At 65.8% G+C, this 50842-nt stretch carries 52 protein-coding genes and 1 other annotated feature; of the genes, 35 read left to right on the top strand and 17 right to left on the bottom strand.

Going from position 1 to position 50842, the window contains the following annotated elements; translation table 11 throughout:
- Positions 1-1757: S8 family serine peptidase (locus WEB52_02530; GenBank protein ID MEX2225310.1), on the bottom strand; the 1757-nt coding region annotated here is incomplete at its 3' end.
- 244 nt (positions 1758-2001) lie between these two features.
- On the opposite strand from WEB52_02530, the gene WEB52_02525 reads away from it, so the two are divergent.
- Genes WEB52_02525 through WEB52_02515 form a run of 3 tightly spaced genes read left to right on the top strand, consistent with a single transcriptional unit; the run spans position 2002 to position 5880 of the window.
- Positions 2002-3879, top strand: coding sequence for a biotin/lipoyl-binding protein (locus WEB52_02525; GenBank protein MEX2225309.1), 1878 nt, complete (start codon positions 2002-2004; stop codon positions 3877-3879).
- Position 3880: 1 nt separating this feature from the next.
- Positions 3881-4603: an ABC transporter ATP-binding protein gene (locus tag WEB52_02520; protein MEX2225308.1), complete on the top strand. Its 723-nt coding sequence runs from the start codon at positions 3881-3883 to the stop codon at positions 4601-4603.
- Entirely contained in the window at positions 4600-5880 is a 1281-nt protein-coding gene (locus WEB52_02515) for an ABC transporter permease (protein ID MEX2225307.1), read from the top strand. Before WEB52_02520 ends, WEB52_02515 begins: the two co-directional genes overlap by 4 nt.
- Before the next feature lie 33 nt (positions 5881-5913).
- Here WEB52_02515 and WEB52_02510 read toward each other — a convergent pair whose 3' ends face one another.
- Positions 5914-6414, bottom strand: a complete 501-nt coding sequence (locus WEB52_02510; protein MEX2225306.1) for a DinB family protein — start codon at positions 6412-6414, stop codon at positions 5914-5916.
- Positions 6415-6588: 174 nt separating this feature from the next.
- Here WEB52_02510 and acnA point away from each other — a divergent pair, with 174 nt between their 5' ends.
- Positions 6589-9381, top strand: a complete 2793-nt coding sequence (gene acnA / locus WEB52_02505) for an aconitate hydratase AcnA (GenBank protein MEX2225305.1) — start codon at positions 6589-6591, stop codon at positions 9379-9381.
- 8 nt (positions 9382-9389) lie between these two features.
- Here the strand turns inward: acnA and WEB52_02500 are convergent, their stop codons facing one another.
- From WEB52_02500 to WEB52_02480, 5 genes are all read right to left on the bottom strand, one after another.
- Positions 9390-9899, bottom strand: a complete 510-nt coding sequence (locus tag WEB52_02500; protein ID MEX2225304.1) for a cupin domain-containing protein — start codon at positions 9897-9899, stop codon at positions 9390-9392.
- 121 nt (positions 9900-10020) lie between these two features.
- Entirely contained in the window at positions 10021-10791 is a 771-nt protein-coding gene (locus WEB52_02495; GenBank protein ID MEX2225303.1) for a methyltransferase domain-containing protein, read from the bottom strand.
- A 205-nt stretch (positions 10792-10996) separates the two neighbouring features.
- On the bottom strand, positions 10997-11626 hold the full coding sequence (locus WEB52_02490) for a hypothetical protein (GenBank protein MEX2225302.1): 630 nt from the start codon (positions 11624-11626) through the stop codon (positions 10997-10999).
- Positions 11627-11773: 147 nt separating this feature from the next.
- A complete protein-coding gene (locus WEB52_02485; protein ID MEX2225301.1) occupies positions 11774-12661 on the bottom strand; it encodes a major capsid protein in 888 nt (295 codons plus the stop codon).
- 74 nt (positions 12662-12735) lie between these two features.
- The gene (locus WEB52_02480) at positions 12736-13221 is read right to left on the bottom strand and encodes a hypothetical protein (GenBank protein MEX2225300.1); all 486 of its coding nucleotides are present in this window, start codon (positions 13219-13221) and stop codon (positions 12736-12738) included.
- Between the two features lie 167 nt (positions 13222-13388).
- Between WEB52_02480 and WEB52_02475 the strand changes: the two genes are divergently transcribed.
- From WEB52_02475 to WEB52_02465, 3 genes are all read left to right on the top strand, one after another.
- A complete protein-coding gene (locus WEB52_02475; protein ID MEX2225299.1) occupies positions 13389-13568 on the top strand; it encodes a hypothetical protein in 180 nt (59 codons plus the stop codon).
- Positions 13569-13666: 98 nt separating this feature from the next.
- Complete coding sequence (locus WEB52_02470; protein ID MEX2225298.1) at positions 13667-14176, top strand: hypothetical protein; 510 nt, start codon at positions 13667-13669, stop codon at positions 14174-14176.
- Positions 14177-14206: 30 nt separating this feature from the next.
- Positions 14207-15142: a WD40 repeat domain-containing protein gene (locus WEB52_02465; GenBank protein MEX2225297.1), complete on the top strand. Its 936-nt coding sequence runs from the start codon at positions 14207-14209 to the stop codon at positions 15140-15142.
- A 33-nt stretch (positions 15143-15175) separates the two neighbouring features.
- Here the strand turns inward: WEB52_02465 and thiE are convergent, their stop codons facing one another.
- A complete protein-coding gene (gene thiE / locus WEB52_02460) occupies positions 15176-15820 on the bottom strand; it encodes a thiamine phosphate synthase (GenBank protein ID MEX2225296.1) in 645 nt (214 codons plus the stop codon).
- Between the two features lie 60 nt (positions 15821-15880).
- On the opposite strand from thiE, the gene WEB52_02455 reads away from it, so the two are divergent.
- The gene (locus tag WEB52_02455) at positions 15881-16798 is read left to right on the top strand and encodes a DMT family transporter (protein ID MEX2225295.1); all 918 of its coding nucleotides are present in this window, start codon (positions 15881-15883) and stop codon (positions 16796-16798) included.
- Here the strand turns inward: WEB52_02455 and WEB52_02450 are convergent.
- Complete coding sequence (locus tag WEB52_02450; protein ID MEX2225294.1) at positions 16785-17507, bottom strand: glucosamine-6-phosphate deaminase; 723 nt, start codon at positions 17505-17507, stop codon at positions 16785-16787. The genes WEB52_02455 and WEB52_02450 overlap by 14 nt on opposite strands.
- 118 nt (positions 17508-17625) lie before the next feature.
- On the opposite strand from WEB52_02450, the gene WEB52_02445 reads away from it, so the two are divergent.
- From WEB52_02445 to WEB52_02345, 21 genes are all read left to right on the top strand, one after another.
- Complete coding sequence (locus tag WEB52_02445) at positions 17626-18633, top strand: LLM class flavin-dependent oxidoreductase (GenBank protein ID MEX2225293.1); 1008 nt, start codon at positions 17626-17628, stop codon at positions 18631-18633.
- Between the two features lie 273 nt (positions 18634-18906).
- Positions 18907-19347 carry a TadE family protein gene (locus tag WEB52_02440; GenBank protein ID MEX2225292.1) on the top strand — a complete coding sequence of 147 codons (441 nt, stop codon included), beginning with the start codon at positions 18907-18909 and terminating at the stop codon, positions 19345-19347.
- Between the two features lie 20 nt (positions 19348-19367).
- Entirely contained in the window at positions 19368-20288 is a 921-nt protein-coding gene (locus WEB52_02435; GenBank protein ID MEX2225291.1) for a pilus assembly protein TadG-related protein, read from the top strand.
- 58 nt (positions 20289-20346) lie between these two features.
- Complete coding sequence (locus tag WEB52_02430; protein MEX2225290.1) at positions 20347-20538, top strand: hypothetical protein; 192 nt, start codon at positions 20347-20349, stop codon at positions 20536-20538.
- A complete protein-coding gene (locus WEB52_02425) occupies positions 20535-20660 on the top strand; it encodes a hypothetical protein (protein ID MEX2225289.1) in 126 nt (41 codons plus the stop codon). Before WEB52_02430 ends, WEB52_02425 begins: the two co-directional genes overlap by 4 nt.
- A gap of 7 nt (positions 20661-20667) precedes the next feature.
- Complete coding sequence (locus WEB52_02420; GenBank protein MEX2225288.1) at positions 20668-21171, top strand: TadE family protein; 504 nt, start codon at positions 20668-20670, stop codon at positions 21169-21171.
- A 253-nt stretch (positions 21172-21424) separates the two neighbouring features.
- Positions 21425-21547: a hypothetical protein gene (locus WEB52_02415; GenBank protein ID MEX2225287.1), complete on the top strand. Its 123-nt coding sequence runs from the start codon at positions 21425-21427 to the stop codon at positions 21545-21547.
- Between the two features lie 16 nt (positions 21548-21563).
- Complete coding sequence (extP, locus tag WEB52_02410) at positions 21564-22319, top strand: selenite/tellurite reduction operon b-type cytochrome ExtP (GenBank protein ID MEX2225286.1); 756 nt, start codon at positions 21564-21566, stop codon at positions 22317-22319.
- Positions 22320-22334: 15 nt separating this feature from the next.
- Entirely contained in the window at positions 22335-23477 is a 1143-nt protein-coding gene (locus WEB52_02405; GenBank protein ID MEX2225285.1) for a hypothetical protein, read from the top strand.
- Positions 23470-24144 (top strand): Rieske 2Fe-2S domain-containing protein, encoded by a 675-nt coding sequence (locus WEB52_02400; protein ID MEX2225284.1) that lies wholly within the window; start codon positions 23470-23472, stop codon positions 24142-24144. Before WEB52_02405 ends, WEB52_02400 begins: the two co-directional genes overlap by 8 nt.
- Positions 24141-25415: a c-type cytochrome gene (locus WEB52_02395; GenBank protein ID MEX2225283.1), complete on the top strand. Its 1275-nt coding sequence runs from the start codon at positions 24141-24143 to the stop codon at positions 25413-25415. Before WEB52_02400 ends, WEB52_02395 begins: the two co-directional genes overlap by 4 nt.
- Before the next feature lie 100 nt (positions 25416-25515).
- Positions 25516-25806: a hypothetical protein gene (locus WEB52_02390; protein ID MEX2225282.1), complete on the top strand. Its 291-nt coding sequence runs from the start codon at positions 25516-25518 to the stop codon at positions 25804-25806.
- Positions 25807-25958: 152 nt separating this feature from the next.
- Positions 25959-26172, top strand: a binding site (T-box leader).
- A 289-nt stretch (positions 26173-26461) separates the two neighbouring features.
- Positions 26462-28162 (top strand): biosynthetic-type acetolactate synthase large subunit, encoded by a 1701-nt coding sequence (ilvB, locus tag WEB52_02385; protein ID MEX2225281.1) that lies wholly within the window; start codon positions 26462-26464, stop codon positions 28160-28162.
- Complete coding sequence (gene ilvN / locus WEB52_02380; GenBank protein MEX2225280.1) at positions 28159-28740, top strand: acetolactate synthase small subunit; 582 nt, start codon at positions 28159-28161, stop codon at positions 28738-28740. The genes ilvB and ilvN overlap by 4 nt, the downstream gene beginning before the upstream one ends.
- A gap of 51 nt (positions 28741-28791) precedes the next feature.
- Entirely contained in the window at positions 28792-29790 is a 999-nt protein-coding gene (gene ilvC / locus WEB52_02375) for a ketol-acid reductoisomerase (GenBank protein ID MEX2225279.1), read from the top strand.
- Positions 29791-29952: 162 nt separating this feature from the next.
- Positions 29953-31500, top strand: a complete 1548-nt coding sequence (locus WEB52_02370) for a 2-isopropylmalate synthase (protein ID MEX2225278.1) — start codon at positions 29953-29955, stop codon at positions 31498-31500.
- 89 nt (positions 31501-31589) lie between these two features.
- Entirely contained in the window at positions 31590-31967 is a 378-nt protein-coding gene (locus tag WEB52_02365) for an AbrB/MazE/SpoVT family DNA-binding domain-containing protein (GenBank protein MEX2225277.1), read from the top strand.
- A complete protein-coding gene (locus WEB52_02360; GenBank protein ID MEX2225276.1) occupies positions 31958-32467 on the top strand; it encodes a PIN domain-containing protein in 510 nt (169 codons plus the stop codon). The genes WEB52_02365 and WEB52_02360 overlap by 10 nt, the downstream gene beginning before the upstream one ends.
- A 7-nt stretch (positions 32468-32474) precedes the next feature.
- A complete protein-coding gene (gene leuC, locus WEB52_02355) occupies positions 32475-33881 on the top strand; it encodes a 3-isopropylmalate dehydratase large subunit (GenBank protein ID MEX2225275.1) in 1407 nt (468 codons plus the stop codon).
- Complete coding sequence (gene leuD / locus WEB52_02350) at positions 33881-34477, top strand: 3-isopropylmalate dehydratase small subunit (GenBank protein MEX2225274.1); 597 nt, start codon at positions 33881-33883, stop codon at positions 34475-34477. The genes leuC and leuD overlap by 1 nt, the downstream gene beginning before the upstream one ends.
- A gap of 19 nt (positions 34478-34496) precedes the next feature.
- A complete protein-coding gene (locus tag WEB52_02345; protein MEX2225273.1) occupies positions 34497-34880 on the top strand; it encodes a ribonuclease E inhibitor RraB in 384 nt (127 codons plus the stop codon).
- Between the two features lie 121 nt (positions 34881-35001).
- On the opposite strand, the gene WEB52_02340 is transcribed toward WEB52_02345, so the two are convergent.
- From WEB52_02340 to cofG, 3 genes are all read right to left on the bottom strand, one after another.
- A complete protein-coding gene (locus tag WEB52_02340; protein MEX2225272.1) occupies positions 35002-36174 on the bottom strand; it encodes a trypsin-like peptidase domain-containing protein in 1173 nt (390 codons plus the stop codon).
- 193 nt (positions 36175-36367) lie between these two features.
- A complete protein-coding gene (gene cofH, locus WEB52_02335) occupies positions 36368-37633 on the bottom strand; it encodes a 5-amino-6-(D-ribitylamino)uracil--L-tyrosine 4-hydroxyphenyl transferase CofH (GenBank protein MEX2225271.1) in 1266 nt (421 codons plus the stop codon).
- A 53-nt stretch (positions 37634-37686) separates the two neighbouring features.
- On the bottom strand, positions 37687-38883 hold the full coding sequence (gene cofG, locus WEB52_02330) for a 7,8-didemethyl-8-hydroxy-5-deazariboflavin synthase CofG (protein ID MEX2225270.1): 1197 nt from the start codon (positions 38881-38883) through the stop codon (positions 37687-37689).
- 221 nt (positions 38884-39104) lie between these two features.
- Here cofG and WEB52_02325 point away from each other — a divergent pair, with 221 nt between their 5' ends.
- The 3 genes from WEB52_02325 (at position 39105) to ileS (ending at position 44395) form a co-directional block, all read left to right on the top strand.
- Positions 39105-40301 (top strand): GNAT family N-acetyltransferase, encoded by a 1197-nt coding sequence (locus tag WEB52_02325; protein ID MEX2225269.1) that lies wholly within the window; start codon positions 39105-39107, stop codon positions 40299-40301.
- Positions 40302-40754: 453 nt separating this feature from the next.
- A complete protein-coding gene (locus WEB52_02320; GenBank protein ID MEX2225268.1) occupies positions 40755-41186 on the top strand; it encodes an endonuclease domain-containing protein in 432 nt (143 codons plus the stop codon).
- Positions 41187-41191: 5 nt separating this feature from the next.
- Positions 41192-44395 carry an isoleucine--tRNA ligase gene (gene ileS / locus WEB52_02315; protein ID MEX2225267.1) on the top strand — a complete coding sequence of 1068 codons (3204 nt, stop codon included), beginning with the start codon at positions 41192-41194 and terminating at the stop codon, positions 44393-44395.
- On the opposite strand, the gene WEB52_02310 is transcribed toward ileS, so the two are convergent.
- Both WEB52_02310 and WEB52_02305 read right to left on the bottom strand, forming a co-directional pair.
- Positions 44375-45556: a glycosyltransferase family 39 protein gene (locus tag WEB52_02310; protein MEX2225266.1), complete on the bottom strand. Its 1182-nt coding sequence runs from the start codon at positions 45554-45556 to the stop codon at positions 44375-44377. The genes ileS and WEB52_02310 overlap by 21 nt on opposite strands.
- Positions 45557-45669: 113 nt before the next feature.
- A complete protein-coding gene (locus WEB52_02305) occupies positions 45670-46089 on the bottom strand; it encodes a nuclear transport factor 2 family protein (protein MEX2225265.1) in 420 nt (139 codons plus the stop codon).
- A gap of 107 nt (positions 46090-46196) precedes the next feature.
- Here WEB52_02305 and WEB52_02300 point away from each other — a divergent pair, with 107 nt between their 5' ends.
- Positions 46197-47456, top strand: coding sequence for a glycosyltransferase family 39 protein (locus WEB52_02300; GenBank protein ID MEX2225264.1), 1260 nt, complete (start codon positions 46197-46199; stop codon positions 47454-47456).
- Positions 47457-47480: 24 nt separating this feature from the next.
- Here the strand turns inward: WEB52_02300 and WEB52_02295 are convergent, their stop codons facing one another.
- Genes WEB52_02295 through WEB52_02285 form a run of 3 tightly spaced genes read right to left on the bottom strand, consistent with a single transcriptional unit; the run spans position 47481 to position 49781 of the window.
- Entirely contained in the window at positions 47481-48251 is a 771-nt protein-coding gene (locus WEB52_02295) for a crotonase/enoyl-CoA hydratase family protein (protein ID MEX2225263.1), read from the bottom strand.
- 32 nt (positions 48252-48283) lie between these two features.
- Positions 48284-48430: a hypothetical protein gene (locus tag WEB52_02290; GenBank protein MEX2225262.1), complete on the bottom strand. Its 147-nt coding sequence runs from the start codon at positions 48428-48430 to the stop codon at positions 48284-48286.
- Between the two features lie 7 nt (positions 48431-48437).
- A complete protein-coding gene (locus WEB52_02285; GenBank protein MEX2225261.1) occupies positions 48438-49781 on the bottom strand; it encodes a dipeptidase in 1344 nt (447 codons plus the stop codon).
- Positions 49782-49962: 181 nt separating this feature from the next.
- Between WEB52_02285 and WEB52_02280 the strand changes: the two genes are divergently transcribed.
- Together WEB52_02280 and WEB52_02275 are read left to right on the top strand one after the other, a co-directional pair.
- Positions 49963-50484 carry a DinB family protein gene (locus WEB52_02280; GenBank protein ID MEX2225260.1) on the top strand — a complete coding sequence of 174 codons (522 nt, stop codon included), beginning with the start codon at positions 49963-49965 and terminating at the stop codon, positions 50482-50484.
- Between the two features lie 9 nt (positions 50485-50493).
- On the top strand, positions 50494-50823 hold the full coding sequence (locus WEB52_02275; GenBank protein MEX2225259.1) for a TfoX/Sxy family protein: 330 nt from the start codon (positions 50494-50496) through the stop codon (positions 50821-50823).
- The last annotated feature ends 19 nt before the right edge of the window (positions 50824-50842 follow it).

The following is a 50842-nucleotide window of genomic DNA, read 5'->3' as shown; positions in this document are numbered from 1 at the left end:
TAGAAGCTGACCTTGGTGACGGCGCTGTCGTCGTTAGCCGAGGCCCATATTTCGACGCGGCCGGACACCGTCGCGCCGTCCGCGATGGACGTAATCGAAGCGGTCGGCGGCGTCGTATCCGCACCAGCACCCACCGCCGCCGCCGCATCCACGATCCCGTGGCCGTACAGGTCGTCAAGCCCGGCGGCGCCGGCATCGGCGGCCGTCGAGGTCAGTCCGTTCACGATGTCTGTCTTGTTGGTGATGCCGTGCGAGATCATCAGGCCGACGACGCCCGCGACGTGCGGCGCCGCGAACGACGTGCCGGAGCCCGACGCGTACCAGCCGCCGCTGTCGCCGAAACCCGTGGCCGATGTGCTCGTGACGTTCTCCCCGGGCGCGACGATGTCGAGCTCGGGGCCGTAATTCGAGAATGATGCGCGCAGGCCGCTGGCATTCGTGGCGCCGACGGCGATTGCGTTCGGATACTTCGCGGGATAACGCACGGAGGGATCGAGCGTGTCGCCGTCGTTGCCGCTCGCCGCGACGACGATCGCGCCGAGGCCCCACGCGTAGTCCACGGCGTCGAGCATGGCCTGCGAGTGCGAAGGCGAACTGAGGCTGAGGTTGATGACATCGGCGTCGTTGTCGGCCGCCCACTCGATGCCCGCAGCGACGGCGAGACTGGAACCGGATCCGGTCGCGCCGAGCACCTTCACGGGCATGATCTTGCACGTCCAGCAGACGCCTGCCACGCCCTGGCTGTTGTTCGACTCCGCAGCGATGAACCCGGCGACGGACGTACCGTGCCCCTCATCGTCGCGGGGGCTGGTGTTCAACGCGTTACCGGATGTACCGGCGCTGGAATACGTCGAGCCGGACAGGTTGAACCACGTCGCCTGTTTGGCAACGCCGCCGGTGCCGCTGCCGGTGGTGCATGCGGGACTGCAGGAATAGCGGAATTGCGTCGCGCTGGGGACGGCGGTCACCGTCCACTGCCCGTTCGCGCCGCCGATGGAATGGCCGCGCACCATGGCGTAGTCGCCGACGAGCAGGTTGTGCGCGGCAGTCGTCGTCACGGTGATCGTGCCGGCGCTGAGCGTCGACGAGCTGATCGTCAACGCGGCCGGCATCGAGATCGTCCACGTGCCGTTCACGCCGGCGACGCTGTGGCCGCTGATCGTCACCTGCTCGCCGGTGAGGTAGGGATGCGGCGTATTCGTCGTGACGCGCACCTGTCCGCCGGAGTTCGAAGAGCTAGCGACCGGCACGGTGACGAAATTCGCGCCCGACACCATGTTGCCATTGAGGTCCGGATGCACGCTCTGCACGCCTGTATCGATGACGGCGATGACGGTGCCCGGCGCGCCAGTCTCGCTGTCCCATGCGGCGGGCGCGTTGATTTGATCGAAGTGCCAGGCCTGGTAGCCGCCGTAGTACGTGTCGTTCGGCGTCACATCGATCGTGACCAGCACGTCGGGCTCGGCGTATGCGACGTTCGGGTCGGCGTTCAGTGATGCGAGTGCTTCATCGACGGTCTGGCCGGCGTCCGGCTCCAGCAGTACGGCGCCCGAAGGCGTCGATTGCACCGGCGCGGCGTCTGCCTGCTCGATGGCGGCGCCAACCCCGGCGAGGGTCGTGCCATCCTTGAACTTCACGATGACGTCGCCGGTGAGCGCGGGCGTTGCCTGCTGTGCTTCGGCGACGAACGTCTGCCGGTCGATCATCGCGGCTGCGGCCACGAGCGTCAGTACGGCGATGGCAATCTCAAGACGCATGAACTCCCCCGTCCCCATTTCGGACCCTGCGTGCCTGACTCCTTCAGTCAATGTCGGCCCCTGAGGGTGCTCCCTTAAGCGTCCCTAAGGGTTTGACTGGGCAGCCGACGTGCCCGCCAGACTTGACTTCGTGCCTTTCAACAGATGTTTTCAGCTTCAAAGTGGCGGCAATACTGTTGACGTAAGGGTTAGGTATCCGTAGCCTCTCTCTCTGCAATGAATGACATTCATTGAAGAGGATGCTGTGGCCGCTACGTTCGACCTCGACGACGACCTGACGATCGACGAGAGTCCCTGGCGCGCCAGGGTGATCAGCTTCGCGATCCTCCTGCTGGTGGTGGCGTTCTCAGCCGCCGCCGTCTACTACTTCTTCGTTCGCGAGGAAGCGACGGTGGCGCGGGCGACGGAAGACATCCCCGTCGAGCGGAAGACCATCAGCGCAACGCTCCTCATATCGGGTGTGGCAGACGCCCAGCTCAACAGCGACCTGGTGTTCCAGTCGTCCGGCAAGGTCGCCAGCGTCAACGTGAAGATTGGCGACGAAGTCCGGGAAGGGCAGGTGTTGGCGGCGATGGAGTCGGACGACTTCGCCAACAACGTCGCGTCCGCGCAGACCAGCCAGCGGACAGCGCAACTGCGCCTGCAAGATCTGCTCGACGGTTCGACGGACGCCGACCTCGCGGCTGCGTTCCAGGCAGTCGAGACGGCGCGCGCGGCGCTCGTGAAGGCCGGCAACGACCGTACGGAGCTGATCGACGGCGCGTCGGCGGCGGACCTCGCGGCGGCGGAGCAGGCAGTCGAGAGCGCGCGGTCACAGCTAGCGACGGCGCAGTCGAATCAGCAGCAGCTCATAGATGGCGCAGACGATGCGGAGGTGATCGGGGCGGAAGCGGCGGTGACCGCGGCCGAAACAGCGTTGACCTCCGCGGAGAACGCATTGGCGAGTGCCGGCAACAGCGTGGTGTCGGCGGCCGCGGCGTTAAAGAACGCGCAGGTGCTGTACTGCGGCGCCGATGGCGCGCCCGCTTTCTGCGGCGCGTACCCCGCGCCGATCTCCGGCGCCGACGGATCGTACCTGGACGGGCAACTGGCCGGGGCGAACGCATCGGCGGCGCTGACGGTGATCTCATCGAATAGCGCCTACCTGAACGCCGTGAACACGCGCGACTCGGCTGAGGCTTCGGTCGACTCGGCGGAGAACGCGCTCGAATCTGCCGAAGCGAAGCTCGCCGCGCTCGAAGACGGGCCTTCGAGCACGGACAGGGCCGCAGTCGATGCGGCGGTCGCTGCCGCGCAGGCGTCGCTGCGGGCGGCGGAAGAAAAACTCGCCGATGCGCGTGCGGGCGCAACGCCCGAGCAGCTCGCGACGGCCGACGCCGCCGTGTCGAGCGCGGAAGCCTCGTTCGCATCGGCGGAAGCGCGCTACGACGAAGCGCTTGATGGGCCGACGGCGAACGCCATCGCGCAGGCGCAGGAGGCGGTGCGGACGGCGGCGCTCAGCGTCGTGGCGGCGGAGATCCGTCTTGAAGAGGCGCAGATCATCGCGCCGTTCGATGGCACGGTGGCGGCGGTGAACATCACGGCGGGCGAGTTCTTCGGGCCTGCGAATGTCGACCCCGCGATCATCCTGCTGACGCCCGACCGCATGCACCTTGAGATGGACATCAGCGAAAGCGACTATCAGAGCGTAGAGGTTGGTCAGTCCGGAGTCGCGCTCTTCGACGCTGGCGGCGTCTACCCCTTCACGATTTCCGAGATCGGGTTAGCGCCCACGCAGAACCAGGGCGTCGTTACCTACAAGGTCAAGGCCGACCTTGTTGTTGGCGCGTCCCGTCCGTCGCCGGGAATGAACGCACGCGGTCAGATCACCACCGAGTCGAAGCCGGACGTGCTCACCGTGCCGCCGCGAGCGATCCGGAACAACGGCCAGGCGCAGGTCGTCGACGCGCGCCGCGACGGCACGGTGCAGGAGGTCGTGGTGACGACCGGACTTTCCGACCAGAACAACGTGGAGATCCTCACCGGCCTGCAAGACGGCGACATCGTGGTGGCGCCTGTGCTGAACGCCGGTGCGCAAAACGACGAGGATGAGTTCGAGCCGCTGCCGGGCGGCGTGAGCTGACATGATCCGCCTGCGCAGCATCAAGAAGATCTATCGCGTCGGATCGCAGCAGGTGCCAGCGCTCAACGGCGTCGACCTCGACATCGCAGACGGCGAGTTCCTGGCGATCATGGGGCCGTCGGGCTCAGGCAAGTCGACGCTGATGAACATCGTGGGGTGCCTGGACCGGCCGACGGACGGCGTCTATCAGCTCGATGGCATCAATGTCAGCCGGCTCGGCGATGCGCAATTGGCGAAGATCCGCAATCGGCGGCTCGGCTTCGTGTTCCAATCGTTCAACCTGTTGCCGCGCCTGCGCGCCGTCGACCAGGTGGCGCTGCCGCTGCTGTATCGCGGCGTCTCCGGCCGCAAGCGCGCGGCGATGGCGGCGCTGCGCCTCGTCGGGCTCGAGAATCGCGCCGACCACAAACCCACGCAGCTATCGGGTGGCCAGCAGCAGCGCGTCGCGATCGCGCGGGCGCTTGTCGGCAATCCAACGATCATCCTTGCCGACGAACCGACCGGCGCGCTCGATACGAAGACAAGTCACGACGTGATGGAGATCTTCCGCAGGCTCAACGAAGTGCGAGGCATCACCATCGCCTTTGTGACGCACGAGCATGAGGTGGCGGCGTACACGAGGCGGGTCGTGTCGTTTCGCGACGGCAAAATCGTCAGCGACGTGCCCAACGTGCCTTCGTACGCGCAACCGGCGGCCGTCGCAGCGGATCCCGCGGCGCCATGACACTCATCGATGTCTTCCTCTCCGCGACGACGGCGCTGCGCAGCCACGTATTGCGCACGTTCCTCACGATGCTCGGCATCATCATCGGCGTGGCAGCGGTGATCGTGCTGACAGCGGCCAGCGAGGGTGCGCAGCAGGGCGTGGGCGAGCGCATCCGCGGCCTCGGCAGCAATCTTCTGTTCGTGAAGCCGGGCGTGGAGGAAGATGAGGGCCCATCGTTCCCGGGGCAGGGGCCGAGCCTGTTCTTCGAGGACGCGAACGCCATTAAATTGGCGGCGCTCCCGAACATCGACGGCATCGCCTCACAGGCAGTGGTCGGCGAACCGGGCGAGATCATCCAGGTGCGGGCGAGTTACCGCAGCGAGAACTTCTCCACGGTGATGGTGGGCGCGGAGTCCTCGTACCAGTTTGTGCGCGATTTCTACGTCGCACGCGGACGTTTTATCAGCGAGGACGACATCACGAAGAAGGCGCTCGTGGTCGTGCTCGGCTCCGACGCGGCGAGCGAGCTGTTCGGCGATATCGATCCGGTCGGCGAGAGCATCCGCATCTTCGCGGGCGTCGGCCAGTTCGGCGTCACCTTCAATTTCACTGTGATCGGCGTTATGGAGGCGCGCGGCGGCAGCGCCCTGGGCAACGAGGATGAGCGCGTCTTCGTGCCGCTGCCATCGGTGCAGGCGCGCGTGGCGCTGGTGCGCAACCCGAACGGCTTCACGAACATTGACCAGATCAACATCAAGCTCGAGGACCGCGGCAAGACCGACGAGACGCGCGAGGCGATCGCAGGTGTGTTGCGAGAGGCCCGCGGTACGGTCGATAACGACTTCCGCATCGAGAGCCAGAGCGAGTTGCTGTCGACGGCCACGGAGGTCGAGCGGTCGCTGCAGGTGCTGGTGCTTTCGATCGCGCTGATCTCGCTGGTCGTGGGCGGGTTGGGGATCATGAACATCATGCTCGTGTCCGTGACCGAACGGACGCGCGAGATCGGCATCCGCAAAGCGATCGGCGCGCGACGCATGGACATCCTCATGCAGTTCCTCGTCGAAGCGTTCCTGGTGACGCTGATCGGCGGCGCGATCGGCGTCGCGGGAGGCTGGGCGGCGACGCAGATCGCCGAGGCATGGGAGATCGGCGGCAGCGACACGCAGTACACGGTGACGGCCCGCTGGGTGTTCGTCGGGCTGCTCGTGTCGGCGTTTACGGGTATCGTCGCCGGCGTCTATCCGGCGTGGAGTGCGTCGCGGCTCGACCCGATCGAGGCGCTGCGGCACGAGTAGCACATACTGAGTCAGGCGACCCTCGCAGACTCGTCACGGAGTCGCGGCAACCGCGCTTTCGACGCCGGCGGCGGCCCGCAGCACGGCAGCGTGCTCGCGCGAATGGTCAGCGCCGCCCTTGACGCTTTCGAACACGGTCTGATAGCCGCTGTTGAAGACGGTGCCCGCGTTGTCCAGTTCCTCGTCGCTGATGCCTTCGATGCAGGCGAGCAATTCTCCGTGCGCGTCATCGAGCGCGCTGATCAGCTCTTCCCGCGTCGGGTTCTTGAATCCGCGCACCATCCACCAGTTGCGAATATTGACGATGAACGCAAGTGGCTTCGGTACGGTGGCGTTGCGCCCTTTGCGCAGGCGGTTGATCAGGAAGATCTGCCCGCGTGGCGATACGGCGATGTGTCCGGCAAGCTGTGCGACGGTCCAGCCATCTGTTGCCGGGCGCTGCATCGCCTCGGGCGTGAGTTGCCCGAAGAGCGCGCGCATGTCCTCGTAGCCGCTGGTGACGCTCTGTCGCAGTTCGTCGTGTCGTTGGCTCATCCTGCAGCCCCTATCATGGTCGCGTCGCACATGAGAAGTCGGATGAGCGGACTTTACTCCCGCAATCTATCGCCTGCAATAGCTACAGGACGAACTTACGCTCGGCGTCGCGGTAGAATGAGGTAGCCATGTTGTCCGCCGGAGCATCGCCGCGCCCGGCGAAAGGAGTCCCGCATGCCCGCCCCGCTCGATAGCTTCAAGTCACGGGCACCGCTTACCGCCGGCGACCGCGTATTCGATATCTTCCGGCTCGACGCGCTGGAGTCGGCGACCGCGAGCCCCGTGTCGCGCCTGCCATTTTCGATCAAGATCCTGCTCGAGAACCTGGCGCGGCACGAGGACGGCATCACGGTCACGAAAGACGATGTCGCGGCGCTGGCGGCGTGGAATCCACTCGCGCCTGCCGATCGCGAAGTGTGGTTCACGCCGGCGCGCGTGCTCATGCAGGACTTCACGGGCGTGCCGTGCGTCGTCGACCTGGCAGCCATGCGCGACGCCATCAAGGCGCTCGGCGGCGACCCGCGGCGCATCAATCCGCTCCAGCGGGCGGACCTGGTCATCGACCACTCGGTGCAGGTCGACCAATTCGGCACGTCGGGCGCCTTCACGTACAACACGCGGATCGAGTTCGAGCGCAACCGCGAACGCTACGGCTTCCTGCGCTGGGGACAGGAGGCGTTCGACAACTTCCGCGTCGTGCCGCCGGGCACGGGCATCGTGCACCAGGTCAATCTCGAGTACCTGGCGAGCGTGACCTTCGAAAAGCAGCAAGACGGCGCGGTGGTCGCGTTCCCCGATACGCTCGTCGGGACCGACTCACACACGACGATGATCAACGGGCTTGGCGTGTTCGGCTGGGGCGTCGGCGGCATCGAGGCGGAGGCGGCGATGCTCGGCCAGCCGATGCCGATGCTGACGCCGGAGGTCATCGGCTTCAAGATCACCGGCGAGTTGCCGGAGGGCGCGACGGCGACCGATATCGTGCTGCGCGTGACGGAGATGCTGCGGCAGAAGGGCGTCGTCGGCAAATTTGTCGAGTTCTTCGGCGCCGGCCTGTCGAACATGTCGGTCGCCGATCGCGCGACGATCGCCAACATGGCGCCGGAGTACGGCGCGACGATGGGCTACTTCCCCGTCGATGCCGAAACGTTGACGTACCTGCGCTTCACCGGTCGGCCCGAGCCGGTCGTCGAACTCGTCGAGGCGTACTCGAAGGCGCAGGGCCTTTTCCGCACGGACGCGACACCCGATCCCGTCTTCACCGACATGCTCGCACTCGATCTTGGCGATGTCGAGCCGAGCATTGCAGGCCCGAAACGGCCGCAGGACCGCGTGCCGCTGCGCGACGCGAAGCACGCCTGGCGCACCAGCCTCGTTTCGCTGCTCGAGCAGGGGATCTCGAACGGCGCTGACCAGGAGAAGATCCAGCGTTGGCTCGGCGAAGGCGGCAGCGCGGCGACGCCGGTGAAGGAGATCGCCGCGGCAGAGCCGGAACCGGAGCCGTGGGAGTGCGTGCCCGTGCGCGAAGGGGATCAGCAATACGACCTTCGGCACGGCTCCGTGGTGATCGCGGCGATCACGTCGTGCACGAACACGTCGAATCCGGCGGTGATGCTGGCGTCGGGGTTGCTCGCGAAGAAGGCGACGGAACGCGGGCTGACAACGAAGCCATGGGTGAAGACGAGCCTCGCGCCGGGTTCCAAGGTAGTGACGGACTACCTTGCCGAAGCCGGATTGACGCCGCACCTCGAGAAGCTGGGCTTTTACCTTGTGGGTTACGGCTGCACGACCTGCATCGGCAACTCCGGCCCGCTTCCCCAGCACATCAGTGCCGCAATACGCTCCGGCAACTTGATCGTCGCGGCGGTGCTGTCCGGCAACCGCAACTTCGAGGGGCGCGTGCAGTCCGAAGTGCGCGCCAACTATCTTGCATCGCCGCCGCTCGTCGTGGCGTACGCGCTTGCGGGCAAGATGGACATTGATTTTCAGAACGAGCCGTTGGGCTCAAGCAGCGAGGGGACGCCCGTCTTCCTGCGCGACGTGTGGCCTTCGCAGGCCGAGATCAGCGAAGCCATTCGGACTGCCGTGAAGTCCGACATGTTCCGCGAGAAGTACGCGCAGGTCTTCGAGGGCACCGACGAGTGGCGCGCGCTCGATGTGCCGCGGGGCAATCTGTACGAGTGGGACGACGCGTCGACATACGTCAAACGGCCGCCATACTTCGACGGCATGACGTTGCTCCCCGATGCCCGCAGCGACATTCGCGGCGCGCGCGTGCTCGCCATGCTCGGCGATTCGATCACCACGGACCACATCTCGCCCGCGGGCGCGATCGCGAAGACGAGTCCGGCAGGCCAATACCTGATCCACAACGAAGTGGCACCCGAAGACTTCAACTCGTACGGATCGCGGCGCGGCAACCACGAGGTCATGGTGCGCGGCACCTTCGCGAACGTGCGCCTGCGCAATCAGCTTGCGCCGGGCACCGAGGGCGGTTACACGCGCCACCTTCCGGACGGCGAACAGACCTCGATCTACGAAGCGGCGATGCGCTACAAGGACGAAGGCGTGCCGCTGATCGTGCTGGCGGGCGTCGAGTACGGCAGCGGTTCCTCGCGCGACTGGGCGGCGAAGGGCGCGGCGCTGCTCGGCGTTCGCGCGGTGATCGCGAAGAGCTACGAACGCATCCACCGCAGCAATCTTGTCCAGATGGGCGTGCTGCCGCTGCAGTTCGAGGACGGCGAAGATCGCATGACGCTGGACCTGAGCGGCGACGAACTGTACGAGATCGATGGCATCGCTGATGCACTAACGCCGAGGAAGCGCCTCACCGTGCGCGCGAGATCCGCCGACGGTTCGACGAAGACGTTTACCGTCGTCTGCCGCATCGACACGCGGATCGAGGTGGCGTATTACACGCACGGTGGCATCTTGCCGTACGTGCTGCGCCAGCTCGTACGGGTTTAGCCGAGGTATCAGCCGCGCTGCTGCGCCGCCGCCCGGTGCGCACTCCAGGCTTCGCTGCCGCTGAACCAGTTATCGAACCGCTCCTGCGTCGCGAGGATCTCGGAACCCGGCGTCTTGCCGGCAACCACGTCGCGCAGCATGCGGAAGTAGTCGAAACGCTCGATCGCCGGTCCAAAGATGATCAGGACGTCGGCGCCGTCGGTCGCGCTCGCGTTCGCGAACGCGTGCATGGCGCCGGGCACGACGACTGCGAGGTCACCCGCCCGCGCGGTGAGGATGCTGTCGCCCACAAGAATGTCCACGGCGCCTTCGATGATGAAGAAGAGCTCCGAGGCCTTGGCATGGTGGTGCGGCCGCGCGCCGTCGGAGCCAGGGCCCATGGTGAAGCGCAACGCGCTGAAAGCGTCGCCTGTGTCCTTACCTTCCGCGAAGAGCGTGGCGCTGTTGTTCGGCAACGTGAGCGTTTCGGCCTCGCCGGCGCGCACGAGTATGCCGGGCTGCGTCGCATCAGCGGTCATGCCCAAGCGTAGCGGTCAGGCCCAAAGACGACAACGCGAAGAGCGCAGGACCGACAACAGACAACGGACGACCGAGGGAGGAATCCCCTCTGTCGTCCGTTGCCCGTTGTTTGGCGGACAGCTAGCTCCGCCACCCGACGGCTTCGCAATGGAAGCGCGCCCAGAACGCCCCGGGATGCGTCGACCACGCGCGCCACGCATTGCTCATCGCGTCCATCTCGTCGCGCGTGGCGATGCCGGTCAACGCGACGTGATCGACGAACGCCGGTGCGGCGTAGTACTGCGCCTGGAATTCACCGGTCCATCGCACGGCGTCGGCGGTGCCGTCTGACTGCGCGTTCGCCGAAGCGACCGTGCGCTCGAAGCCTGCTTCGTGCAACAGCGAGCGCAGCCGCTTGCCGACGCGCACATCGCCGGTGCCACGCTCCCGCAGCGCCGCCATCACGTCGAACGACCGACGGAGCATCGGATCATCGGGCGCGATGATGGAGCCGTCGTAGTCCGCGTCCGCCACGCCGATGACGCCGCCGGGTTTGAGCACGCGCCGTACCTCTCGCAGCGCGGCGAGCGGGTCGGCGAGATGCTGGAGTACGGCGTGCATGAACGCCGCATCGAACGTCGCGTCTTCGAACGGCAGCGCGTACGCGTCAGCGACCTCGAAGCGGACGTTCGTGCAGTTCTCTTCGGTGGCGCGACGCCGGGCCGAATCGATCGCTTCATCGCTTGCGTCGACGCCCGTCGTCTCACCGGGCGCGAGCGCAGCAGCGAGTCCGATCGTGATGCTCCCCGGCCCGCATCCGACATCGAGCAGCCGCATATTGGGCGTGAGGTGCGGCAGGAGGAACGCGGCGTTGCGTTGCGCCGTGCGACGGGCGTGTGCGGGGGAATGCATCTGGCCCAGCCAGCGCCGGTACTCATGTTCGGTGTTCGGTTGATCAGTTGTTTGCGTTTCGTTGATGGCAACACTCCTTCGGCCGCCGCAACGGGCGGTCGCTATACTTGCGGTTCGTTCACGGAGTGGGCCGTCGAAGGGTGCAGAACGGCCCGATGACGCATGCATCGGGCCTGAGATGATCGCGACGAGCGGGATCAGCTATTCACATAGGCCGGAGATGCACGCGGCTGTCTGGTTGTGGAGCCTTGCTTTCCAACTCACCTGCACCTCCTTTCGCTGTCCCTCGTGGCGTGGACTCTGACAGAAACGCCCTCGCCGCGTCAAGTTGCTGTAGCCCGAGCGCTTCGCGGGCGAAGACCGCCGCGAGCAGCAATGCGCCGCCTGCTTCCAGTGTTTCCTCGACGGCGTCCGTCCAACTGCCTGTCGTGCCCAGGGCGTCCAGGCCGGTGCCGGTCGCCAGCAGCGCGCCAGCCGCGATGAGCCCGCCGAAAAAGCGCGGCGTGCGGAGCAGCCTCCGTGCGTACACGGCGAGCACCGCCACGCCGGCTGCGAGATATCCGATCACGAAGAGGTCGTCGACATGGTTGATCGGCCCCGGCGCCACGACGCCATGTTCCTGATACAGCCAACGCCCCGCTCGATCGTGCAATTCGAGGCCTTCATCGGCCGCCAGCGCGATGAGGCCGGCGCCTGATGCGATCGCCAGGCGGAACGGCAGGATGTGGCGTCGAGGGCCGCTGAACGCGATCAGCAGCGCGCACAGACCGGCGATCGCCAGGCCGGCGGAGGCCGCGATGTTCCCGAGCGCGGACATAACGTGGGCGGCGTCCATATCCCGATGCTACCTCAACCGGGGCCGTCCCTGCTGCAGCGATGTCAACCTTGCGCGCGCAGTCGTGGGGCAGCGGGGAAGGCCGGGCAACGCCCGGCCCCCTCCGCCAGTCACCAACGACCAATCACCAGCGACCTCGCGACCAGATCAGGGCCTGACGCCGACGAGCTTCGCGAGCTTGAGCGCATTGAAGAGCGCGACGCTGACGTACCACTTCACGCGCGTGCGCGTCGCGTCCTTCGTCTCCAGGCTGCCGACGGTCTCGACGATCAGGCCGCCCGGCGCCGTGATCCCCGCGAGCCCGCCCTCGCCGAACGACATGGCGTAGATCGTCGAGCAGTCAGTGCTCGATCCGACGGTCTTCGCGTCCGAGATGTGGTCCGACACGCCGACCGGGATGCCGTCGTACCACTGCACCATCTGGCCGAATTCGTTGCGGTCCGTCTCCAGGAAGCCGCCGGAGGCGCGCGCGAGCGTATTGAGGCCGCGGCGCGTCCGCTTGCTCATCAGGAGCATGTCGGGGCGGCCGCCCTTCAGCAGGTCGATCAACTCGTCGAGCTTCGTGAGCGAAAGCGTCGCGCCGTTCGTGCCCATGGTGGCGGCCTGCCCGCCGGTCGCGAGCTTGTCGATGCCGTCGAACGACTTGGCATCGACGGCTGTATCGCCGTTCACGAACGTGTCTTCGAACTTACGCTGGACGGCCTTCGCCTTGAGGCTGATCACGGCTGACTGCAGATCCTGAACGTTGCTGCGCGTCGTGAGCAGGAAGTTGTCGATGTCCGCATCGCCACCGACGATCTTCAGCGTGGCAGTGATCTGTGTGAACGTCGGTGTGCTTTCGGTCCAGGTATCGCCGACGTCGAAGAACGCGGCGGTCGGGGCTGCGTTCTCCCGGTTGTACGTGAGTCCGTTGCCGGTGATCTCGACGAACGGCAACAACTGCAACACGGGCGAGTCCAGGATGACCGTCTCGATCACGCCCTGCAGAACCGTGTCGTTCGAAAGCTTGGCTGCTTCCGCGAGTGTGAGTGCCATGCGTAGTCTCCTTAGTCAATGATTGGGGAAACGGGTGCGTCGCCAGCGACGCACGCTGCCGGCGCGAGGGGTTGCTATCCTTGCGCCCGTTGTTCGAGTCCGTAGCGAATCTTCTGCTGAGGCGTCATCGCGCTGAGGTCGGTTGATGAACGCTGCGGGGCGCCGGCGGGCACGCGCGTCGCGCTCGCCTGCGCTTCGATGTGCGACCTCACGCGCCCGACGACGTCGCGCGCGGCGACGAGCGACGCATCGACCGCGGCGATGGTGTCGCCGGCGATGAGGGCGGCCGGAAGCGCCGGCTCGGCGCGGATCGCAAGCTCCCGGTACCGTGTCGCGGCGTCGCGTTCGCGCTGCGCGGTTTCGGCGATCTGCGCGCGCAGGTCCTCCGCCTCGCTCGACGACGTTTCGCTCGCTGCCTGCGCTTCCGCCAATGCGGATCGCAGCGAGGCTGCTTCGTCGGCTGCCTGCGCAGCCGCCGCTTCCAACCTGCCGACTTCCGCCCGCGCTGTCTCCAGGTCGTCCGGTGCCGTGTCCCCTCCTGCGGGGTCCTGTTCGGCCATCGTCCACCTCCCTTTCCTCTTCGGTTGCCGATGACGCGACGATATGGCGCATCGCGTCGATCGCAAAGCGCTGCGTGTCACCCGGGCGGGTGTGTGCCGTACACGGGGGTCGGGCTACGCTATCGCCGCTAACCGCGATCGTCGTGAACTCTCGAAGGAGCGCCGACATGCCGAATGAGCCGAGGTACTGGGGAATCATCGCGCCGCTGCCGGCAGACGTGCGCGAGCGCGTATCCGCGATCTGGCAGCACGCCGACTCGGCGACGCTCTCCGTGCCGGCGTACGGCCTCGAACCCGCTGCGATGCTTTCGTACATGGCGAAGGTCGCGGACGTGTTCTACCGCTGAGCAACATAGCTAGGCAACATTTCTGCGTACACGCTTCTGACATGCCCGCGACGCATGCATCGACTCCTGCTTGTCGGCGTCTACGGCACAATGCTTGCGTGCACCGCAAACCTCCGATTCCGCTCGTCCTGCCACCCGTGATGTTGTTCGCGCTACTCGTCGTCGTGGTGGCGCTGACTGCCTGCATCGAGGGCGACGATCCGGACACGACCGCACCCGCGCCGCCGCCGGGCGAGGAGTTCGGCGGCGTCCCGACGGACAGTGCCGGCGGTAACACACTGACGCCGGCCATCGATCCCTGTGGGGAGGCGGTGCCGGCGGCGATCGTTGAGCCGGGCACGCGGCAGACGGTTATCGGCGATGTCGTCAACGTCCGCAAGGCGGCAGGACCGCACGAACCGCTGACCCTGCTGGAATTCGGCGAGGAAGGCGGCGATGTCCCGTTCGCCATCGCGATTCCGGACCGCGTCCTGGACGAGTTCGCGCAGCCCCCGGCGGAGTTGTACGCGGGAGTCGAAGTCTGCGTGAATGGCGTCGTCCAGGAGTTCGAAGGCATCCCGGTCATCTTCATCGCAGGTGACGGCGAGATCGTCACGACGGGAGAGTGAGCGCACCGCCAATCGCCTAGACTGGTGCGCATGGCGAGCGTCTATCTCTTCGACGGCGATCAACTACGCGGCATCGCGTCGCCGGAGTCGGCGCGAAGATTGCGCTGGGCGGCGTGGCGGCCGCACGGCGAGTATGCGTTGCTCGTCGGGAATCGCGGCCAGGTATTCCGATTCGACGAGGGCCGTTTCGACGATCTGCCCTCCCAGAGCTCGCACAATCTGCGTGGCGCCGCCTGGTCCCCCGACGGCGCTCTCGCGCTGCTCGCCGGCAATCGCGGCGCGGTGCTTTTGTACGACGGTCAGCGCTTCCATGAATTGCCATCGGTCACGGCCGAGAATCTGCGGCGCGTGGCGTGGGCCCCGGACAACTCGTGCGCGCTGATTATCGGCAACGGCGGTGTGGTGCTGCGCTTCGATCGCGACACGGGGGCGCTCCTGCCGCTACCGGGGGATCGCGCGCACACAATGCGCTCGATCGCGTGGCGGCCCGACGGCGCCTATGCGCTCATCGGGGCGTATTCGAGCGCGTACGCCGGATATCCGCGACCGCACATGCTGTATCGCTGCGACGGCCGCTACACGCAGGCGCTGCTGGCGACTGACGACCAGGACGACGCCGTGGCGATCGCGTTTCGGCCGGGCACGCAGCCCCCGCGCGCGCTCGTGCTGTCGGTGGCCTATCGAGACAACGACGCGGTGGCCAATAAGCTCTTCGAGTACGACGGCTCGACGTTCGCGACGACGCCCGTCGAGGCGCCCGCCGCGCTGCTCGGCGCGGCGTGGCGCCCCGACGGGGCGCACGCACTGATCTGCGGCGAGCGAGGGGCGTTGTTCCGCTACGACGGGCGCTCGATCGACGCACTGGCGTCGAATACGAATGACAATCTCGTCGGGCCGTTCTGGCGTCCCGGCGAAGCCAGCGCGTTGGTGCTCAAGGGCCCGGACGAGCGAGTGTACACCGTCTGAATGCGGCTCCCGCGCGGCATCGCCCCGCTCTGGCTAGTCCTGCCTGCGTCCGAACGCCGCGCTCAACGCTGCTGCCGCCGCGCGCGGATCGGGCGCGCCGCAAACGGCGCTGATTACGGCGACGGCATCAGCGCCGGCCCCAATGACGGACGTGATGTTCGATGCTTTGATGCCGCCGATCGCGACAACGGGGACGTCGACGGCTGCCTTGATTTCAACCAGCCGTTCGAGTCCCGCCGGCCGTGTGTCGTCCTTCGACGATGTTGAGAACATGGCGCCTACTGCGATGTAAGCGGCGCCATCCGTCGCGGCCGCGCGCGCTTCGTCGACGTTATTCGTCGAAATGCCGACGATCATGTCAGCCCGCACGATCGGGCGGACGGCAGCGATCGGCAGGTCGTGTTGACCGAGGTGGACGCCGTCGGCTCCGGCGGCCATCGCCAGGTCAGCGTGATCGTTGACGATGAAAGTCGCGCCCTTCTCGCGGCAGAGGGCGGCGATTGCGCGCACCTCGGCGAGTTGATCGCCCTTGTCGCGCCGTTTGTCTCGCCATTGGATCATCGTGGCGCCGCCGGCCACCGCGGCCTCCGCCACATCGAAGGCGCTGCGTCCGCCACAGGCGTCCGGGTCGACGATCACGTAGAGGCCGCTGATACGGTTGGCAGGTGTTGGAGTCATCGCGAATCGCTCACAATGCGATGATACGCGGCTGTGGCGGATGGTAGGGCGGAGAGACGATTGAAGGCAGCGGACGCCCTCCCACTCGTCGCGCTGAGCGTCATCTGGGGTTCGGCGTTCACGATGAACGACGTTGTGGTCGACGAGGTGGATCCGTTCACGATCGTCGCCGGGCGCCTGCTGCTGTCGGCGGTGCTCCTCGGCGCGGCGGTCGTGCTCTTTCGCCGCTCGCTGCCGCCGCCGTCGGCCTGGGGCGTGCTGCTGGTGCTGGCGGTGCTCAATAACCTGGTGCCGTTCACGCTGATCACGTGGGCGCAGCAGCACATTGCGAGCAGCCTGGCCGCCACGCTCAACGCGACGATGCCGCTGATGACCTTTGCCATCGCGGCGGCCGCTGGCACAGAGCGTCCGGCGCCAGACCGCGCGCTGGGCGTCGTGGTCGGCTTCCTGGGCGCGGTTGTGCTGATCGGGCCTGACCTTGCCGATATCACCAGCTCGGACGCCCTTGGCGACCTGGCTGTGCTTGGCGGATCGGCGGGCTATGCGGTCTCAACCGTCATCGCGCGCCAGAAGCTGCAAGGCGATGCGATTTCGCTCGCAAGTGGCCAGATGATCTTTGGCGCGCTGATCGCCGTCCCCCTCGCGCTGGCGATCGATGGATCTCCGGACCTTTCGATCTCGGCGCAGGCTTCCCTTTCGTGGATCGGGCTGGGGGCGCTGTCATCGGGCCTTGCGTACGTGATCTTCTTTACGCTGGTGCAGCGCATGTCGGCGACATCGATCTCGCTGGTGAGCTATCTGATTCCGCTCGTTGCGACCGTCATGGGTTGGGCCGTGCTCGACGAGCAGATTAGCGTGAACCTGTTCGTCGGGCTTGCGCTCATCATCGTCGGGATGCTGCTGGTGAACGGCGTGGCGCAGCGTCATGCACCGGGTGCGCCTGATCATGGCGCGGGCACACCGGTCAGCGGCGACTGAGCTGCGAGGTCGCGGCCTCGTCGAGCACCCACGTGAGATCCGCGTGCGATCGCAGCAGCGAAGCCGGTACGTCTTCTGTTTCGGGACCTTCGATCGCGTCCCGGACGATCGCCGCTTTGTGGGCGCCGCTCGCGAGCACCAGCACGGCGCGCGCCGCGAGGAGATCAGACATGCCGAGCGTCATGCCGCGGTCGGGCACCGCGTCTATCGATCCGAACGTCGCCGCGTGCACTTCTCGCGACGCCGGCGCGAGGTCGACGGTGCGCGCGTGCGAATCACGCGTCGAACCCGGCTCGTTGAAGGCGACGTGTCCGTTTGTGCCGACCCCGAGCAAGCAGAAATCGATGCCGCCAGCGGTCACGATCGCACGCGCGAAGTCGCGGATGTGCGCATCCGGATCGTCTGCCGACGGATTGGGGACGCGCAGCGCGCGGAGCGGAAACGTGAGGTGGTCGCGATAAAACACGGTGTTGGAGCCGGGCGTCGCGGCTGTCACGCCGACGAACTCGTCGACGGCATAGACCGTGGCGCCGCTCAGGTCGGCATCGCCGCGGGCCACGCGCGCCGTGACTTCCGCGTAGGCGTGAATCGGCGTCATGCCGGTGGGCAGCGCGATCAGCGCGTATGGCGCGGCGCCGACCGCACCGCAAATCGCATCGGCGGCGAGGCGGGCGAGTGATTGTTCGTCTGGCACGACCTGTATGCGCATGAAGGCAATCGTAGCAAGTGGACTTCGACGACGGCGCCCTGGCGAGGTGACGGTTTGACCCCTGGTGCGACGGGATTGATCATGCGCCGGTCAAGTGTGCAGCACAGGAGAAGATGCCATGCCGCAGCGCATCGGGTTGCAGATCGGGTTCGCCGGAAGCCCTCAAGAGCGGGAGGACATCATCAAGCGTGTGCAGGTGGCCGACGATCTGGGTGTCGAATCCGCCTGGGTCGCGGAGGCGTGGGGGCGAGATGCGTTCAGCATCCTGACGCAGCTTGCATTGAACACGAAGAAGATTCAACTCGGTACCGCCATCGTCAACGTATTCAGCCGCACGCCGGCCATGCTGGCGATGACGTTCGGGACGCTGGACGAGCTCTCCGGCGGGCGGGCGATCATCGGGCTGGGGAGTTCGGGCGCGAACGTCGTCGAGCACTGGCACGGCGTGAAGTTCGAGAAGCCGGCGACGCGTCTGCGCGAATACATCGAGATCCTGAACATGATCATGCAGCGCGAGAAGCTCATGTACGATGGCCAGATCTTCAAGTTCGAGCGGGGCTTCACGATGCAGTTCCCGACGCTGCGCGACCACATTCCGACCTATATAGCCTCGATAACTCCGAAGAGCATGGTGCAGACCGGCGAAATCGCGGATGGCTGGATTCCCATCTACTGGCCCAAGGACAAGATCAAGCAGGGCATCGACCTCTTGATGCAGGGCGCGACAAAGGCCGGCAAAACACGCGCCGACCTCACGGTCGCTCCCGCGCTCGTCATGCAGCTCACCGAAGCGGGCGATGAGGCATCGATACTGTCGCAGGCCCGCGGGCCGATCGCGTTTTACGTCGGCCGCATGGGTACCTTCTACTACGAGATGCTGACCCGCAACGGCTTCGGAGATGAGGTGGAGAAGATCCGGGCGGCCTGGGCGAATCGAGACGCGCGCGGCGCCGCCGAGGCGGTCTCCGACCGCATGCTGGATCAGACAGCAGTCGTAGGTCCGCTCGAGAAGTGCAAGGCGGAGATCGACGAGCGGCGGGCGCTCGGCATGGACCTGCCGATCATCACGATGCCCGGTAAGGATGAGGTCGAGATGGGCCGCATCCTGGAGCACCTGCTCGCTTAGGCTCCCTCCACTCGCGGGCGTGCAACGAAAGCCCCTGCCGCCGCGTTTGAGCCGGAGTCCGGGGACGTACAGAAGGGACCCTGTACGGCCGATAGATCACCTAGGGAGAGACCGCCGGCAAGGATGGATCCGACGCTCCGGCATACCCGACCTCAGCCGTTTGGTACTTCACATAACTGAGCGAGCGCGGTTCCCGTCATATCGGCACCGGTACCGGGGCCGATGCAGCAGCGCCGGGGAAGGTCCGGTGATGCAAAGATCGGAAGACTCTTGATGGGGAGAGTCATCGCGAACGCTTTCCGGCGTAAGCGGAGCCGCCACAGCGAGCGCGGACAGACGCTCGTTGAGATGGGCTTTCTGCTGCCCATTTTCCTCGTCCTCATCATCGGCGTCGTCGAAGTGACGAACGCCATGAACGCGTACGTGACCGTGATCTCGACGGCACGCGACGGCGCCCGCCTCGGCTCCAAGGGGTTGGCGACCGACGACGAGATCAAGAACCTCGTGGTGATCGAGACCGAGCGTCTCCGAAACCCGATCAACCCCCTTACTGATATCGCCGTTACACACAACCAGATCGATGGCGTTAACGCCGTCAAGGTCGAAGTGTGCAACGACTACGAACCCCTGCTTGATGTTCCGCTCATCGTTCCGGACACGCTCCGGATCTGCAGCGCAACCGCGATGCGGGCGTTCCCGCCGTCGACGAACTGAGCGGCGGAAGGAGTACCGAGATGTTGCGCATCGTGCGCCACCTGCGCAGTGAACGGGGACAAGTGCTCCCGATGTTCGTCATGCTCCTCGTCACATTTATGGCGATGACGGGACTGGCGATCGATGCGGGACGGGTGTACGTGGCGCGCGCCGAACTGACGCGCGCTCTGGACGCGGCCGCGCTCGCCGGCGTGCTGGAGTTGCCGGATATCGCTGACGCGCAGACGCGCGCGACAGCCTACATGACGGAGAACCAGTCCGATGCGACGCTCAGCTTCCCGGCGGCGAGTGAGAATCAATTCCGCGTCGAAGGCACGCGCAACGTGGGCATGCTATTCATGCGCATCGTCGGGTTCGAGGACCTGGACATCACGGCGAGCGCGGCGGCCGGCTTCGGGATCGTCCCCGCCGATACGGTGCTGCTCGTCGACTCGACCGGAAGCATGGGGGCGAGTCCGTGCAACAGCTCCGACAGCAACTCCGGCTGCCCTATTAAGGAAGCGAAGGACGCAGCCGAAGGCTTCGCTGACTTCTTCCTGGCCGATGCAAGCGGCTTCACGCAGGTCGGCTATACGCCGTTTCGTGGCTGCCATAACCCGCCACGCACGCACAGCGGCTGCGTCACCGACAACATGCTCGAAGACCTCACCGTCGACCTGAACGACATCGTAGGCGCGATCGACGACACTACGGCGATCGGCGGCACGGGCACGAACGTCTGTCTGGCGCTGTACAAGGCGCAGGAGATGTTCGACGGGCCGAACGCCCAGACAGCGAGCAATACGCTCAACTCGATCGTGATCCTGACGGACGGCGACAACACCTACAACAGCGCTTCCTATTCGAGCAGCGAGGGAACGCCGCCGACGACCTGCCGGCCGGCCGGAAAGCAACTTCACGTCTTCCGATGCCTTCGTCGGCACCGGCTGCTCGGCGGCTAACTCCGGTTCGGCATCGAGTTCCAACCCGGGCTCGAACTCAGAGACGCGCGAGCGATCGTTGGATCGCAAGACGCGCGATCTCGCCGTCACGCTGAAGAATCAGGACATCGAGATTTACGTCGTGGCGTTCGGCGCGTGCGGATCCTCCAACAACAACACCGTGTACACCGCGGATCAATGCAAGACGGACTCGAACGGCGGCCAAATCGGGAACAACGATCCCGACACGACGGCTGACCAGAGGCTGTGAAGTGCATCGCATCGTCGACACTGAACACGAACGACCACTTCTACCGCGTACCGACGGCAGAAGACCTGCCGGCGGTCTTCGAAGACATCGCGCACGCCATCGCGTTCCGGCTGATTGAGTAGGAAGATGATGCAAACGAACGTCCGAAGCAGCCGAAGACGCCGCCGCCGCGAGCGAGGGCAGACGCTGGCCGAGTTCGCGCTCGTGGCGCCGATCTTCTTCCTGCTGGTTTTTGGATTCATCGACATGGCGCGCCTGTACCAGTCGTGGGTGACGATCCAGCACGCCGCACGCGAGGGCGCGCGCTACGGCGTCACGGGCCGCGCCGACTGCAACATCGCATCGCCAACGCGCGAGGCGTGCATCGAGCACGTGGCGCGCACGCAGACCGAGGGCTTGAACAATCCGGCGGGCGACCTGACGGTGGGCTTCAGAAGCTGGGACTATCCCGCCTACGCGAACCCGGCCCTCGACGATAGCCCGGGGGAGCAGTGCGACGCGATCGAAGTGAACGTTGGCTACGCCTTCTCGGCGGCGACGCCGATCCTGTCGCAGATCATCGGCGAGTTTCACATCACGGCGCGCGAGCGGCTCGTGAACGAGCCATTCGGGCCGTGTGCCGCCGCAAGCTGATCGAAGCAGGGGTGCGTTTACGCGCCTGAGGGGCCTGCCGATCCTCCCCTGATCTTCCCTTGGCGAGGACATTGAGGACGGGCTCGAACCGACGTTGCAGAGCCGCGTTAAGGCGCGCGCTGGATTCAAATTGCCTTGACACTAGTAGGGGCCGATGCTAGATTCCCGTTTGATACGGGATTCACAAATGGCACTCGCGCCGGGCTTGTCGCGCAGAGCTGAGCCTGGTCCGGGCGGCACCGCTGGAGTCTCCATGTTGTCCCTCGCGATCGAAGGGTTCGTTGGCAAGGACTACGAGGAGCTCGTGTTCGTGCTCCTGGCCATGGCGATTTCGTTCGGCCTTATGATCGCGTTCGGCGCCTGGTGGTCCCGCTAGGGCCGGGAGGTTCGGAATGGCGCGCACGGAGCAGCCAAAGGGCCCGGGCCTGGGCGATTTCCTCTACGACAAGCTCTTCCACAATTACGTCTGGCGATCGGTGTTTCGTTCGGGATACCCGAACACGCCGCGCAACCAGATGCTCGCCATCGCCACGAACGTCTTCTTGCACCTGCACCCGACGCGCATTCACAAGACGCACGTCAAGATCACGCACACGTACTGCCTGGGCGGACTGAGCTTCTTCATGTTTTTGGGGCTCACCGTCACCGGCGTCATGTTGATGTTCTACTACGTGCCGTCCGTCGACCGCGCGTACACGGATATGCAGGCGCTGGAGACGAACGTGCGCTTCGGCATGCTGATCCGCAACCTGCACCGCTGGATGGCACACGGCATGGTGCTGACGGTCTTGTTGCACATGATGCGCGTCTTCTACATGGGCGCGTACAAGCCGCCACGTGAGTTCAACTGGGTGGTCGGCGTGATCTTGCTGGTGCTGACACTGTTGCTCTCGTTTACGGGCTATCTGCTTCCCTGGGATCAACTGGCGCTCTGGGCGATCACCGTCGGTACGAACATCGCCGGCACGGCGCCGGTGCTGGGCAGTGAGACGCGCTTCGTGATGATTGGCGGCTTCGAGGTCGGCGATGCGGCGCTCATCCGCTTCTACACGCTGCACGTGATCGCGTTGCCATTGCTTGCCGCGATCTTCATGTCGGTGCACTTCTGGCGGATCAGGCGCGATGGCGGGCTCGCCCGTCCGCTCTAGTGAGGTAACGGGAAGATGGCGGTAGCTACCCCTGCAGCCGGCGCCCGCGAGACGGTACGGCAACGCCGCGACCGGGATCAAGAACTCCTTGTTTGGCCAGACTTGGTCTTCGTTGAGTTCATCTGTGCTGTCCTCTTCACGATTTCGTTCGTCATCCTCTCGACGTTCGTCAATGCGCCGTTGCTCAACCGCGCCAATGCCGATATCACGCCGAACCCCTCGAAGGCGCCCTGGTACTTCATGAACCTGCAGGAACTGCTCCTGCACATGGACCCCGGGCTTGCGGGCGTGATCGTCCCGACGCTTCTGCTGGTCGCGCTTTTCGCGATCCCGTACATCGACCGCGACAACGATGGCCAGGGGTCGTGGTTCGGGACGAAGTACGCCGTCCGCATTACGACGTTCGCCTTCGTATGGGCATCCGTATGGGTGACGTGGACCGTCCTCTGGGACGACGGCGCGCACGTGCGCGTGTACGAGCGCTTGCCGTACCTCATCCCGGGCACGCAGTCCGGCGACGACATGATCGAGTGGCCGGGCGAGAAAGGCACGCTGTTCTTCGAAGATTGGCCCGGCGGTGACGCCGCTCGCGTCGTCTGGGACTTCGCGTTCCTGGAGAACCGCGTCGCCGTGCGCGATACGTGGGAGTGGAGCATGCCGGTGCCCTTCCAGCCCGGCAGCGGTCCGCACGACGGTCATCTCGATTGGCCGCAGGACTTCCAGAACGTCCCCTTACCCTTGAATGGCACGTGGATCTTCCAGTGGGAGGACCCCGTCGATTCATGGATGCCGGGATGGCTCAGAGCGATGGCGTATCCGTACGACGCGCACCTCGACATCCCGGCGATCACGGCCGAGTACGTGATGCCGAGCGTCACGATCATCCTCTTGATCGCGCTCATGATCGGGATCCTGTTCAAGCTAGGTTGGGCGCATACGACGCGTGACGCTGTGATCGCGTTTTTCACCGGCTTCATCCTGGTGTACTTCGCACTGACGATCATCGGCGTGGCGTTCCGCGGCGAAGGGCAACAGCTCGTGCCGTTCTGGAAGGTGCCGAACCTGGAAGGCAACCCGGCGATCCGCAACTATGAGCCGCCGCCGGACGCACCATACGTACTCATCGACCGACGATCCGGGAACGAGATGCATGGCTGACGACGAGACGGAACAGCAAGAGCAACAGGAGAAGGCGCCGGCGCGCCGAGCCGCGCAGCCGGTGGCGGCAGGGGCCGGCGGCCACGCCGTCGTGATCGCGCAGCCCGCGCCGGTCAGCACGCCGATCTTTCCGAAGGTGTCGCGACGCAACGTCGTGCTCATCGGCTTCTGGGCGGGCATGGGCGCGGCACTGGTAGGCATCGCCGCGACGGTCGTCAACTCGCTCTATCCGCGCAACGTGAAGGGCTTTGGCGGCTCGATCTTCGTCGGCACGGTGGATCAAATCGAGCCGGGGCAGAAATTCAAGAACGTCGAGGCGAAGGTCTGGATCGTGCGGCTCGATGCGACGCAGGCCGAACGCAACGGCGGGCAGGAGGGCGCGATCCTGGCGCTGTACCAGAAGTGCCCGCACCTGGGGTGCACGGTGCCGTATCGCGCTGACTACTCGCGCGAGGATCCGCGCAACGGGCAGCGTTATGCAGGCTGGTTCCTCTGTCCCTGCCACGGATCGACGTATAGCGATGCCGGCGTCCGCGTCTTCGGGCCCGCACCGCGTTCCATGGACACGTTTGCTCTGACGGTCGACGGTGGCAACATCACCGTGAACACGGGTAACATCACACCCGGCGGCATCGACAACGCGTCTCGCGGTGTGATGCCCGCATGAACACCAACAAGCAGATCAACATCATGCTCCTGATGGTGTTCGCCTCCGTCGTGCTGACAGGCGCATACTGGCTGATCGACCCTGACCGCGCATCGTCCGCTCGCGACCGCCAGCTCGAAGCGACGATCGAACGCGGCGCCTGGCTGTACGCGCAGAATTGCCGCGTCTGCCACGGGAACACAGGCGAGGGCGGCGGTGCCAGCAACCGGTTGCGCGCGGCGCCGCCGCTGAATCGCCCCGACCTGCGCGGCGTCGGCGAGGACGGATTCGAAACGGCACTCCTGACGCAGGCCTACGACCTCGTGTTCGACACGATCACTTGCGGACGCGTCGGGCGCGCGATGCCGACGTGGGGTCAATCACAGGGCGGCACGCTCAACGAGGAGCAGATCAAGCAACTCACCACCTTCATTACGCAGGCCGTCCACGAGGAAGAACTGGCGAAGGCGGCGGCAGAGGCGGCGGAAGGCTCCGAAGAGAACGGCGAGGAAGAGGAAGAAGCCGAACCTGAGAACGCCTGGGAGATCGCCGAGATCTACGCCTTCGAGGGCGTGCCCGAGTTCGACCTGCACAGCCCCGACACGCAGGACGAATTGCACCTGGCCGAATCGATCGACGCGAATGCTACCGAACTCACGCTGACGTCACCGGTCGTGAACCCCGCCGAGGCGACGGGCGAGGGGTTGCGGCTGCAAATGGCCGAAGAACTGATGCTCGTCCTATCGGTCGACGCGGAGACGGGCGTCGTGACGGTCGAGCGGGGACTCGGGACGACCGACCCGGCGCCGCACGAAGCGGGCACGTTCGTCGTGGAACCGCCGGTGCCGCCGGACCCGCCGGCGATCACCGAACGAGCGTGCGGACAGACGGCGTCGGCGGTACCGACGGCGGCGCCCGAGCCGCCTTCGGCTGAACTGACGATCGTTGCTTCGGGCACCGCCTGGAACAAGACGCAGTTGTTCGCGCTGCCGGACGGACCGCTGACGCTGACGGTCGACAACCAGGACGACGGCATCGCGCACAACATCGTCTTCTTCGAGGGCGCGGAGCCGGGCGGCGACGAGATCGTGCGCACGGACATTGAGAACGGGCCGGTGACGCAGACGCTGAACTTCGGGCCGCTGGCGGTCGGAGACTATTTCTACTACTGCGAGGTGCACCCCAACATGGAGGGCGTGCTGACGGCAGGCACGGCGGACCAGAGCGGCGACGCCGCAGGGGAAGGCAGCGGCGCCGAGGATCCCGTGACGACAGATCCGGTGGTGCCGTAGCGGCTTGACGCGCCGAAACGGCTGAATCTAGACTCATGTCGCAGGACGCGTTCAGTCACAGGACGCGTCCTCGCGTTTGATACAAGACGGAGGGATGACGATGCCAGCACAGGTCGGCAAGCGCTACATCGCGGCGAGCGGTGCGGAACTGATCGTGACGAAGGGCGGCGATGGCGCGCTCCAGGACGGCGACACGCCGCTGAACATCAAGGAAGCCGGGCCGCCGGCGGACGGCTCCAACGGCGGCGGCGAGGTCGCGCTGGGCAAGCGCTACGCATCGGGCGATGGTGCGGTTGAAGTGCTGTGCATCAAGCCCGGCGCACTCGACCTCAAGTACAACAACGAGCCCATGGAACTCATGCAGCCCAAGGTGCTCCCTTCGGCGGACTGACGCCCGGGCGTTCGGGAAGGCGGACGAAGGAGACGCGGCTCCCGCAGCGAGCCGCTCCTCGTTACCAGCCGCCTGAGCCACCAGTCACCAGTGACCAGCCACCAGCCGACCAGTTTGACACCTTCGTTATGCGCTCGATATACTCCGGCCCGATACTGGCGTAGAAGCGCACCAGTAGGTCCGAAGTCAGCCCCAGAGCGAGCCGGTGATGGTGCGAGACCGGCGGCAAGAGCGGACCGAACTCGGCGCGGAGCCGACGGGGTGAAGCAGTAGCCCTGTCCGGGGTAGCGGCCGTTACACCGCCTCGAGCGCTCGCCTTCGGGCGAGAAGAAGGGTGGCACCGCGGGCCGCAATCCCGCCCCTTTGTGGGCGGGTTTTTTGTTAGTCCGCGAACGGCCACCAGGAGCACATGAAGACGTACGGATCGGTTCCCCAGGAGGTTTCCTCGGCCGCGGCACTCCACGCCACGTGGACGTCACGCGGCCGCGTCGTACAGCCCTCCCCGGGCCGCCCTTCGAGCGCGCTGCTTCCGCTCGTACTGCTGGCCCTCCCGCTTTAACAGCCTTCGGTCCGCCCTGCGCGCGACAGGAAGGCGATTCTAACCAGTCAACCGGCGCACACTGATCCCGCGCGAGCGGGCGTGCAGGAGAGCAAAATGACCAAGATCAAGGGCGCAGAGATCATCATGGAGTGCCTTCGCAAGGAGGGAGTCGACGTCATCTTCGGCTACCCCGGCGGCGCCAACCTCCCGATGTACGACGCGCTGAAGAAGTATCCCGACATCAAGCACATCCTCGTCCGTCACGAGCAGGCGGCAGCACATGCCGCCGACGCGTACGCACGCGTGAGCGGCAAGGCCGGCGTCGTCTGGGCGACGTCGGGACCCGGCGCGACCAACCTGGTGACGGGCATCGCGAATGCGTGGATGGACTCCGTGCCGTTGGTCTGCATCACGGGCGCCGTCGTCTCGTGGCTGCTCGGCCGCGATGGCTTCCAGGAAGCAGACATCACCGGCATCACGATCCCGATCGTCAAGCACAACGAACTGGTGCTCGACGTCGAGCAGATCGCGCCGGCGATCGCCGAGGCGTTCCACATCGCGACGACAGGGCGGCCGGGCCCGGTGCTCGTCGACATCCCACGCGACGTGCAACAGCAACTCGCGGAGTTCAATTACCCCGATAGCGTCGACCTGCCCGGCTACCAGCCGACCACGACCGGTCACCCGCAGCAGGTGAAGAAAGCCGCGCAACTCATCGACGAGGCGGAGCGGCCGCTGATCCTCGCCGGACACGGCGTGGTCATCGCGCGGGCGGCCGAAGAGCTGAAGGAGCTTGCGGAGAAGGCGCAGATACCCGTCATCACGACGCTGCTCGGCCTGGGCGGGTTCCCCGGGTCGCACGAACTGAACATGGGCATGCCGGGCATGCACGGCATGTACTGGAACAACATGGCGATCCAGGAAGCCGACGTCCTGATCGGCATCGGCATGCGGTTCGACGACCGCGTGACCGGCGCGCTCAAGGAGTTCGCGCCGAAAGCCAGGATCATCCACATCGACATCGACCCGGCGGAGATCTCGAAGAACGTGAAGACGGCGGTGCCGATCGTCGGCGATGTGAAGACGGTGATGCAGCAGTTAATCCCGCACGTCAGCCCGGCGCGCCACGACGCGTGGCGACGGTGGATCGATGACATCCGCCGCGACCACCCTTCGATCGCGATCCCGGAGACGGACAAGATCCTGCCGCAGTACGTGATCAAGAAGATCTACGATCTGTCGGGGCCGCAGGCGTACTACGCGACGGGCGTCGGGCAACACCAGATGTGGGCGGCGCAGTACTTCTGGGGCGACAACCCGTATTCGTTCGTGACGTCGGGCGGACTCGGCACGATGGGCTTCGAAGTGCCGGCGGCGATCGGCATCCAGGTGGCGAAGCCGCAGTCGACGGTGTGGTCGTTCTGCGGCGACGGCGGCTTCCAGATGACGATGGAAGAGCTGGCGCTCTGCACCGAGTACGAGTTGCCGGTGAAGTTCGCCATCATCAACAACAACTACCTGGGCATGGTGCGCCAGTGGCAGGACCACTACTACGACGGCAACAAGCAGTCGGTCCGCATGTTCCAGCCTGACTTTGTGAAGCTGGCGGAGGCGATGGGCATGGTCGGCCTCAGGGTGAGCGAGAAGTCGATGGTCGAATCGACCATCGAGGCGGCACTGCAGCACCCGGGCGCCGTCCTCATCGACTTCCAGGTGGAAGAAGCGGAGGACTGCTTCCCGATGATGCCGCCCGGCGTCAGCCTTTCTGAGACGATCGATCAACCGCCCGTGAATCAGCCGGAGTACGCGCGATGAGCAACCGACGACTGCACACGATCGTGGCGCTGGTGCAGGACCGCCCCGGCGTCCTGAACAAGATCGCCAGCAAGTGGCGCCAGCGGGCGTTCAACATCGAGAGCCTGACCGTCGGGCACAGCGAGATCCCCGGGCTCTCGCGGATGACGTTTACCGTCGATGGCGCCTCGAACGACATCGAGCAGGTGACGAAGCAGCTCTACAAAGTGATCGAGGTGGTGAAGATCACCGACGTCACGTCGGAGCAGGTCGTGGCGCGCGAATTGGCGCTCGTCAAAGTCGGCGCGACGAAGGAAACCCGCGGTTCGATCATCGAGATCGTGGACGTCTTCCGCGCGAAGATCGTCGATGTCGGATCCGACTCGCTGGTGATCGAAGCCACGGGCACGGAGGACAAGATCGACGCCATCGTCGCGATGCTGTCGCCGTTCGGGCTGAAGGAATTGGTGCGCACTGGCCGCGTGGCGATGGTCCGCGGCGGCACAACGACGGTGAAGGCGCCGCCGACGGACGGCGCGGAGCAGCGCCCGCACCGGTCGGCGGGCGAAGGCAAGCCGAAGGTCGGGAGCCTGATTTAGTCAGAGGCCACAGACTCGCATCGAGCGAACAACACGGGAAGACACGGACACATGCCTGAGATGTATTACGACAAGGATGCCGACCTCGCCGTCCTGCACGGGAAGAAGATCGGCGTCATCGGCTTCGGGAGCCAGGGGCACGCGCACGCGCTGAACCTCAAGGACAGCGGCCTCGACGTCGCCGTCGGCCTGTATCCCGGCTCGAAGTCGTGGAAGGCCGTCGAGGACTCAGGGCTGCGCGTCGGCTCGGTGCGCGAAGTTGCCGAGCAGTCCGACATCATCATGATCCTCACGCCCGACCAGGTCGCGCGCGAGGTGTACTACGGCGCTATCGCCGACGGCTTGAAGCCGGGCAACATGGTGATGTGGGCGCACGGCTTCAACGTTCACTACGGCCAGGTGACGGCGCCCGACGACGTCGACGTGACGATGGTCGCGCCGAAAGGTCCGGGCCACCTGGTAAGGCGCGTCTACGTCGAGGGTGGCGGCGTGCCGGCGCTCTTCGCGGTGCACCAGAACGCCACCGAGAACGCGCGCCAGATCGCGCTCGCCTACGCGAAGGGCATCGGCGCCACGCGCAGCGGCGTGCTGGAGACGACCTTCAAGGAGGAGACGGAGACCGACCTGTTCGGAGAGCAGAGCGTGCTTTGCGGCGGCGTCACGTCGCTCGTGAAGAAAGCCTTCGAGACGCTGACCGAGGCGGGCTACCAGCCGGAGCTGGCGTACTTCGAGTGCATGCACGAACTGAAGTTGATCGTCGACCTCATGTACGAGGGCGGCATGGAGTACATGCGCTATTCGATCAGCGACACCGCGGAGTTCGGAGATTACACGCGCGGCCCCGTCGTCGTGGACGCGCACGTGAAAGAGAACATGCGCAAGGTGCTGGACCAGATCCAGGACGGCACGTTCGCGCGCGAATGGATCTTGGAGAACCAGGCGGGGCGTCCGAGCTTCAACGCCCTGCGGCGGCTGAACGCCGAGCATCCGATCGAACAGGTGGGCGCCGAACTGCGCGGCATGATGGCGTGGCTGAAGAAGAGCCGATAAGGGATCGGGATGTGGGCGTAGAGATGGACCGATCGACAACTCCAGCGCTGCACCGGGAGGCGATGCTCACACTTCGGCGGCCCTCGCTCGCCTGGCGGGCGGAGGGCCACCGGCGCACTGTGGAATTGCGCCCGCGCTTCGGGCGAACGGAGGCATCGATACATGGATAAGGTCATCATCTTCGACACGACGCTGCGCGATGGCGAGCAGTCGCCCGGCGTAGCCCTCACGACACCGGACAAGCTGGAGATCGCACACCAGCTCGCCAAGCTGGGCGTCGACGTCATCGAGGCGGGCTTCCCCCGCACCTCGCCCGGCGACTTCGAGGCGGTGCAGACCATCGCACGCGAGGTGCGTAGTGCTCAGATCGCCGGACTGGCGCACGCGAACCCCGAAGCGGTCGACGATTGCTGGAACGCCGTGAAGGTGGGCGAGGCGCCGCGCATTCACGTCTTCCTGTCGTCGTCCGACATTCACATCATGCACCAACTCGTGAAAGACAAGGAGACGGTGCTCGAAATGGCGCGGACCATGGTTGCGCGCGCCGCCGCCTATTGCTCCGATGTCGAGTTCAGCCCGATGGACGCGACGCGCAGTGACCGCGACTATGTGTACTGGATGCTAGAGCAGTGCATCGAGGCGGGGGCGACGACGGTGAACATCCCGGACACCGTCGGCTACACGGTGCCGGAGGAGTTCGCCGAGTTCATTCGCGACATCATGAACAACGTGCCTAACATCGATAAGGCGCGTATTTCAGTGCATTGCCACAACGACCTGGGGCTTGCTGTCGCAAACTCGCTGGCTGCGGTGAAGGCCGGCGCGCGGCAGGTCGAAACGTGCATCAATGGCATCGGCGAACGCGCCGGGAACGCTGCGCTCGAAGAAGTAACGATGGCGATTAAGACGCGCCGCGACTTTTTCGACGTCGAGACGAACATCAGGACTCAGGAGCTGTACCGCACCAGCCGTCTCGTCTCGGATCTGACCGGCATGAGCACGCAGCCTAACAAGGCGATCGTCGGTGCGAACGCTTTTCGCCATCAGTCGGGCATCCACCAGGATGGCATCCTGAAGATGCGCGAGACGTACGAGATCATGGACGCGAAGGACATCGGCTGGCCGACGGGCGGCGCGGAGATCGTGCTTGGCAAGGTCTCCGGGCGGCACGGATTCAAGTCGCGGATCGAAGAGCTGGGCTACGAGCTGACGCCCGAAGAGCTGTCGCGCGCGTTCCTGGCCTTCAAGGATCTGGCGGACAAGAAAGCGGAGATCGACGATCGCGACCTGGAAGCGCTGGTCGCGGACAAGCTGCGGACGCACGACGAAATTTACCGGCTCGACTTCGTCCAGGTGACGTGCGGCGACCACGCGACGCCGACGGCGACCGTCCGCCTCATCGCGCCGGACGGCCAGATTCGCTCCGATGCCGCGCTCGGCACCGGGCCCGTCGATGCGGTCTACCGGGCGATCAACCGCATCATTGATGTGCCGAACGAATTGACGGAATTCTCCGTGAAGAGCGTGACCGAGGGCATCGACGCCCAGGGCGAGGTGACGATCCGCATCGAGAGCGCGGAGCGGAGCTACGTCGGGCGTGGCGCCGATACGGACATCATCGTCGCTTCGGCCAAGGCGTACATGAATGCGCTGAACCGCATGATGGCAATCGAGCGACGGCGCGACAGCGAAGTCAGGACGAATCCGTAGACATAATCTCCGCGCCAAGCAGACAAGGGCTGCCCTTTACTTTGGGTAGCCCTTCTTGGTAATGTGGTGGCAGACCAAGGAGGCAGACGATGAGTGACAATGATGCTACCCCAAAGGGCGCACCGTATCCCGTGGAACACGGGCGCGGCTGGCGGCGCGTGGCCGAGATCGGCGCACCCTATCTCGTCCTCGATCACGAGGACCCGGCGATAGCGCGCGGCACGACGCGCCTCAGCAGCAAGAACCAGATCACGCTCCCGGTGGCGATGGTCCGCCATCTCGGCCTGGAGGCGGGCGACGAGCTGGATCTCACGGTCGTCGGGGAGGCTATCCGCGTCGAACTGCGGCCACGGACGCCGCAAGCGTGGGTCGATCGCCTCGCCGGCTCGATGGCCCACGTTGCCGAATGGAAGACCGACGACGACATCGATACCTACGTCCGCCGCGAGCGGGATAGTTGGGAGTAAGCGAGTTCGTCGTCGCGCTGAAGGGCATGCGGCATATCACGCTGGACACGGCGGGCTGCATCTACTTTCTGCAGGGTGATTCGCGCCGATTCCCGCCGGTGAGGAAACTTCTCGAGATGGCCGCGCAGAGTACGTTGCAGGTCGAACTTCCGGGGATCGTCCACCTCGAGTTGCTGGTGCGGCCGTACCGCTCCGGCGACATGCGCGAGATGGCGATGATTCGCGGCCTGACGCACGAGCAGCCCGGCGTGAGCACCGTCGACATCAGCGAGCAGGTGTTGCTTGCCGCGGCGGGCATCCGGGCGATCACCAACTTGAAGACGCCCGATGCGCTCGTCGCGGCGTCCGCCACCGTAAGCGGCAGCGACGCGATCGTCGGCAACGACCGCCGGTTCGATGTGCTAAACGCGCTGGACGGCGTCGAGTTGCTCACCGCCGGCCGCAAGCGGCTCCCGGTGCCGAAGTACCTCCATCTGGACGATTTCGCCGACACGAACTGAGGCACACATGGCGAAGACACTCTCCGAGAAAATTTGGGATCAGCACGTCGTCCGGCGCGAGGACGGCAAGCCCGACCTCCTCTACGTCGATCTGCATCTGGTGCACGAGGTCACGTCCGCCCAGGCCTTCGAAAGCCTGCGCATTGCCGGCCGCCGCGTGCGCCGCCCCGAACTGACGCTCGCGACCGTCGACCACAACGTGCCGACGATCGACCGGGATCAGGAGTGGACTGACCCCCTCTCGACGCTGCAGGTCGCGACGCTCAAGCGTAATTGTGAGGAGTTCGACGTGCCGATGTTCGGCGTCCGCGACGTGCGACAGGGCATCGTGCACGTCATCGGGCCGGAGCAGGGGCTGACGCAGCCCGGCATGACGATCGTCTGCGGTGACAGTCACACGTCGACGCACGGCGCGTTCGGCGCGCTCGCGATCGGCATCGGCACGTCGGAGGTAGAACACGTGCTCGCGACGCAGACGCTGGCGCAAGCGACGCCGAAGACGATGGCGATCGCCGTGGACGGTGAACTGCACGAAGGCGTGACCGCGAAGGACGTGATCCTCGCGATCATCAGAAAAATCGGCGTTTCGGGTGGGATCGGCCACGTCATGGAGTACCGCGGCGACGCCATTCGCTCGCTTTCCATGGAAGGCCGCATGACGATCTGCAACATGTCGATCGAGGCGGGCGCGCGCGCCGGTCTCGTCGCGCCGGACGAAACGACGTTCGCGTATGTGGAAGGCCGCCCGTTCGCTCCGCGTGGCGCCGACTGGGAGAAGGCCCTCGACGAGTGGCGAGCCCTCCCCTCGGACGATGACGCGACATTCGACGCCGTCGTGTCGCTGCGCGCTGAAGAGATTGAGCCGTGCGTCACCTGGGGCACGACGCCGGCGCAGAGTGTGCCGGTCACGGGCCGCGTGCCCGATCCGGCGAGTTTCGACGACGAGCGCGTACGCGAACTGGCGGAGCGCTCGCTGGCGTACATGGAACTGAAGCCCGGCACGTCCATCCAGGACATCGGCATCGACCGCGTGTTCCTGGGGTCGTGTACGAACTCCCGCATCGAAGACCTGCGTGCGGCCGCTGCCGTAGTGCGCGGACAGCACGTCGCTCCGACGGTGCACGCGATGGTGGTGCCGGGTTCGGGGCTGGTAAAGGCGCAGGCGGAGCAGGAGGGCCTCGATCGCGTATTCGTCGACGCCGGATTCGAGTGGCGCGAGGCGGGCTGCTCCATGTGCCTTGGCATGAACCCCGACATTCTGCTTCCGGGCGAACGTTGCGCATCGACCTCGAACCGGAACTTCGAAGGCCGGCAGGGGCGCGGCGGCCGCACGCATCTCGTCAGTCCGCAGATGGCGGCCGCCGCCGCGATCGCAGGGCACTTCGTCGACATTCGCGAGTGGAGGAGCGGCTGATGGAAGTCGTGCGTAACATTCGCGGCAGAGTCATGCCGCTGAACCGTGCCGACGTCGATACGGACCAGATCATCCCGGCCAAGTACCTCAAGCGCATCGAGCGGAGCGGCTTCGGACGGTTCGCGTTCGAGGAATGGCGTAAAGATCCGTCATTCGTAACGAACGACCGGCGCTATGATTCCTCGCCGATCCTCGTGACCGGCCCGAACTTCGGGTGCGGTTCCTCACGTGAGCACGCGCCGTGGGCGCTGCAAGATATGGGACTGCGCGCGATCATTGCGCCGTCGTTCGCGGACATCTTTCGCAACAACTGCGCGAAGATCGGTCTGCTCACGGTCGTCCTGCCGCAGCCTGACGTTGACCAGATCGTCGCGCGGGCCGAAGACGCGCCGGGATTCGAGGCGGAAGTGGACCTTGAGTCCCAGACCGTGCGCTTCGGCAGCGAGGTCCGCGGATTCCACATTGATGCGTTTGTGAAGCACAGCCTGCTGAACGGGCTAGACGAGATCGGCCTGACCTTGCAAGACAGCGGCGCAATCGATAGTTTTGAAACGTCGCGACCTCATTACAAGCCCCGCACGATCGCGGCGCATTGATCCGAGCGCGAGGCCGGCTATGGGCTTCATTCTCAATCTGTTCCGCAACAGGCCGAAGACCGACAAGGACGGCGTGGCCATCAACGCACTGCGCAAGCGCGGCGTCGACATGACGCGACCGCTGATGTTGCGGCACTTTCTCTACTTTGCGCTCGAGTACGAGGCGCGCGTCGTAGCGGCGCAACTCGTCAAGCAGGGATTCGACATCGACCTGTTGGACGCCCCGATGAATAGCGGCCTCCTTGTGGTGGCGCGGCGCGCGGACGCACCCGATGGAGACGCGATCCGCGTGCTACGCGCGTCGTTGCACGAACTCGCTCTGTCGCAGAAGGGCGAGTACGACGGCTGGGAGGCGGAACTGCCTTCGGGCGAGGGCATCGCTGGAGCAACGGCGCGGACGTGACCGCCGTGTGCGTAGCCTGTGCAAGCAAGAGGCCCGCCGATCCGATCGGCGGGCCTCCTTGATCGCAACGCAAGCGGCCGGGTTGGTGGCGGGGAACCGGCCGGCCTGCGATGTCGCCTCGTTACGCCGACGAGTCCCACGAGCGCAGCGTCGCCTGCAACTCGATGTCCTCGCCGTCCCTGTGTACTTTCAGCGTCACGCCGTCGCCGGTGCTCTTTGAATCGATGTAATCGGCGAGGTCTTCGAACGACTCCATGGCCTGGCCGTCTATTTCGACGATGACGTCGCCGCCGCCGTTCTCGGATGGCCGCAGCCCAGCGTCGTCGGCAGCGCTGTCCGGATCGACGGAGATCACCGCTACGCCATGCGGCACGCTGAGATCCGCCGCTTCGGACTGCGTCAACGTGCGCCCGGAGATGCCGAGCCGTGGGTGATCGATGCCCTCACCGCTGATCAGTTCGGTAAGGAAGCGTTTCGGCGTGTTGATCGGCACCGCGTACGCGATCCCGACGAAGCCGGTGCCGTTGGGATTTTCGATCGCCGTGTTGATGCCAATGACCTCACCGCGAAGGTTGAACAGCGCCCCGCCCGAGTTGCCAGGATTCACGGCCGTGTCCGTCTGAAGCAGGTTGCGGATCGGGCGGCCGGTGCTGCTCGAAGCCAGCGTGCGGCCGGTGCCGCTGATGACGCCGGTGGTGAACGAGCCGTCGAGGCCGAACGGATTGCCGAGGGCCGCTACCGACTCACCGATGCGGACCGCGCTCGAATCGCCGAGCGTCGCCGGGCTGAGCACGTCCGGATCGACGTCGACCTGGACCATGGCGATGTCATTGCCCGGGTCGCTCCCGACGACCTCGCCGGCGGCAGTCGAGCCGTCCGCGAACGTGACCGTCACCTGCTCGAAGCCGCGGACGACGTGGAAGTTTGTGAGAATGTTGCCCTCGGCGTCGATGACCACGCCGGATCCGAGTCCCTCCTGCGGCACCGAGAACGGGCTGCTATCGACGTCACCCGTGGTGATCCGCACGACCGAATCCCGCACCGACTGGTACAACTCAGTGAAATCGGTCGTCACGACTGCCGGATTGTCGTCGCCTTCGCTGACCGGCACGCCGGTGTTGTCGGAGACGGTCGCCGGACTGCCGCCGCCGCCGTCGTCCTCGATCGCCCAGGTGACGCCCCCGACGATCAATCCGCCGACGATCATGCTCAAGACGACCGTGAGGAACGTCGCGCCCAAGCGCGGCCGCCGTGGCTGGGACTCAGGCTCCGGGTATTGATATCCGTACTGCACGCCGACCTCCTCCGCCGCCTTGTGTCGTGATCCAGTATGACGAACGGGACGCAAGGAGGGTGCTTCAAACTCGTTAAGAGCACGACAAACGCTGGCGGCCGTCAACCGCGACTCGGCTACAAAGCTCGCGGCGGGAGCTATTAGCCGCTGGAACGCGCATCCATGCGCAGCGCCGCGAGGAGCGGCATTCTGTTCAGCGTGGCGCCGCCGCCGGCTGTGCCGGACGATAATGGTCCGCGAACTTGAAGTCCGTCGATTCGACGAGTTGGACGTACGATCCGAATCGCGCGTCCCCTTCGCCGATCACGTGGTCCAGAGGGTCGTAATGGTCATCGGGCGCTGAGCCGAACTCGCGGACGATGCCGTACAACGTGTTGCGCTCGGCCGGGATCCGTCCGATGTCACGGATGACGTCGCGCATCTCGCGGGGTGCCATGCGCTGACCGTAGATCGCGCCCGCCGATGTGGAGATGCTCTCGTTGATGAGCGTGCCCATGAAGTCATTGCATCCGGCGTTGAGTGCCATCTGCGCGAGCTTCGGTCCTTCCTTCACCCACGATGCCTGCAGGTTCGGGATCCAGTTGTTCAGCACGATGCGCGACACGGCGTACATCTTCATCACTTCGGCGCCCGTCGCGCCGGGCGCGATGCCCTCGATGAGTTGCTTCTCGTACATCGGCGCTTCGCTGTGCACGAAGCTCAGCGGCACGAACTCCGTGAACCCTCCGGTCTCCTGCTGGATGTCCCGGAGCAGCACGATGTGCGCGGCGCGCTGCCGCAGCGTCTCGATGTGGCCGTACATAATCGTCGAGGTCGTCGGGATGCCCGCCCGGTGCGCTGTCGTCACGACGTCGATCCACTGATCTTTCGTGATACGCCCGGGCGCGATCTTGTCGCGCACATCCTGGTCTAGGATCTCGGCCGAGGTTCCGGGCAGGCTGCCGACGCCGGCGTTCTTGAGCGCGACGAGATACTCCTCGATCGAACAGCGGGCGCGTATCGAGCCGTAGAGCACTTCTTCGGGCGAGAAGCCGTGGATGTGCATGTCGGGCATCTCGGCCTTGATCGCCTTCGTCAGCTCGACGTAGTAGTAGCCGTCCATCTTCGGCGGCAACCCCGCCTGCACGCAGATCTCACGCGCCCCCAGGTCATACGCCTCGCGCGCGCGCCGAATCACCTCGTGCATCGGAAGGAAGTAGCCCTCTTCGGTGCGGTGGTCGCGGCTGAACGCGCAGAATCCGCAGTGCTTGATGCAGACGTTCGTGAAGTTGATGTTGCGGTTGATCACGTACGTCACGACATCACCGACGGTGCGTCGCCGCAGCTCATCAGCCGTCAGGATCACGGCGTTGAGCGACGCGCCCTGTGCCCCGAAAAGCGCCGTCGCTTCGTCGACGTTGATATCTTCGCCATCCAACGCGCGGTCGAGGATTCGCGCGATCTCGCCCTCGACGGGCATCGCGCGCGACCACGCGACACTGTCGCCGGTTTCTGCCCTGTTCGTGTCACCGTTCACCATCGCTCTTCCTCTCTTTTCACGAGTCCATCCGCGTCCGCAAGGCGACCGATCGCCGGGCGGAACGCCTCGGGTATGAAGCCTGTGTCCTCTCGAATGTATTCCGGATAAAGTCCGAGCCGCTCACGCAGCTCGAAGCCGGCATCGGCGCATGTCTCGCGCAAGTCGGCAAGCGCGGGCCATGGCCGTTCCGGGTTGATGAAGTCCTTCGTGACCGGCGAGATGCCGCCCCAGTCGTTGATGCCGGCGAGCAGGTACATACCGTGCGCGTCGGGAGTCAGGTTCGGCGGCGCCTGGAGGTTCATCTCTGAGCCGAGCATCAAGCGAGCGGTGGCAATGGTGCGCAGCATCTCGAAGACGCTCGGCTCGTCCTTGTGCCGCATCGCGATGTCTTCCTTGACACGGAAGTTCTGGATGATGACTTCCTGTATGTGGCCGTACTCGTCGTGCAGGTCGCGGATCGCCTGCAGCGAGTCGACACGCTCTTCCCGCGTCTCACCGATCCCAATGAGGATGCCTGTCGTCCAGGCGACCTTCTGTTCGCCGGCGAAGCGCATCGTGCGCAGGCGCTCTTCGGGGATCTTGCCGGGGCAGTTCCAGTGCGCCATGCCCTTCTCGTGCAACCGCATCGACACCGTCTCGAGCATCATCCCCATCGACACGCTGACGTCGCGCAGCGCAGTGATCTCGTCGGCTTCCATGACGCCCTGGTTGACGTGCGGCATCAGCCCGGTCTCGCGCAGCACCAGGTCGCACATCTCGCGCAGGTACGACGACGTGGTCGTGTGACCGTAGCGCGCAAGATCGTCGCGGACGAAGTCGTAGATCTCTTCGGGGCGCTCGCCGAGCGAGAACAGCGCCTCCTTGCAACCCTGCCGCGCGCCCTGCCGCGCGACGGCGAGCACTTCGTCCGGCGACATGGTGTGCGCGATCGGGTCGCGCGGGCCGCGGGCGAAGGTGCAGTAGCCGCACTTCTGGCGGCAGAGGTTCGTCAGGGGGATGAACACCTTGCGCGAGTACGTGACCGTGCGGCCATGGACACGATCGCGCAGGCGCGACGCGGCCGCCATGATCTCCGTCAGTTCCGTAGCGTCGGCGTTGAGCAGGCGATAGCCGTCATGCGGCGACAACCGCTCGCCTCGCTCAGCGCGGCGAAGGATATCCGGAATGCCTGTTTCGACGAGTTGTGTCATCCGTCCTCGACCTGTGCGGGCGACAAAAAAGCCGCACCGCAAGACGCGCATTCCTGTGCGCTCCACGGCCCGGCGACCGGCTCTCACCGCCGGCAGGTACGACCCGCCAGGTCGAATAACCAGAGTTAACCTACCGATCTTACGCAGCGCAGCGTGGCGGGTCAACTGGACGCCACAGGCGGAAGTTGGGCGTGGGAACCGACGTGCTACGATCCGCGCCGATGGCGCTTCGTATCCGCTCCGCTCGCCCCGGCGACCTCCCCCAGATCTACGACGTGCTCAACGCGGCGTTCGATACGCCGATTGAGCTGTTCATGGCGCAGACCGAACGCGATTCGACGTGCCGCTGGCGCCATGCGCGCGTCGCCGAGGTCGATGGGCGGATCGTCGCACATGTGCGCGTCTTTGCGCGGACGATGCTCGTGCGCGGCGCACCCGTGCGCGCCGGGGGCATCGGTTCCGTCGCCACGCTGCCACAGCACGAGGGCAGCGGCTACGCGACCGTCCTGCTGTACGACGCAATACAGGAGATGCACCGGCTGGGCATGGTGGTCGCGTACCTGTTCACGGACCGCGTGAGCTTCTACGAGCGCGTCGGATTTCGCGTGGTCGAGCAGCCTGGTTTCCGTGTCCGCCCTCAGGAAGCCGCGGCCACACCGGTAGATGGCATCTACGCCATCCGGCCGGTCGAACCCGACGACGTAGCGTCGCTGCTGCGCATCTATCGCACGGCGACCGTCGGAACGTCGGGGGCGATCGTCCGCACCGAATCGATCTGGCGTGATGCGCAAACGTGGCTCGGAGAGGATCACGCTGGATGCGTCGTTGCCGAGCGGGCGGGTCGCCCCGTCGCATACCTTCGCGCTCGATCGCGTCCCGACGACTATCAGATCCTCGAAGGTGAGCACATGCCCGGGCACGACCCGGCGATCGCGCCGTTGCTCGCGACGGCCGGACGGCGAGCGAAGGCGCTCCGCGCACCGCTGGTGGCCTCGGTGCCGGGGGACCACGCGCTCGCGACGGCGCTGCGCTCGTTGCCATCGACCACCTGGTCGACGGGCATCGACCACGTCGCGCATCCGATGATGATGCGCGTCGTCTCGCTCGATCGCCTGCTCGACGCGCTGCTGCCGCAGATCCGTGACCGTGCGCGGACACATCGCGGGGAGCCGTTTTCGCTCACGCTGCACGCACCGGACGGCGAACAGGCGACGCTCGCCGTGAGCGGCGCGAGCGTTTCTATCCGCCGCCGCAACGGCGCGTACGCGCTCGATGAAGCTGGCACGCTCGCCGCGCTGCTCGGCCAGCGGCGAGCGACGAAGCTGGTGCGTCCGCGCCCGCCCGCCGACGCCGCCCGTCGCATCGACTCGCTATTCCGACAGGCGCCCCTGCACTTCTGGAACAGCGACCGCATCTGAACCTCGCGACGTTCGGGTAAACCCTGATTTGTCGCGTTAACGCCGCTTTCCTATACTGCGTGCACAGGCGATGACGGAGACGAGTACGTCGTCACACGCTGCCAAGCGAGTCCGGGCACGGTGCGAGCCGGACGCAGACGCGACGATCGAAGATCCCTCCCGAGCCGGGCAGCAGAACCGCCAGCGGGCGAAGTAAGCCGCTCCGGAATCCCCCGTTAGCAGGGCAGGGCGTGTTGGCGTCCGGATGAGGTGGCTCGCTGTGCAAGCGGGCAACCAGGGTGGTACCGCGGGCGATCGTTCGACCCGTCCCTGACTGTGTCAGAGGGCGGGTTTTTCGTTTGTCCCGCGAGATGGAATCGGGCGAGGCGACGAAGGACCTCACCCCCTAACCCCCTCTCCGTCACGCGAAGAGGGGGAAGCGAGGACAGAGACTTGGCAAGTCAGCGCGAACGTATGCATGTTCCGAATGGCGTGCGCCTGCGCATGCTGGAGGTCGCGCGCAACCTGAGGAGATCGTCGACTCCCGGCGAGCAGATCTTGTGGCAGCATCTGCGTGGACGACGTGTCGATGGTCGAAAGTTTCGTCGCCAGCACGCTAACGGGACGTTCGTCGTTGACTTCTTCTGTTCCGACGAGCGCCTCATCGTCGAAGTAGACGGTGGGATCCACGAGTCCCAGAGGAGCGCCGATCAAGAACGCCAGCAGATCCTCGAGTCCCTCGGATACCGCGTGATTCGCGTCTCTGACGATCTAGTGCGCACCGACATCGAACGCGTACTCACCAGCATCAATACCAACCTCACACCCCAAGCTCCCCCTCTCCGTTCGACGGAGAGGGGGCCGCGGGGTGAGGTTCGCACGCGCAAGCCGCCGAATCAAGGATGAAGTCAATGCTCCAACCCGTATCCACGCGACCATCCTTCGTCGACATGGAGAAGCGTCTGCTCGAGTGGTGGCGGCAGGAGCGCATGATCGAGAAGTACATCAGCCGCAACGACGCGTCGGAGCGGCGCTGGTCGTTCATCGACGGACCGATCACGGCCAACAACCCGATGGCCGTGCACCACGCGTGGGGACGCTCGTACAAGGACCTCTACCAGCGCTACCACACGATGCTCGGTGAGAAGCAGCGCTATCAGAACGGTTTCGACTGCCAGGGGCTCTGGATCGAGGTCGAGGTCGAGAAGGAGCACGGGTTCAAATCCAAGAAGGACATCATCGCCTACGGCATCGACAAGTTTGTCGACGACTGCAAGGCGCGCGTGCAGCGCTTCGCCGGCATCCAGACGGAGCAGTCGATCCGGCTCGGTTACTGGATGGACTGGGACAACTCGTACTACACGAACTCCGACGAGAACAACTACACGATCTGGCACTTTCTCAAGACATGCTTCGAGCGGGGCTACGTCTATAAAGGCCACGACGTCATGCCGTGGTGTCCTCGCTGCGCCACCGGCCTCTCCGAGCACGAGATCGTCACTGAGGGCTACCAGCAGGTCACGCACGCGAGCGTGTACGTGAAGTTCCCGCTGCTTGACCGCGCCGGCGAGTCACTGCTCGTCTGGACCACCACGCCATGGACGTTGCCCGGCAACGTTGCGTCGGCGGTGCATCCTGAACTGACGTACCTCAAAGTGCGGCAGGGCGAAGACGTGCTCTACGTCTCGAAGGGCGCTGCGAAGACCGCGCTGAAGGGCGACCACGAGGTGCTCGCCGAAGTGACGGGTGCCTCGCTCGTCGGACTGCGGTACTCGGGGCCGTTCGATGAGCTGCCTGCTCAAGCGGGCATCGAGCACACCGTGATCTCGTGGGACGAGGTCTCCGACGACGAGGGCACCGGCATCGTCCACATCGCGCCGGGCTGCGGCAAGGAGGACTTTGCGCTCAGCAAGGAACTCGGGCTCGCCGTCATCGCGCCGACCGACGATGAAGGCGTCTACCTCGAAGGCTTCGATGCGCTCAGCGGACGCTCAGTCTCCGACGACGCCACGCGCGACGCGATCTTCGACAGCCTTCGCCAGAAGGGCGCGATGTATCGCACGCAGCAGTACTTGCATCGCTATCCGCACTGCTGGCGATGCGGCACGGAACTGATCTTTCGTCTGGTCGACGAGTGGTTCATCAGCATGGACGAGCTGCGGCACCAGATCGCCGAGGTCACGAAGGAGATCCGCTGGATCCCCGACTTCGGCCTGGCGCGGGAGCTCGACTGGCTGAAGAACATGGACGACTGGATGATCTCGAAGAAGCGCTACTACGGCCTCGCGCTGCCGATCTACGACTGTACGAACTGCGGCACATTCGAGGTCATCGGCAGCGAAGTGGAACTCAAGGAGCGCGCTGTCGCGGGCTGGGAGCAGTTCGAGGGCCACTCGCCGCACAAGCCATGGATCGACGCCGTGAAGATCGCGTGCGGCAAGTGCGGCGAAGCCGTGTCGCGCATCCCTGACGTCGGCAACCCGTGGCTCGATGCGGGCATCGTGCCGTTCTCGACGCTGAACTATCGTCACGATCGCTCGCACTGGGAGCAATGGTTCCCGGCGGACTTCATCACCGAGGCTTTTCCGGGGCAATTTCGCAACTGGTTTTACTCGCTGCTCACCATGGCGACGGCGCTCGAACATCGACCGCCGTTTCGCTGCGTGCTCGGCCACGCCATGGTGCGCGACGAGCACGGCGAGGAGATGCACAAGAGCAAGGGCAACGCCATCTGGTTCGAGGACGCCGCCGACAACATGGGCGTCGATGTGATGCGGTGGATGTTCTTCCGTCAGAACCCCGCGTACAACATCAACTTCGGATACGGCCCTGCCGATGAGGTGCGCCGCAGCCTGTTCCTGACGCTCTGGAACACGTACGCCTTCTTCGTGACGTACGCCACGCTCGACGGCTGGTCCCCGCTATCCGAATCGAGCGCGGGCTTTCAGCCCGCGCGGATCAACGGTACTGACACCACACCAGCCGAAGAAGCAATTCCCTACACCGAACTCGACCGATGGCTGCTCTCCGAGCTGCACCAGCTCGTCGTCGACGTTACCGCAGCGCTCGACGACTTCGACGCGCTCGCAGCCACGAAGCGCTTCGAAAGCTTCGTCGAAAACCTGTCGAACTGGTACGTGCGTCGCAGCCGCCGTCGCTTCTGGAAGTCTGAGAGCGACACCGACAAGCAGGCGGCTTACGCGACGCTGTACGAGGCGTTGCTGACGACGGCCAGGCTGCTCGCGCCGTTCACGCCGTTCCTCGCCGAAGAGATGTACCAAAACCTCGTCCGCTCGTTCGACGCCTCCGAACCCCAGAGCGTGCACCTCACTGACTGGCCCGTCGCGGACCAGTCGAAGGTCGACCGCACGCTCTCGGACGAGACGAAGCTTGTGATGCGCGTCGCCTCGCTCGGCCGCGCCGCCCGCGCGAAGGCGCAACTCAAGGTGCGGCAGCCGGTCGCGGAGCTCTTCGTGAAGCTGCCGACGATGATGGAGGAGCACGCACTCGAACACTTGGCGCCGCAACTGCTCGACGAACTGAACGTCAAGGATCTCCGGATCATTCGCGACGAGACGGACTTCCTGCGCTTCGAGGTAAAGCCCAACCTCAAGGCGCTGGGGCAGAAGTACGGTCGCGAGGTGCAGGACATCGCGAAGGCGCTGCAGTCGATGCCCGCCGCTGATCTCGCGGACGTCGCCCGCGCCGTGCAGGACGGCCGCACGGTCGACATCGCCGGCAAGACGCTGGAGCCGGACGAGCTGCTCGTCAACGGTCGCGAGAAGGAGGGCTTCGCGTCCGCGTCCGACGACGGCGTCGTGGTCATCGTCTCGACGGAGATGACGCCGGAACTGGAGCAGGAGGGGCTCGCGCGCGAGATCGTGCACCGCATCCAGAACCTGCGCAAAGACGCCGGCTTCGAAATCGCCGACCGCATCCGCACCTACTACGCCGGCGACGGCAACCTACGCGACGTCATGGAGCGCTTCGGCGACTACGTGCGCCAGGAGACGCTCTCGGTCGCGCTCGAACAAGCGCCGCCTCCGGCCGCTGCCCACGCAGAGACGGCGAACGTCGACGGGCGAGAGGTGACGTTAGGGGTCGTCCGGGCTTAGTTCGATACGCCGAGTGCGATTGATGACGGTGCCGGCCAACCACGCCACGCCGGCCGCGGCGCACACGCTCAGCAGCGGTAGCACCGGCGTGTGGTAGCGCGGCTCCGGCCAGAACGTGATCTCGATCGCCGTCCAGGCGAGGAGGCCGAACGCTAGCACCAACCGCGGCCGTTCGCGCACGCGGAGCCATAACGGTGCGGCCAGCAGCGCCGCGAGCATCAGCACCGCGTATGGGACGTCGGCGACACGTCGCCACCTCGTTGCCTCCGCCTCGCTCATGGGGGGCCGCTCGTGCATGGCCCAGTCGACCGCCTCGTGGTCGTTGCGATAGAGGTGACGCAGCTTATTCAGCTCGAGCGGCGCGATCTCCCATGGGTGGCGTGCGATGTTTCCGAGCGTGTCTTCAAGCGGCGGCGCGGGCGCGGTGAAGCGCGCCGGTCGGTCGAGATAGTTCGGATCGAGCGCGTTTGAGACGGCGCCGGGCGCGCCGGTCCGCAGCAGCACGAAGTCGTCGAATCGGACGGCATTCCGGACGGTCCACGCGCCGAGCACGACGGCGAACGCCGCGCACACGATCGCGCCGTATCGCAGCGGCGTGCGCCAGCGGGGCAGCACGGCGAGCCACAACAGCACGAACAGCGGTGCCAGCAGGACGGCTTCGGCGCGGATCAACGTCGCGTAGCCGAGCAGCAAGCCCAGCGTCGCGAGCTGCCATGCGCGCGCGTCGTGGTTATCGAGCGTCCATGTTAGCAGCAGGTACAGGCACAGTAGGAAGACGAACGTGAAGAGCGTCTCCGTCATGACCAGCGTCGACCAGAACGCGTGGCCGGGCAGCAGCGCGAGGATCAGTGCCGCGAGGAGGCCCGCCGCACGTCCGAACGCGCGCGCGCCGATCGCGTACACGAGGACGCACGTCGCGGCCCCGATCGCGACGTTGAGCGCCTTCGCCACGGCGAGGTGCGGACCTGCCGTGAAGAACGCCGCCGCCAGCGTCAGCGCGTAGCCGGGCGGCCAGTGCGCCGAGAATCTGCCGAACTGGTCGCGATACTCAAACGCGTCGGCGAGCGCGCGCGCCGAGGCGTAGTAGAAGACCGTGTCGTCGGCGCGGCCGTCGAAGGGGTGCACGTTGACGTACGCGATCCACGCCGTGCGTACGGCCACCGCCACTGCGACGATGGCCGCGAGGATCAGGACGTCGCGACGCGATGCCGGGGCCTCGCGCGACGGTTCGAGCGTCGATTGCGGCGCGTGCTGCGTTTGCGGCGACTCGGCTATCAGTCGCCCGCTCCTGTGAACGCCGTGACAAGGGCGGCCGTGTCGTAGTACTCCCGCGCCGCGACGATCTTGCCGCCGCGGAGCGTAAACATGTGCACGAAGTGCGATTCGAATGGACGGCCCGTTGGACGGGCGAGGCCGCTTTCCTTACCCGTGACTGCCACGCCATCGCCCGAGGCGACGACCGCGACGTCGGGGCTGAAGTTCTGGATGTCCAACGAATCTCCGATCATCCCGATAAAGCGCAGCACCTCGTCGTGGCCGTGGTAGCGGCCGGCGAGAGGGATGGTGTTTGGGCCGTAGAACTCCCAGTCGATCGCGGGATCGAGCGCGACGAGCATGCCTTCGACGTCGCCCTTTTCAAACGCCGCATACAGGCTCATGACGGTCTGGACGTTGGCTTCCGCTGTCGCATCCATGGGTGCTCCTCGCCCTCGTAGCATCCTGCTCGGCTATCATCACGCTCGTGCGTGCGCTCACGAGCGATGACGTTGCCAGTGTACTCGCGGCTCGCCGGCGAGTCCCCATGCCGCCGCTAAGCGTGCTCGCGATTGCCGCGATCTTCGTCGTTGCGCTGGTGCTGCGGGGGCTCTGGCTCCTCGAGACGGACACGGTGATCCCGCCGCTGTCCGACCCGCAGTACTACCACGCGACCGCCACGAACATCGCCGAGGGGCGCGGCTACAGCGTCGCGGTCGATGAGCGGGGCTTCGTCGCCGGCCCGCAAAGCGAGGGCACGGCGTTCTGGGCGCCGGGCTTCTCGGTCGCGCTCGCCCCGTTCTACAAGCTCTTCGGCGCCGAACCCGGCGTCGCGAAGGCGTTCAATGCAATCGCCGGCGCGCTGACGGTCGTGCCGGTGTTCTTCATCGGCCGGCGGCTGCGCGGCGACGCCTGTGGGCTGCTCGCCGCGACGCTCTTTGCTCTGTTGCCGGCGCTCGTCTTCTGGACGGCGTCGGCATTCAGCGAGCCGCTGTTCACGCTCGGCGTCGCGACGACGCTCGCGTTGGCGATGCACGCTGGCGGCCGCTCGAGCGTCGCGTGGTGCTTCGCCGCCGGCATCGCGCTGATCGCGACGGCGTTCGTGCGTTCGCAGGGGCTATTGCTGCTGGTGCCAGTCGTACTGCTGCTCGTGCGCTCGTACGACTGGCGCACCGTCGTACGTACGATGGCGCCCGTCGCCGCGGCGATCGCGCTGTTCGTCGTGCCATGGGCGATCCGGAACCAGGCCGTCATGGGCGAGCCGACGCTGATCAACAACAACCTCGGCTACAACCTGCGCCTCGCGCACGCGCCTTACTCGACGGGGACGTCGATACCGCCGCAGGATCTGTGGGACGAGCAGCCGGGCATCTCGTTCAAGGAGCGCGAACTCCTGTTCGACGACCTCGGCCGCGAACGGGCGATCGACTACGCGCTCGCGCATCCCGGCCGCGAGATGGAGCTGGCGGTCAAGCGCGTGCTGTACCTGCTCGAATCGGATGCCGCCGCATCGATCGACTGGTCGGAGAGCCTTGGCCGCACCCCGCTGGAGCGCGGGCGCGATGCGTACGTGCTCATCGGCGACGTGTACTGGTATGCGATGCTCGGGCTGGCGGCGGCGTCGCTCGTGTTCGTGAGGCGTACGCGCGAATGGTGGGCGCTCTGGGCGACGATCGCCGCCTGGGTCGCGCTGCACACGGTGTTCGCGGGAGAGCCGCGATACCACGTCCCCATCGCGCCGGTGATTGCCGTGTTAGCCGCCGCAGCAGCGATCGAGGTCGCGCGTTCGTCATCGCGTCGCGACTGAAACTGACGACTGACCACTGACAACTCAAATGTCGTCGAACTTACCGTGGCGCCCCTTGCCCGACGCAAAGCGCTGCGCCCCGGCGAGCGTCTCGCCCGACCGGATCGTCTCGATACCGAGGCGTGTTTCGTTCGCGATCGCGTCGCGCACCGGCATGCCCCACTGCTCATACGACGACATGCGATCTGAGCGCAAGCACAGTTGCGGGAATGCGCACAACTCGCGCGCCAGCTGCAATGCGCCATCGAGCGCCTGGCCGGGCTCGACGAGACGGTTTGCGAGTCCCATTCGTAGCGCTTCTTCGCCGGAGACGCCGCGTCCTGTGAGGATCATGTCGAGCGCATGGCTATGCCCGACCAGCCGCGGGAGGCGCACCGTGCCGCCATCGACCAGCGGCACGCCCCAGCGCCGGCAATACACGCCGAACGTGGCGTCGCGCGCTGCGACGCGCAGGTCGCACCACAGCGACAGTTCGAGCCCGCCCGCGACGGCGAAGCCTTCGACCGCCGCGATGACGGGCTTTGAGAGCAGCATGAACGTCGGCCCCATCGGCCCGTCTGAGTCTGCATTGACGCGATTGCCGCGGCCGTCCGATACGCCCTTCAGGTCGGCGCCCGCGCAAAACGTCCCATGCGCTCCCGTGAGCACGGCGACCTTCAGCGCGTCGTCCGCATCGAAGCGGCGGAACGCAGCGGCGAGTTCCGCTGCTGTCGGTCCATCGACGGCGTTCCGCACTTCGTGCCGGTCGATCGTGACGACGGCGATTTCGCCGTTCACTTCGTAGTGCACTGCCATGGTCGTCTCCTGAAACTCCGGACTATCCAATCCTACGCCGACGGCATCTCCTCCGTCGCGCCGTATTTCGAAGCCGCCGATACAAGACTGCGTCCGAACACCACCACACACAACGCGCGCAGCCACGCGACGCGAAGCGTGGAGAACAGCCGCCCCCGGCTGTTCATCTTCGTGCTCACTCTTTCATCATGCCTTCGATCCAAGCGCCTCCAACAGCATCGCCTCGGCGAGGATCATGTGTTCCAGTTCGCCGAGGTCAACACTCTCGTTCGGAGCGTGTATTGCCGCAGCGCCGTCCTCGGCGCCCCAGGTGATGATCTCGGCATCCGGCGAGACGCGCTGAAAGACGTTCATCAGCGGGATCGTGCCGCCCGCGCCGCCCATGATTGTCGCCGCGCCGAAGACATCATCGAGCACGCGTCGCGCCGTCGCGTAAGCGGGTCCGTCCGTCTTCGCGGCGAAGCCCGGCCCGGCGCCGCCCGGCGTGATCTCCACCTGCACGCCCCACGGCGCCGCCTTGCGCAGATGTTCCACCAGCAGTTCCAGCGCGTGACGCACATCCTCGCCGGGTGCGGTGCCCAGGCTCACACGCGCCCTAGCCACGGGGACGAGTGCGTTTGCCGCACCATCGTACGGGAGCGCATCGATCCCGATCACGTTGACGGACGGCTTCGACCACAGCCGGTCGGCGATCGGGCCCTCGCCGATCAGCTCGACGCCCTCCAGCACGTCGGCCCCGCGACGGAAGCCGTTTTCGGAAAGCTCTCCGCCACCCGGCCACGCGCCGGCGATCAACCCCTCGATCGCGACGTTGCCTCTATCGTCGTGCAGCGACGCGATCATGCGCGAAAGTGCGATGAGCGCGTCCGGCGCCGGTCCGCCGAACTGGCCGGAGTGCACCGGCCCGGCGAGCGTGCGCACCTCGACGCTGCAACTCGTGACGCCGCGCAGCGCCGTCGTGAGCGTCGGCCTGCCGACGCGCACGTTGCCGGCGTCAGCGGAGATCACGACGTCGGCGCGGAAGAGTGACGGATACTTTAGGACGTAGTCGCCCAAATGACTCATCGTTTCCTCTTCGCCCTCGATCACCACCTTGACGCCGACGCGCAACCGCCCGGCGAGCGCCCGTAGCGCGGCGACGTGCATGACGACGCCGGACTTGTCGTCTGCGGCGCCGCGGCCGTAGAGCCGCCCGTCGCGAACCGCCGGCTCGTACGGCGGCGATGTCCACGCCGATTCCTTGCCCGGCGGCTGGATGTCGTAGTGCGCGTAGAGGAGCACGGTGGGCGCGCCCGGTGGGCCTGCGACCTCGCCATACACCGCGGGATAGCCATCCGGTATCTCGAGCAGCCGTGCATCGCCAACGCCTGCGGTCTCGAGCATCCCGGCGACCGCCCTCGCTGCCTCGTACACGGGCTCCGAAGGAAAGCCCGGGAACGCACACGAAGGTATCCGCACGAGCCGCTCAAGATCAGCCTGTGCCGTGGGCATCAGGTTGGCGATCGTGTCCTTGAGCAGCATGTCGGGCATGTGATTCCTCCGCCTCTGGTAGCTCACCTGCACGGGTACCAACCGTAGATAGTCGGCTCCATAGAGGCAATGCCGCGGTCACGCTGACAGGATGGTGGCAGGAGTCCCACCGCCGCATTGGGCCGCCACCTACTGCCGGCCAGGAAAGCATCCTAAGCTTGACGGCGGGAAGCGAGTAAATATGGACACGATTGCATTCATCCGCGAGCAGCTACAGCAGGCTCGCGCCTTTCTGGAGACGACGATGGCGGACGTGAGCGCCGACGACGCGCACGCGCGTCCGCCGGGCAAGGGCAACTCGATCGCCGCTACGTACGGCCACCTTGTCACCGGCGAAGATGGCTTCGTAAACGGCCTGCTGCGCGGCGGCTCGCCGTTGTTCGCGGGCGCCTGGGCCGGAAAAACGGGCCTCAGCGAACTGCCGCCGCCCGATGCCGATTGGGGCGCATGGGCCGCGCGCCTGAGCCTGGATCTCGACGCCGTTCGTCCGTACGCGCGGGCGGTCGCGGACGAAACCGACGCCTGGCTCGCCTCGCTGGCGCCCGCCGATCTTGAGCGTGACATCGATTTCTCCGAGGCGGGATTCGGACATGTGACGCTCGCATGGACGCTTGGCTCCGGCGTGCTCGGGCACGTAACGTCGCACTGGGGCGAGATCTGCGCGCTCAAGGGGCTGCGCGGCGGCAAAGGCTTCCCGTTATGAGGTGCGTTGATGGCATACGATGAGCGGCTGGCCGGCCGTGTGCGTGCGGTGCTTGCGCAGCACGCGGGCATCACCGAGCGCAGGATGTTCGGCGGCATTGCGTTTCTGCTCGATGGCAAGATGTGCGTCGGCGTGCTCAACGACGAGCTCGTCGTGCGCTCAGGCAAGGAACGCTATCACGACGCGCTCGACAACACGCACGCCCGTCCCATGGACTTCACCGGCCGTGTGACGACCGGCATGCTCTACGTATCGAGCGCGGGTGTGACGCGCGGTCCGGCGCTGCGACGCTGGATTGATGTCGTGACCTGCCCCCGATCTTTGGTCCACTCATTGTGAGAGTCCGACCGGGTCCTTC

The sequence above is a fragment of the Dehalococcoidia bacterium genome (assembly GCA_040902535.1).
GTDB lineage: Bacteria > Chloroflexota > Dehalococcoidia > DSTF01 > JACRBR01 > JBBDXD01.
Note: the sequence above shows the minus strand (reverse complement) of the source record. Positions and strands in the feature narration are given on the sequence as shown.

Excerpts from the sequence above, each read along its gene's own strand:
- WEB52_02520 (MEX2225308.1), top strand. The coding sequence starts at position 3,881 with ATGATCCGCCTGCGCAGCATCAAGAAGATCTATCGCGTCGGATCGCAG.
- WEB52_02515 (MEX2225307.1), top strand. The coding sequence starts at position 4,600 with ATGACACTCATCGATGTCTTCCTCTCCGCGACGACGGCGCTGCGCAGC.
- WEB52_02510 (MEX2225306.1), bottom strand. The coding sequence starts at position 6,414 with ATGAGCCAACGACACGACGAACTGCGACAGAGCGTCACCAGCGGCTAC.
- acnA (MEX2225305.1), top strand. The coding sequence starts at position 6,589 with ATGCCCGCCCCGCTCGATAGCTTCAAGTCACGGGCACCGCTTACCGCC.
- WEB52_02500 (MEX2225304.1), bottom strand. The coding sequence starts at position 9,899 with ATGACCGCTGATGCGACGCAGCCCGGCATACTCGTGCGCGCCGGCGAG.
- WEB52_02495 (MEX2225303.1), bottom strand. The coding sequence starts at position 10,791 with ATGCATTCCCCCGCACACGCCCGTCGCACGGCGCAACGCAACGCCGCG.
- WEB52_02490 (MEX2225302.1), bottom strand. The coding sequence starts at position 11,626 with ATGGACGCCGCCCACGTTATGTCCGCGCTCGGGAACATCGCGGCCTCC.
- WEB52_02485 (MEX2225301.1), bottom strand. The coding sequence starts at position 12,661 with ATGGCACTCACACTCGCGGAAGCAGCCAAGCTTTCGAACGACACGGTT.
- WEB52_02480 (MEX2225300.1), bottom strand. The coding sequence starts at position 13,221 with ATGGCCGAACAGGACCCCGCAGGAGGGGACACGGCACCGGACGACCTG.
- WEB52_02475 (MEX2225299.1), top strand. The coding sequence starts at position 13,389 with ATGCCGAATGAGCCGAGGTACTGGGGAATCATCGCGCCGCTGCCGGCA.
- WEB52_02465 (MEX2225297.1), top strand. The coding sequence starts at position 14,207 with ATGGCGAGCGTCTATCTCTTCGACGGCGATCAACTACGCGGCATCGCG.
- thiE (MEX2225296.1), bottom strand. The coding sequence starts at position 15,820 with ATGACTCCAACACCTGCCAACCGTATCAGCGGCCTCTACGTGATCGTC.
- WEB52_02450 (MEX2225294.1), bottom strand. The coding sequence starts at position 17,507 with ATGCGCATACAGGTCGTGCCAGACGAACAATCACTCGCCCGCCTCGCC.
- WEB52_02445 (MEX2225293.1), top strand. The coding sequence starts at position 17,626 with ATGCCGCAGCGCATCGGGTTGCAGATCGGGTTCGCCGGAAGCCCTCAA.
- WEB52_02440 (MEX2225292.1), top strand. The coding sequence starts at position 18,907 with ATGGGGAGAGTCATCGCGAACGCTTTCCGGCGTAAGCGGAGCCGCCAC.
- WEB52_02435 (MEX2225291.1), top strand. The coding sequence starts at position 19,368 with ATGTTGCGCATCGTGCGCCACCTGCGCAGTGAACGGGGACAAGTGCTC.
- WEB52_02420 (MEX2225288.1), top strand. The coding sequence starts at position 20,668 with ATGCAAACGAACGTCCGAAGCAGCCGAAGACGCCGCCGCCGCGAGCGA.
- WEB52_02415 (MEX2225287.1), top strand. The coding sequence starts at position 21,425 with ATGTTGTCCCTCGCGATCGAAGGGTTCGTTGGCAAGGACTACGAGGAG.
- extP (MEX2225286.1), top strand. The coding sequence starts at position 21,564 with ATGGCGCGCACGGAGCAGCCAAAGGGCCCGGGCCTGGGCGATTTCCTC.
- WEB52_02405 (MEX2225285.1), top strand. The coding sequence starts at position 22,335 with ATGGCGGTAGCTACCCCTGCAGCCGGCGCCCGCGAGACGGTACGGCAA.
- WEB52_02400 (MEX2225284.1), top strand. The coding sequence starts at position 23,470 with ATGGCTGACGACGAGACGGAACAGCAAGAGCAACAGGAGAAGGCGCCG.
- WEB52_02395 (MEX2225283.1), top strand. The coding sequence starts at position 24,141 with ATGAACACCAACAAGCAGATCAACATCATGCTCCTGATGGTGTTCGCC.
- WEB52_02390 (MEX2225282.1), top strand. The coding sequence starts at position 25,516 with ATGCCAGCACAGGTCGGCAAGCGCTACATCGCGGCGAGCGGTGCGGAA.
- ilvB (MEX2225281.1), top strand. The coding sequence starts at position 26,462 with ATGACCAAGATCAAGGGCGCAGAGATCATCATGGAGTGCCTTCGCAAG.
- ilvN (MEX2225280.1), top strand. The coding sequence starts at position 28,159 with ATGAGCAACCGACGACTGCACACGATCGTGGCGCTGGTGCAGGACCGC.
- ilvC (MEX2225279.1), top strand. The coding sequence starts at position 28,792 with ATGCCTGAGATGTATTACGACAAGGATGCCGACCTCGCCGTCCTGCAC.
- WEB52_02370 (MEX2225278.1), top strand. The coding sequence starts at position 29,953 with ATGGATAAGGTCATCATCTTCGACACGACGCTGCGCGATGGCGAGCAG.
- WEB52_02365 (MEX2225277.1), top strand. The coding sequence starts at position 31,590 with ATGAGTGACAATGATGCTACCCCAAAGGGCGCACCGTATCCCGTGGAA.
- leuC (MEX2225275.1), top strand. The coding sequence starts at position 32,475 with ATGGCGAAGACACTCTCCGAGAAAATTTGGGATCAGCACGTCGTCCGG.
- leuD (MEX2225274.1), top strand. The coding sequence starts at position 33,881 with ATGGAAGTCGTGCGTAACATTCGCGGCAGAGTCATGCCGCTGAACCGT.
- WEB52_02345 (MEX2225273.1), top strand. The coding sequence starts at position 34,497 with ATGGGCTTCATTCTCAATCTGTTCCGCAACAGGCCGAAGACCGACAAG.
- cofH (MEX2225271.1), bottom strand. The coding sequence starts at position 37,633 with ATGCCCGTCGAGGGCGAGATCGCGCGAATCCTCGACCGCGCGTTGGAT.
- cofG (MEX2225270.1), bottom strand. The coding sequence starts at position 38,883 with ATGACACAACTCGTCGAAACAGGCATTCCGGATATCCTTCGCCGCGCT.
- WEB52_02325 (MEX2225269.1), top strand. The coding sequence starts at position 39,105 with ATGGCGCTTCGTATCCGCTCCGCTCGCCCCGGCGACCTCCCCCAGATC.
- WEB52_02320 (MEX2225268.1), top strand. The coding sequence starts at position 40,755 with ATGCATGTTCCGAATGGCGTGCGCCTGCGCATGCTGGAGGTCGCGCGC.
- ileS (MEX2225267.1), top strand. The coding sequence starts at position 41,192 with ATGCTCCAACCCGTATCCACGCGACCATCCTTCGTCGACATGGAGAAG.
- WEB52_02305 (MEX2225265.1), bottom strand. The coding sequence starts at position 46,089 with ATGGATGCGACAGCGGAAGCCAACGTCCAGACCGTCATGAGCCTGTAT.
- WEB52_02300 (MEX2225264.1), top strand. The coding sequence starts at position 46,197 with ATGCCGCCGCTAAGCGTGCTCGCGATTGCCGCGATCTTCGTCGTTGCG.
- WEB52_02295 (MEX2225263.1), bottom strand. The coding sequence starts at position 48,251 with ATGGCAGTGCACTACGAAGTGAACGGCGAAATCGCCGTCGTCACGATC.
- WEB52_02285 (MEX2225261.1), bottom strand. The coding sequence starts at position 49,781 with ATGCCCGACATGCTGCTCAAGGACACGATCGCCAACCTGATGCCCACG.
- WEB52_02280 (MEX2225260.1), top strand. The coding sequence starts at position 49,963 with ATGGACACGATTGCATTCATCCGCGAGCAGCTACAGCAGGCTCGCGCC.
- WEB52_02275 (MEX2225259.1), top strand. The coding sequence starts at position 50,494 with ATGGCATACGATGAGCGGCTGGCCGGCCGTGTGCGTGCGGTGCTTGCG.